This is a genomic window from Paraburkholderia sp. BR10141 (assembly GCF_056155635.1).
In genome coordinates, this window is the sequence record NZ_JBMIQH010000018.1 from 57252 (window position 1) to 113247 (window position 55996).

At 64.8% G+C, this 55996-nt stretch carries 53 protein-coding genes (2 of these 53 only partly in view); 17 read left to right on the forward strand and 36 right to left on the reverse strand.

All coding sequences use genetic code 11. The features are described 5' to 3' along the window. A protein-coding gene (locus ACOJB8_RS23750; RefSeq protein WP_475014648.1) for a DsbA family protein crosses the window boundary here: on the forward strand, positions 1-300 show its 3' portion. Its footprint begins 321 nt before the window's first position; 300 of the gene's 621 nt are visible here — the last part of the coding sequence; its start codon lies beyond the left edge, outside the window; it ends in the stop codon at positions 298-300. Between the two features lie 392 nt (positions 301-692). Here ACOJB8_RS23750 and ACOJB8_RS23755 read toward each other — a convergent pair whose 3' ends face one another. Next, the gene (locus ACOJB8_RS23755; protein WP_475014650.1) at positions 693-3221 is read right to left on the reverse strand and encodes a penicillin-binding protein 1A; all 2529 of its coding nucleotides are present in this window, start codon (positions 3219-3221) and stop codon (positions 693-695) included. 228 nt (positions 3222-3449) lie between these two features. Then, the gene (locus ACOJB8_RS23760; protein WP_141710711.1) at positions 3450-3680 is read right to left on the reverse strand and encodes a hypothetical protein; all 231 of its coding nucleotides are present in this window, start codon (positions 3678-3680) and stop codon (positions 3450-3452) included. Positions 3681-3820: 140 nt separating this feature from the next. Between ACOJB8_RS23760 and ACOJB8_RS23765 the strand changes: the two genes are divergently transcribed. From ACOJB8_RS23765 to ACOJB8_RS23780, 4 genes are all read left to right on the forward strand, one after another. After that, entirely contained in the window at positions 3821-4474 is a 654-nt protein-coding gene (locus tag ACOJB8_RS23765; RefSeq protein ID WP_368605397.1) for a hypothetical protein, read from the forward strand. Positions 4475-4871: 397 nt separating this feature from the next. Continuing rightward, positions 4872-5552: a PspA/IM30 family protein gene (locus ACOJB8_RS23770; protein WP_475014652.1), complete on the forward strand. Its 681-nt coding sequence runs from the start codon at positions 4872-4874 to the stop codon at positions 5550-5552. Between the two features lie 126 nt (positions 5553-5678). Further along, on the forward strand, positions 5679-6845 hold the full coding sequence (locus ACOJB8_RS23775; protein ID WP_342945803.1) for a tetratricopeptide repeat protein: 1167 nt from the start codon (positions 5679-5681) through the stop codon (positions 6843-6845). A gap of 113 nt (positions 6846-6958) precedes the next feature. Next, positions 6959-8449 carry a flavin-containing monooxygenase gene (locus ACOJB8_RS23780; RefSeq protein ID WP_406952165.1) on the forward strand — a complete coding sequence of 497 codons (1491 nt, stop codon included), beginning with the start codon at positions 6959-6961 and terminating at the stop codon, positions 8447-8449. On the opposite strand, the gene ACOJB8_RS23785 is transcribed toward ACOJB8_RS23780, so the two are convergent. Together ACOJB8_RS23785 and ACOJB8_RS23790 are read right to left on the reverse strand one after the other, a co-directional pair. After that, positions 8446-9216 (reverse strand): class I SAM-dependent methyltransferase, encoded by a 771-nt coding sequence (locus ACOJB8_RS23785; protein ID WP_069265668.1) that lies wholly within the window; start codon positions 9214-9216, stop codon positions 8446-8448. The genes ACOJB8_RS23780 and ACOJB8_RS23785 overlap by 4 nt on opposite strands. Positions 9217-9234: 18 nt before the next feature. Then, positions 9235-9366: a hypothetical protein gene (locus ACOJB8_RS23790; protein WP_256094777.1), complete on the reverse strand. Its 132-nt coding sequence runs from the start codon at positions 9364-9366 to the stop codon at positions 9235-9237. Positions 9367-9585: 219 nt separating this feature from the next. On the opposite strand from ACOJB8_RS23790, the gene ACOJB8_RS23795 reads away from it, so the two are divergent. After that, a complete protein-coding gene (locus tag ACOJB8_RS23795) occupies positions 9586-11004 on the forward strand; it encodes a methyl-accepting chemotaxis protein (RefSeq protein WP_069265667.1) in 1419 nt (472 codons plus the stop codon). Between the two features lie 84 nt (positions 11005-11088). On the opposite strand, the gene ACOJB8_RS23800 is transcribed toward ACOJB8_RS23795, so the two are convergent. From ACOJB8_RS23800 to ACOJB8_RS23815, 4 genes are all read right to left on the reverse strand, one after another. Further along, positions 11089-11907 (reverse strand): ABC transporter permease subunit, encoded by an 819-nt coding sequence (locus ACOJB8_RS23800; protein WP_069265666.1) that lies wholly within the window; start codon positions 11905-11907, stop codon positions 11089-11091. After that, the gene (locus ACOJB8_RS23805; protein ID WP_406952162.1) at positions 11904-12839 is read right to left on the reverse strand and encodes an ABC transporter permease subunit; all 936 of its coding nucleotides are present in this window, start codon (positions 12837-12839) and stop codon (positions 11904-11906) included. The genes ACOJB8_RS23800 and ACOJB8_RS23805 overlap by 4 nt, the downstream gene beginning before the upstream one ends. Next, entirely contained in the window at positions 12836-13996 is a 1161-nt protein-coding gene (locus tag ACOJB8_RS23810; protein WP_069265664.1) for an ABC transporter ATP-binding protein, read from the reverse strand. The genes ACOJB8_RS23805 and ACOJB8_RS23810 overlap by 4 nt, the downstream gene beginning before the upstream one ends. A gap of 123 nt (positions 13997-14119) precedes the next feature. Continuing rightward, positions 14120-15220, reverse strand: coding sequence for a polyamine ABC transporter substrate-binding protein (locus ACOJB8_RS23815; protein ID WP_475014657.1), 1101 nt, complete (start codon positions 15218-15220; stop codon positions 14120-14122). Positions 15221-15686: 466 nt separating this feature from the next. Here ACOJB8_RS23815 and ACOJB8_RS23820 point away from each other — a divergent pair, with 466 nt between their 5' ends. Further along, a complete protein-coding gene (locus ACOJB8_RS23820; RefSeq protein WP_069265662.1) occupies positions 15687-15890 on the forward strand; it encodes a DUF1289 domain-containing protein in 204 nt (67 codons plus the stop codon). Between the two features lie 60 nt (positions 15891-15950). On the opposite strand, the gene ACOJB8_RS23825 is transcribed toward ACOJB8_RS23820, so the two are convergent. The 5 genes from ACOJB8_RS23825 to ACOJB8_RS23845 form a co-directional block, all read right to left on the reverse strand. Continuing rightward, positions 15951-16550, reverse strand: coding sequence for an OmpW/AlkL family protein (locus ACOJB8_RS23825; protein WP_069265661.1), 600 nt, complete (start codon positions 16548-16550; stop codon positions 15951-15953). 126 nt (positions 16551-16676) lie between these two features. Continuing rightward, the gene (locus ACOJB8_RS23830; RefSeq protein ID WP_475014659.1) at positions 16677-17867 is read right to left on the reverse strand and encodes an NAD(P)H-dependent flavin oxidoreductase; all 1191 of its coding nucleotides are present in this window, start codon (positions 17865-17867) and stop codon (positions 16677-16679) included. Positions 17868-18032: 165 nt separating this feature from the next. Then, complete coding sequence (locus tag ACOJB8_RS23835) at positions 18033-19466, reverse strand: aldehyde dehydrogenase family protein (protein ID WP_475014661.1); 1434 nt, start codon at positions 19464-19466, stop codon at positions 18033-18035. A 241-nt stretch (positions 19467-19707) separates the two neighbouring features. Beyond that, positions 19708-21300 carry an ABC-F family ATPase gene (locus ACOJB8_RS23840; RefSeq protein WP_069265658.1) on the reverse strand — a complete coding sequence of 531 codons (1593 nt, stop codon included), beginning with the start codon at positions 21298-21300 and terminating at the stop codon, positions 19708-19710. Positions 21301-21498: 198 nt separating this feature from the next. Continuing rightward, on the reverse strand, positions 21499-22431 hold the full coding sequence (locus ACOJB8_RS23845) for an NAD(P)-dependent oxidoreductase (protein ID WP_475014663.1): 933 nt from the start codon (positions 22429-22431) through the stop codon (positions 21499-21501). Positions 22432-22599: 168 nt separating this feature from the next. On the opposite strand from ACOJB8_RS23845, the gene ACOJB8_RS23850 reads away from it, so the two are divergent. Further along, entirely contained in the window at positions 22600-22809 is a 210-nt protein-coding gene (locus ACOJB8_RS23850) for a dodecin (protein ID WP_069265657.1), read from the forward strand. A gap of 152 nt (positions 22810-22961) precedes the next feature. On the opposite strand, the gene ACOJB8_RS23855 is transcribed toward ACOJB8_RS23850, so the two are convergent. From ACOJB8_RS23855 to ACOJB8_RS23870, 4 genes are all read right to left on the reverse strand, one after another. Further along, the gene (locus tag ACOJB8_RS23855) at positions 22962-24047 is read right to left on the reverse strand and encodes a BMP family ABC transporter substrate-binding protein (RefSeq protein ID WP_475014665.1); all 1086 of its coding nucleotides are present in this window, start codon (positions 24045-24047) and stop codon (positions 22962-22964) included. Between the two features lie 91 nt (positions 24048-24138). Then, a complete protein-coding gene (locus ACOJB8_RS23860; RefSeq protein ID WP_368605406.1) occupies positions 24139-25068 on the reverse strand; it encodes an ABC transporter permease in 930 nt (309 codons plus the stop codon). 39 nt (positions 25069-25107) lie between these two features. Continuing rightward, a complete protein-coding gene (locus tag ACOJB8_RS23865) occupies positions 25108-26214 on the reverse strand; it encodes an ABC transporter permease (protein WP_342945812.1) in 1107 nt (368 codons plus the stop codon). Positions 26215-26280: 66 nt separating this feature from the next. Next, complete coding sequence (locus tag ACOJB8_RS23870; protein ID WP_475014668.1) at positions 26281-27906, reverse strand: ABC transporter ATP-binding protein; 1626 nt, start codon at positions 27904-27906, stop codon at positions 26281-26283. A 257-nt stretch (positions 27907-28163) separates the two neighbouring features. Here ACOJB8_RS23870 and ACOJB8_RS23875 point away from each other — a divergent pair, with 257 nt between their 5' ends. After that, on the forward strand, positions 28164-29096 hold the full coding sequence (locus ACOJB8_RS23875; protein WP_069265652.1) for a LysR substrate-binding domain-containing protein: 933 nt from the start codon (positions 28164-28166) through the stop codon (positions 29094-29096). Between the two features lie 66 nt (positions 29097-29162). Here ACOJB8_RS23875 and ACOJB8_RS23880 read toward each other — a convergent pair whose 3' ends face one another. Next, a complete protein-coding gene (locus ACOJB8_RS23880) occupies positions 29163-30563 on the reverse strand; it encodes an 8-oxoguanine deaminase (RefSeq protein ID WP_475014670.1) in 1401 nt (466 codons plus the stop codon). Between the two features lie 160 nt (positions 30564-30723). Beyond that, complete coding sequence (locus ACOJB8_RS23885) at positions 30724-30921, reverse strand: hypothetical protein (RefSeq protein WP_141710710.1); 198 nt, start codon at positions 30919-30921, stop codon at positions 30724-30726. A gap of 230 nt (positions 30922-31151) precedes the next feature. Between ACOJB8_RS23885 and uraH the strand changes: the two genes are divergently transcribed. Beyond that, entirely contained in the window at positions 31152-31505 is a 354-nt protein-coding gene (gene uraH / locus ACOJB8_RS23890; RefSeq protein WP_028204021.1) for a hydroxyisourate hydrolase, read from the forward strand. 216 nt (positions 31506-31721) lie between these two features. Continuing rightward, positions 31722-32915, forward strand: coding sequence for a urate hydroxylase PuuD (locus ACOJB8_RS23895; RefSeq protein WP_069265649.1), 1194 nt, complete (start codon positions 31722-31724; stop codon positions 32913-32915). Positions 32916-33278: 363 nt separating this feature from the next. Here ACOJB8_RS23895 and ACOJB8_RS23900 read toward each other — a convergent pair whose 3' ends face one another. The 12 genes from ACOJB8_RS23900 to ACOJB8_RS23955 all read right to left on the reverse strand — a co-directional run bounded on the left by ACOJB8_RS23900 (position 33279) and on the right by ACOJB8_RS23955 (position 45291). Beyond that, positions 33279-33803 (reverse strand): ureidoglycolate lyase, encoded by a 525-nt coding sequence (locus tag ACOJB8_RS23900; protein ID WP_069265648.1) that lies wholly within the window; start codon positions 33801-33803, stop codon positions 33279-33281. A gap of 18 nt (positions 33804-33821) precedes the next feature. Then, a complete protein-coding gene (alc, locus tag ACOJB8_RS23905) occupies positions 33822-34832 on the reverse strand; it encodes an allantoicase (protein WP_475014673.1) in 1011 nt (336 codons plus the stop codon). An 82-nt stretch (positions 34833-34914) separates the two neighbouring features. After that, positions 34915-35436, reverse strand: coding sequence for a 2-oxo-4-hydroxy-4-carboxy-5-ureidoimidazoline decarboxylase (uraD, locus tag ACOJB8_RS23910; RefSeq protein WP_475014675.1), 522 nt, complete (start codon positions 35434-35436; stop codon positions 34915-34917). Then, positions 35433-36392, reverse strand: a complete 960-nt coding sequence (puuE, locus tag ACOJB8_RS23915; protein WP_475014676.1) for an allantoinase PuuE — start codon at positions 36390-36392, stop codon at positions 35433-35435. Before puuE ends, uraD begins: the two co-directional genes overlap by 4 nt. Positions 36393-36650: 258 nt before the next feature. Next, positions 36651-37439 (reverse strand): aspartate/glutamate racemase family protein, encoded by a 789-nt coding sequence (locus ACOJB8_RS23920; RefSeq protein ID WP_069265743.1) that lies wholly within the window; start codon positions 37437-37439, stop codon positions 36651-36653. Positions 37440-37476: 37 nt separating this feature from the next. Beyond that, a complete protein-coding gene (locus ACOJB8_RS23925) occupies positions 37477-38991 on the reverse strand; it encodes an NCS1 family nucleobase:cation symporter-1 (RefSeq protein ID WP_475014678.1) in 1515 nt (504 codons plus the stop codon). 299 nt (positions 38992-39290) lie between these two features. Continuing rightward, positions 39291-40013 (reverse strand): GntR family transcriptional regulator, encoded by a 723-nt coding sequence (locus tag ACOJB8_RS23930; RefSeq protein ID WP_475014680.1) that lies wholly within the window; start codon positions 40011-40013, stop codon positions 39291-39293. 310 nt (positions 40014-40323) lie between these two features. Continuing rightward, a complete protein-coding gene (gene ldcA / locus ACOJB8_RS23935; RefSeq protein WP_368605415.1) occupies positions 40324-41250 on the reverse strand; it encodes a muramoyltetrapeptide carboxypeptidase in 927 nt (308 codons plus the stop codon). 25 nt (positions 41251-41275) lie between these two features. After that, positions 41276-41971 (reverse strand): tRNA adenosine(34) deaminase TadA, encoded by a 696-nt coding sequence (tadA, locus tag ACOJB8_RS23940; protein ID WP_141710709.1) that lies wholly within the window; start codon positions 41969-41971, stop codon positions 41276-41278. Beyond that, positions 41968-42378: a DnaJ family domain-containing protein gene (locus ACOJB8_RS23945; protein ID WP_475014683.1), complete on the reverse strand. Its 411-nt coding sequence runs from the start codon at positions 42376-42378 to the stop codon at positions 41968-41970. Before ACOJB8_RS23945 ends, tadA begins: the two co-directional genes overlap by 4 nt. 278 nt (positions 42379-42656) lie before the next feature. Beyond that, positions 42657-43853, reverse strand: coding sequence for an amino acid aminotransferase (locus ACOJB8_RS23950; protein WP_475014685.1), 1197 nt, complete (start codon positions 43851-43853; stop codon positions 42657-42659). 43 nt (positions 43854-43896) lie between these two features. Then, positions 43897-45291: an amino acid permease gene (locus ACOJB8_RS23955; protein ID WP_342945822.1), complete on the reverse strand. Its 1395-nt coding sequence runs from the start codon at positions 45289-45291 to the stop codon at positions 43897-43899. A gap of 254 nt (positions 45292-45545) precedes the next feature. On the opposite strand from ACOJB8_RS23955, the gene ACOJB8_RS23960 reads away from it, so the two are divergent. The 4 genes from ACOJB8_RS23960 to ACOJB8_RS23975 all read left to right on the forward strand — a co-directional run bounded on the left by ACOJB8_RS23960 (position 45546) and on the right by ACOJB8_RS23975 (position 49304). Then, entirely contained in the window at positions 45546-46019 is a 474-nt protein-coding gene (locus tag ACOJB8_RS23960; RefSeq protein WP_069265638.1) for an Lrp/AsnC family transcriptional regulator, read from the forward strand. A gap of 211 nt (positions 46020-46230) precedes the next feature. After that, the gene (locus tag ACOJB8_RS23965; protein WP_069265637.1) at positions 46231-46971 is read left to right on the forward strand and encodes an ATP-binding cassette domain-containing protein; all 741 of its coding nucleotides are present in this window, start codon (positions 46231-46233) and stop codon (positions 46969-46971) included. Positions 46972-47130: 159 nt separating this feature from the next. Further along, complete coding sequence (locus tag ACOJB8_RS23970) at positions 47131-48126, forward strand: ABC transporter permease (protein ID WP_342945823.1); 996 nt, start codon at positions 47131-47133, stop codon at positions 48124-48126. Positions 48127-48311: 185 nt separating this feature from the next. Continuing rightward, positions 48312-49304 carry a sugar-binding protein gene (locus ACOJB8_RS23975; RefSeq protein ID WP_165979471.1) on the forward strand — a complete coding sequence of 331 codons (993 nt, stop codon included), beginning with the start codon at positions 48312-48314 and terminating at the stop codon, positions 49302-49304. 81 nt (positions 49305-49385) lie between these two features. Here ACOJB8_RS23975 and guaA read toward each other — a convergent pair whose 3' ends face one another. The 3 genes from guaA to guaB form a co-directional block, all read right to left on the reverse strand. Next, complete coding sequence (gene guaA / locus ACOJB8_RS23980) at positions 49386-50969, reverse strand: glutamine-hydrolyzing GMP synthase (protein WP_069265635.1); 1584 nt, start codon at positions 50967-50969, stop codon at positions 49386-49388. A gap of 179 nt (positions 50970-51148) precedes the next feature. Then, complete coding sequence (locus tag ACOJB8_RS23985; protein WP_342945824.1) at positions 51149-51871, reverse strand: hypothetical protein; 723 nt, start codon at positions 51869-51871, stop codon at positions 51149-51151. A gap of 6 nt (positions 51872-51877) precedes the next feature. After that, on the reverse strand, positions 51878-53338 hold the full coding sequence (gene guaB / locus ACOJB8_RS23990) for an IMP dehydrogenase (protein ID WP_069265633.1): 1461 nt from the start codon (positions 53336-53338) through the stop codon (positions 51878-51880). A gap of 270 nt (positions 53339-53608) precedes the next feature. Here guaB and ACOJB8_RS23995 point away from each other — a divergent pair, with 270 nt between their 5' ends. Continuing rightward, on the forward strand, positions 53609-54661 hold the full coding sequence (locus ACOJB8_RS23995; RefSeq protein ID WP_475014692.1) for a DMT family transporter: 1053 nt from the start codon (positions 53609-53611) through the stop codon (positions 54659-54661). A gap of 97 nt (positions 54662-54758) precedes the next feature. On the opposite strand, the gene ACOJB8_RS24000 is transcribed toward ACOJB8_RS23995, so the two are convergent. Then, positions 54759-55091: an RnfH family protein gene (locus ACOJB8_RS24000; protein ID WP_475014694.1), complete on the reverse strand. Its 333-nt coding sequence runs from the start codon at positions 55089-55091 to the stop codon at positions 54759-54761. Beyond that, a complete protein-coding gene (locus ACOJB8_RS24005; protein ID WP_042265786.1) occupies positions 55088-55525 on the reverse strand; it encodes a type II toxin-antitoxin system RatA family toxin in 438 nt (145 codons plus the stop codon). The genes ACOJB8_RS24000 and ACOJB8_RS24005 overlap by 4 nt, the downstream gene beginning before the upstream one ends. Positions 55526-55627: 102 nt before the next feature. Here ACOJB8_RS24005 and smpB point away from each other — a divergent pair, with 102 nt between their 5' ends. Then, positions 55628-55996 carry the 5' portion of an SsrA-binding protein SmpB gene (gene smpB, locus ACOJB8_RS24010; RefSeq protein ID WP_368617633.1) on the forward strand. 78 nt of this gene lie beyond the right edge of the window, so only the first 369 of its 447 coding nucleotides appear in the window; the start codon lies at positions 55628-55630; its stop codon lies off the right edge, out of view.

A 55996-nucleotide genomic window follows, 5' to 3' on the forward strand; every position in this document is an offset into this window, starting at 1 on the left:
CCCGACTGGTGCCGCGCCGTCATGACGCGCAACTATGGCGACGACCGCGAAGTCGATTCGCCCGAAGCCGTCGCACAGATGCTCACCACGCTCGGATTGCCGGCACAACGGCTCATCGAGGAAGCCGGCAGCGAGGCGAACCGGCTGCGCCTGCGCGAGCGCACCCAGGCGGCTCGCGATCTCGGCATCTTCGGCGCACCGACGTTTTTCGTCGGCGAAGAGATGTTCTGGGGTAACGACCGGCTGGAAGACGCCATCGAAGCGGCGCTCGGCGCGCCGCAGAACCGGGACACTGCGTAGTCCTGTTCTTTGCGCATCACTACCGTGGAGCTGTTCGTATTCCTGCCTGTTCACGCCGTCACGTATTCGCGCGGTTCGCACAGCCAAACCTTCGGACTGCGTTCTGACGATGTGTTTTGAGGCGCGATGCCTCATACGGCCTGCCTGTGAACAAAGCCTTTGGCGTCAGCCAGTTAGCTTCGATATCCCAGGGTTATGAACAGGGGCTTCAACAAAAACTGTGGAAAAGTCGGCACGAGAGTTACCCACAGATTTCGTTGACAGCCCTGTGGAAAAGCCCTGGAAAGCTCGACCAACTCCTTGGCCCACAAGGAAATTCCGCTGACCAAACAAAACACGGCGCGCCGTTGCCGACGCGCCGTGTTTATCCGGCAGAACTCATCAAATCAGCATCAAGGCTTGTTCGATTCGAACAGATCCATGATCTGCTTCTTCTCTGTGTTCGTCACGTTCGGCGGCGTCATGCCGGCCGGCCCCATGCTGCCGGTCGCGCCGCTCGCGTCGCTCGCCGCACCGGCCGGGTTCGCCGAGTCCAGACCGATGCTCGCCACGAAGCCGTTACCCGGCGTCATGTCCGAGAAGAACAGTTCGTCGTTGATCGTCGTGAGGCCCTCGGGCATCGCCGGTTCTTCCTGCGGCACGCCGCGCAGCGCACGCTGCATGTACTCCACCCAGATCGGCAACGCGAGCTGCGCGCCGAATTCGCGGCTGCCGAGACTCTTCGGCTGGTCATAGCCCATCCACGCCACGGCGACCAGTGTGCGCTGATAACCGGCGAACCAGCCGTCCTTGGCGTCGTTGGTCGTACCGGTCTTGCCCTGCAGGTCGTTGCGATGGAGCACGTTGGTGCCGGCGCCCGTACCCGCCGTCGCCACCGAGTGCAGCAGGCTGTTCATCACGAATGCGTTGCGCGGCGAAAGCGTTTGCGGCGCATTCTGGCCCGCCACCAACGGCTGTGCGCGCAGGATCGGCTGGCCGCGCGCGTCGTCCACTTCGGCGATCAGATACGGGTTGATGCGATAGCCGCCGTTCGCGAACACGCTATACGCGCCCGCCGACTGCAGCGGCGTGACGAGGCCCGCGCCGAGCGCCATCGGCAGGTACGGCGGGGTCTTGTCCGCGTCGAAGCCGAAGCGCTGCGTCACGTAGTCCTGCGCGTACTTCGTGCCGATGTACGAGAGGATGCGGATCGACACGAGGTTCTTCGACTTCTGCAGCGCGAGGCGCATCGACATCGGCCCTTCGGGCTGGTCGTCGTCCTTCGGTTCCCACGCGTCGCCGCCCGGCGTGCTGGGGGGGAAGTACAGCGGCGCGTCGTTGATGATCGTCGCCGGCCCAAGGCCCTTTTCGAGCGAAGCCGAGTAGATGAACGGCTTGAAGCTCGAGCCCGGCTGACGCCACGCCTGCGTGATGTGATTGAACTTGTTCTTGTTGAAGTCGAAGCCGCCGATCAGCGCGCGGATCGCGCCGTCCTGCGGCGTGAGCGAGACGAGCGCGCCTTCGACCTGCGGCAGCTGCGTGATCTGCCAGTTGCCCTTCGCGTCCTCCATCAGGCGCACGATCGATCCCGGGCGAATGCGCAGCGCCTGCGAGGCGCGCGGCGAGAGCGCGGCCGCGACGAAGCGCAGGCCCTCGCCCGTCACCGTCACCGAGGTGCCGTCGAGCTGTTGCGCCGTCACCGACTTCGGGCCCGCGTCGGTCACGACTGCCGAAACGAGGTCGCCGTTGTCCGGGTGATCGGTGAGCGCGTCTTCGATGGCCTGCTCGCGGTCGTCGCCGTCCGCGGGCAACTGCACGAAGCCCTCCGGTCCGCGATAGCCGTGGCGGCGCTCGTAGTCCATCACGCCCTTGCGCACAGCCGCGTACGCGGCATCCTGGTCGGCCGAATCGATCGTCGTCGTCACCGTGAGGCCGCGCGTGTACGTCTCGTCCTTGTACTGCGCGTACATCATCTGGCGCACCATTTCGGCGACGTATTCGGCGTGCACGTTGTACTCGGTGCCGGCCGTCTTCGTCTGCAGCGGCTCCTTGATCGCTTCGTCGTACTGCGCTTGCGTGATGTAGCCGAGGTCGAGCATGCGCTTGAGGATGTACTCCTGGCGAATCTTCGCGCGGTGCGGATTGACGATCGGGTTATACGCCGAAGGCGCCTTCGGCAGGCCCGCGAGCATCGCCGCCTGGGCCACCGTAATGTCCTTCAGGTCCTTGCCGAAGTACACGCGCGCCGCCGCCGAAAAACCGTAGGCGCGCTGACCCAGATAAATCTGGTTCATGTACAACTCGAGAATCTGGTCCTTCGTGAGCGCGCGCTCGATCTTGTAGGCGAGCAGCATCTCGTAGACCTTACGCGTGTAGGTCTTCTCGCTCGACAGGAAGAAGTTGCGCGCGACCTGCATCGTGATCGTGCTCGCGCCCTGCGAGGCGCCGCCGTGCATCAGGTCGGCCACGCCCGCGCGCAGGATGCCGACGAAGTCCACGCCGCCGTGCTCGTAGAACCGGTAGTCCTCGATGGCGAGCACGGCCTTCTTCTGAATATCAGGAATATCCTGAAAACGCACGAGCTGACGTCGCTCTTCGCCGAACTCGCCGATCAGCACGTGATCGGCGGTATAGATGCGCAGCGGCACCTTGGGCTGGTAGTTGGTGAGCGCATCGAGCGACGGCAGTTGCGGCTCCATCACGACGAGCGCGTAGCCCACGAGCAGCGCACCGACCACGCAGAGCGTGCCGATCAGGCCGACGAACCAGAGCGCGAGCGTGGTGCCGATGGAGCGCCGCTTCGGGCTCCCGTCGCGCGGCCCGTTGCCGCCGGACCCGCCGCCCGATTCAGGCCGGCGAGGCGGCTGGCGCCCGTTGTTGAAGGAGGGTTCCCGATCTTCGTTCGGGTACTGCGGTGAAGGCGGTCGTTTGATGATAGGCATGACTGGAATGATGGGCGCGTCTCGCGCGCGCCGGCTGCGCGCAACTCGCGCGCATGGATCTCGACCACGGCGTCATGGCGCCAATGCGGCATACGACGTCGCCGGCTCAATCCCGGCGACGCGGCGCGACCGGCAACGCCCCCGTCCGGCCGCGCGGCGCGCACTATGGCACGCCACATACGAATACCCGCCCGTTCGGGCGCCATTCGCGAAATGTAACAGCGCATTCTAAAGAAATCGCGCACGCCGGGTCGCGCTTTTTTTGTAAGAGTTTCTTGGGAAACACTTCCTGCCCGATTTCTGGCCGTCCGGGCGCTCGCTTGCGTCGATCATGGTTTTATGCGCGAAAAGTTTCGTAACCGTCCTTGTGTAGCGCGATAAATTAGGCATCGACTGATTGTTGACGGCAGATTTTTGCAGGCAGGGTTGTTCCTGGTCGCGCACCTTCTCATTGCGCATCGGCGCACTCGTCTTATCATGAAAGATCTGCTACACGCCCCTGTTCGCGCCCAGGCAAGCACGCATCCATTCTTACAAAAAGCTGTTGCGCAGGCAGGCAAACCGACGTCATACGAAGCCGACCCAACGGCCCGTCGATCATGAACAAGCCCAGCGAACGCATCGTCGTCTTCGTTACGCCCGCGCAAAAGCGCGCGATCTCCGCCACCGCCGACGAGCTCGGCATCAGCCTCAGCGAACTCATGCGCCGCGCCGTGATCGCGTTCAGCGCGACGAGCGATCAGGTGAAGGCCGCGAGCATCGTCGACCGGCTGAACGCGCCGCGTCAGCCCGACGCGCTCGCGCAGGTGCTGCAAAAGGCGGCGAGACCGCTGCGTGTGGGTCGAGCGGGCGCGATCCGGCCAGCGGTGGGCGCGGCGGCGGCCATCGGTGCGAGCGACGCGAACGCGGACGCGCAAAAGGCTGGCGAAGCGGCCGCGGCTCTTCACGACGACGACGCTCACGAGGCAACGCTTCAAGCGCCAAACATACCCCTGCCCGCCGCGCACACCGACGAGGCGGACGTGAGCCATGCCGCGCGCGAAATCGCCCAGGCTGTTGCCCGGCTGAGCGCCGAAGCGGCCGCTGCAGCGCAAAGCGCCGCGCTCGATACGGCCGCCGCACAATCGCTGGACGTCGAACCGCTGCAGCCGCTGAGCTCCGCGCCCTTCGCCCGCTCCCGGCGCGACGCGAGCGATCCACGCGACGAAGCCCGCAGCGACGACGCCGCGCCCGAAGGCGGCAAATACGCCTGACACGCGCAGCATCCACGCCGCCATACACACGAGTCATAATCGGCTTAACGCCCGCTTACATACGCGCCGCGAGCGCTGGGCAGGCCCGATTCCTTTAAGTCCCTTTTAAGACGGGCCGTGGTGTAATATCCGCGATCGATAGCGGCGCCCGGCCTGCAGCGGTGCTTCACGCCGCGCAGCCAGGCCCGTTCTGATGAACACACGCGTGCAAGAAAACAGCTTCACGCTATTGCAATTGCCGCACTCGCCCCGATTTTCGCCGTGCATGCGCGCCAGGCGCAAAGCGGCGTAAGCTGGCAGATGGATCAGCCCTCTGCCGGCCGGCTGGCGCGTGAGGCCAAACCGCGAACACGCACCTCGGCCCACCACGGCCGATCTCATTTCACTGGAGGAATTCATGTCGCTTTTCGACTCCATCTCCCGCACCGTCAAGGGCCTGCTCAACGACGCCGCAGACTCGGTGCAGGATCCGTCGCGCGACGCGCGCCAGATCGTGCGTGAGCTCGACGACAGCATCGGCCGCGCGGAGAACTCGCTCGTCGAGATCCAGGCGCAGGTCGCGACGCAGCAAAGCAAGCGCGACGTGGCCGCCGACAAGGCGAAGAAGTACGAAGACGGCGCGAAGCGCGCGCTGCAATCGGGCGACGAAGCGCTCGCACGCGAAGCGCTCGGCGCGCAGCAAACCGCGGAAGCCGAACGCGACGCGCTCGCGGGCGAACTCGCGAAGCTCGAACCGTCGGTCGATCAACTGAAGCAGCAGATCGACGACATGCGCCAGCGCCGCAACGACCTGAACTCGCGCTCGAACATCCTGCAGGCGAAGCAGCAGATCGCCCAGGCGAAGGATGTCGCGGCTACGGCGCTGGGCGGCATCGGCGGGAAGAATCTCGACGGCGATTTCCAGAAGCTGGAAGAAAAGGTCGCGCTCTCGAACGCGCGCTCGGACGCCCGCCTGAATTCGTCCGACCAGTCGAGCGGCAAGGCGCTCGACGACAAGCTCGCGGCGCTCAACAAGGGTCCGTCGGTAGACGAGCGCCTCGAGGCGCTCAAGAAGCAGATGAACACGCCGGCACAGTAAGCGCCTGCGTGCTGGATGCGGCGCGGCATGATCCGTGCGGCCGATGGCAATCGGCAGGCGCGCGAGAGCGCCGCATCCCCGTATCGAATGCCATGGAGACGGGCGTCAATCCGCCCGGCCTGCAACATGAAAAAGTTTCTTGCCGCTGCCAGTATCGCCGTCGCGTCGCTCGCCTTTACGGGCGGCGTTGCGTTCGCCTTGCCGAGCGTGCAGCAGATCGAATCCGCGATGTCGCAGGGTGACTGGCAGCGCGCCGATTCCGGCCTGACCGAAGTCCTGCAGGCGCATCCGGACAACGCTCGCGCGCACTACCTCTACGCCCAGGTCCTCGACCGCGAAGGTCGTTACAGCGACGCGCTCACCCAGGTCGAGCAGGCGAAGTCGCTCGATCCGCAAATCCGCTTCACCCAGCCGCAACGTTTCGCGCAGGTCGAAGCGAAGATTCGTTCCGACGCTTCACGCGCCGGCAGTGTCAACACGAACAGCACGGGCAACCCGTTCACGCAGCAGCAGTTGGCCGCGCCCGCGCCACAGAAGCGAGGTCCTGGTATGGGCATGTGGATTGGTATCGCCATCTTGCTGGTCGGCATTGTGCTCGTGCTGCGCTGGACGCTGCGTCGCGCGAAGTCCACCGAAGACGCGAAGGCCGGCGACGACCGCCGCGACCAGCTCAAGCGCGCCACCGAGTTGCTCAACGGCGTGCGCTCGCTCAAGCTCGACGTGAAGCTCTCGACCGCGCCCGGCCACGAAGCGCTCGAAAAGGAAGTCGAAGGACTCGAAGCGCAGTTGCGCAGCCTCGTCGAAACGCTTTCGAACAGCGCGAATCCGCGACCGCCGTATGAGATCGAGGATCTCGAACGCCAGTTCGCGAGCCTCAAGGCGCGCGCCGAGGGCCGCGCCGATCCGAATGCGCAGCCTGCCGCGCCCGACTACGGCAGCAACTCTCCCTACGCGCGCGAAGCCGACGCCGCCTTCGGACGTCAGCCGCAGTATCCGCCTGCGCCGCCGCAGCAACCGCCGCAGGTCATCGTGCAGCAAGGCGGCGGTGGCATGGGCGGCATGGGTGGCCTGCTCACGGGCGTGCTGCTCGGCGAAGCCCTGAATCATGGCCGTGACCGCGTGATCGAGCGCGATGTGTATGTCGACGACGAGGGCCGCAGGGTTCAGCGCGACGGCAACAACGGCGGCGGCCTCGACTTCGGCCAGGGCTCGAACGACTGGGACGACGGCTCGGGCGGCGGCGGTGTCGATATGGGCAGCAACGACAGCTCGGACGACTGGAACAACTCCTGAACGCCTGAGGCTTGCCCAGCGCACGCCGCTAAAGCAACGACGGGCTCCTTCATGGAGCCCGTTTTGCATCGGCGCAAAATACGCAGCACACACACATAACGGCGGACGCACACATGGCCAATCAAGCGCTCGGCAACGGGGGCGCGCTGCGCATCGCCATCATCGGCAGCGGTTTTTCCGGCATCGGCATGGCGATCCGGCTGCGTCGCATGGGGGTGGATTCGTTCACGATCTATGAGGCCGCCGAAGGCCTCGGCGGCACCTGGCGCGACAATGCCTATCCGGGGGCCGCTTGCGATATTCCTTCGCACCTCTACTCATTTTCGTTCGAGCTGAATCCGGCGTGGACGCGCACCTTCGCGCCGCAGCATGAAATTCTCGACTACCTACGCCATTGCGCGCACAAGTACGATGTCGAGCGCTTCATCGAATACCGTTCGCGCGTGCGCGCGGCGCGCTTCCTGGAGGCGCGCGGCGTCTGGCAGGTGGAGATCGAACGCGACGGCGCGAGCACGACGATCGAAGCCGATATGGTGATAGCCGCGAACGGTCCGCTCTCGCGCCCGGCGCTGCCGCATATCGCGGGCATCGAGCGCTTCGAAGGGACGCTCTTCCACTCGGCGCGCTGGGACCACGACTACGCGCTCGAAGGCAAGCGCATCGCCGTGATCGGCACCGGTGCGAGCGCGATCCAGTTCGTGCCGCATATCCAGCCGCGCGCGGCTCAGCTCACGGTGTTTCAGCGCACGCCACCGTGGATCATGCCGCGGCGCGACCGCGCCATCAGCGAACGCTGGCGCTGGATTTATCGGCACATGCCGTTCGCGCAACGTGTGGCGCGCGCAAAGATTTACTGGCAGCACGAATCGCGCGCGCTCGGCTTCGCGGTCGAGCCGCGCCTGCTCAAGACGCCGACGAAGTTCGCGCTGAGCTACCTCGCGCACAAGGTGAAAAATCCCGAGCTGCGCGCGCGCCTCACGCCCGACTATCGGCTGGGCTGCAAGCGCGTGCTGCTGTCGAGCGACTACTACGCTGCCCTCGCGCAGCCCAACGTCGAGCTGGTGACCGACGCGATCCGCGAGGTCGTCGCCGATGGCATCGTCACCGCCGACGGTATGCATCGGCCCTACGACGCGATCGTGTGCGGCACGGGCTTCCAGGTCAACGATGTGGACGCGCCCTTCCAGGTGACGGGCGTGGGTGGCCAGGACCTCGGCGAGACGTGGCGGCGCGACGGCCCCGAGGCCTACCTCGGCGCGAGCGTCGCGGGCTTCCCGAATCTCTTCTTCGTGATCGGGCCGAACACGGCGCTCGGGCACAACTCGATGATCTACATGATCGAGTCGCATATCGCCTATATCGCGGCCTGCATCCGCGCGCTGCAGCGCTCGGGCGCCCGCACGATGGAGGTTCGCGCCGAGGCGCAGCAAAACTGGAACGCGCGCGTGCAGGCGCGCTTCGCGCGCACCGTGTGGCAGTCGGGCTGCCGCAGCTACTACCTCACGCAGGCGGGCAAGAACACCGCGCTGTGGCCTGGCTTCACGTTCATGTTCCGCCGCAAAACGCGCCGCGTGCGCACCGCCGACTACGCGTTCGAGCGCTAGATGCGCTGCGGCTGCCCCGCGTACACGCGCGTCTCGTAGGCGAAGTTGACGGTGCCGTCCTTTTGCGTGGCCTCGAACAGCTCGCGCAGCGCCGCGAGCATCGGCTCGTGGCGTTCGTCGCCCGCGCGCGGCGCGTATGACGACGACATCAGCCGTCCGCGCAGGCCATCGAAGTCGAGCAGTTGCGCGTTCGGGAACACGGTCTGATGCTCGAAGCCATCGCCGAACCAGTCGGCCATCGCGGCCGAGTCCGGATAGGTCTCGGCCACGCGCGCGTAGTCGGGGCAAAAACGCTGCAGGAGCGCCTCGTAGCCTGCCAAAAACGCCGAGCCCTCGAGCAGGCGGCTGTTCCAGAACAGCACGATCTTGCCGCGCGGCTTGAGGATGCGCGCGAATTCGCGCTGCGTGTCGGTCTTGTGGAACCAGTGAAACGCCTGTGCGGCGCTCACGAGATCCACGCTCGCGTCTTCGAGCGTCGTCGCCTCCGCCGTGCCCGCCACGCTGCGATAGCCTTGATAGCCGCCTAGCAGTTCGTCCGCCGCGGCGCGCATGGCCGCGTTCGGCTCGACTGCCGTGACAGGATGACCCGCGTCGAGAAAGAGCTTCGTGGAGAGGCCCGTACCCGCGCCGATGTCGGCCACGGGCGCGCCCGGCGCGATGCCGCACTCCACATGCACGAAAGTCGCCACTTCGCGCGGATAGGTCGGCCGGAATTTTACGTAATCTGCGACCCGGTCGGTGAAACGCCGGGTGGAATCGTCGATCATCGTCTGCCCTTTTGTCGTTCAACCGCCGCCGCCGAGGAGCTTCACCAGCTCCCAGAGGAAGCGCAACACCATCACGATCAGCTCCCAGAGCTGGATCAGCTGCTGCCAGAGCGCGAGCGGCGCGCTCCCGCCGAAAATCGCTTCTATCATCTTGCTCCCGTCGCGACGCCCCTTTGCCCCTCTTTTCCGGCTTTCGGAGCGCCCGAGTTCCCGATCATAGCGCCAGGCGCCACCCCTGCGCTCAAGTCGCCGTATTACGCGCCGTAAACCAGTTCAGAAAGCCCGGCGATCGAACCTGCCGACGACCGGGCCTGCAGCTTTGGGCAGTTGTCCGCAGCTTTCATGGCGCACCGGGAAAGGAGACACCCGATGGCACGTTTGCGTTTGTTGGGCCTGCGCGGTCGCCGCGCGGGGAAATCCGCCGGCGTCGTCGGCGACATTGCCGCACATGCCGGCAGGCTCGGTATCGAGATCTGCGACGTGGCGGGCCATGTCGACGAAGTCGCCGCGCGCGTGCAGCGTCAGACCGACGTCTGCCACGCCCTGCGCGAGTCGGCGGCCCACACCCTCGCCGGCAACCATCAGATCGCCACGGCGGCCCGCGCCATGCGAGAGCTGAGCACCGGCACCGCCGCCACCGTGCAGCAGTCGCAGCAGACCATCGAGGAGTCGCTTGCCGACATTCACGGTCTCGTGGAGAGCGTCACCGTCATCGAGACGCAGATCCGGGCGCTCAAAAGCGCGCTCGCGCATGTCTCGAAGGTCTCCGAGGAAATCTCCCTGATCGCGCGGCAAACCCAGCTTCTCGCGCTCAACGCGGCCATCGAAGCGGCGCGCGCGGGCGAGTCCGGCAAGAGCTTCGCCGTGGTCGCGGCCGAGGTGAAAAACCTCTCCGCCAAGACGGCGCAGGCCACCGGCCAGATCGAGCAGACGCTCGGACAACTCACGCAGCAGACCGAGCAACTCATCGCCGAGGGCACCGCCAACACCGAACGCGCGCATCGCGTGCGCGAGGGCACGCACACGATCGGCGAGGCCGTGCACAGCACCGGCCAGGCGATCATGCAACTCGACGAGCACGCCGGCCAGATCGCCCAGCTCACGGGCGAGATCGAAACGAAATGCGACGGGCTCGAAAGCCAGGTGGGCGAAATGGTCGCGGGCGTCGAAGATTCGGGGCGCAACTTCGTGCAGGCGAAGGATCAGCTCGGCAAGCTGCTCGAGGTCTCGGAAACGCTCATCGAGCTGTCCGCCGCAACCGGCGTGGAAACCGACGACACCCGCTTCATCGAGACAGTGCAGCGCGCCGCCGCCCAGGTGAGCAAGCTGTTCGAAGGCGCGCTCGCGCGCGGCGAGATCGGCGAAGCGGATCTGTTCGACAGCGTCTACGCGCCGGTGCCGAACACGAACCCGCAGCAGCATATGACACGCTTTACGGCCTTCACAGACCGCGTGCTGCCCCCGGTCCTCGAACCGCTGCTCACGTTCGACGAACGCGTCGCCTTCTGTGTCGCGATCGATCCGCGCGGCTACATACCGACCCACAATCGCAAGTTCTCGCATCCGCAGGGCGCCGACCCGGTGTGGAACGCCGCGAACTGCCGCAATCATCGAATATTCAACGACCGCGCGGGCCGCGCGGCCGGCTCGCATACCAAGCCCTTCCTGCTGCAAACCTATCGTCGCGACATGGGCGGCGGCACGTTCGTGATGATGAAGGACGCCTCCGCGCCGATCTTCGTGAACGGGCGGCACTGGGGCGGGTTTCGTATGGGATATCGGCTGTAAGGACTGCGCCGAATAAAGCAAACGGCGCGCGGACATGACTGCCCGCACGCCGTCTATTGCAGGCGCTTCGAAGCGCGGCGGCGCTCAGACCGCCATCGCCATCCGCTTGCGCTCCGCGCGCTGCATGAAGTAGTTGCCGGCGATCACGCCCACCGTCACGACCGCGATGAAGAGCGTCGCGAGCGCGTTCATCTCCGGGTTCAGGCCAAGGCGCACGCGCGAGAACACCACGAGCGGCAAGGTGGTCGAGCCCGGGCCCGAGAGGAACGCCGAGAGCACCAGATCGTCGATCGACAGCGTGAACGACAGCAGCCAGCCGGCGGCCAACGCTTGCGAGATGAGCGGCAGCGTGATCTGGAAGAACACCTTGAACGGCGTAGCGCCGAGGTCGAGTGCAGCCTCTTCGAGCGAGGGGTTCAACTCGCGCACACGCGACTGCACGATGATGGCGACGTACGAAATGCACAGCATGACGTGGCCGATCCAGATCGTGAACACACCGCGCCCCGCGGGCCAGCCGATCAGCTTGCCCATTTCCACGAACAGCAGCAGCAGCGAAATGCCCTGGATCACTTCGGGAATCACGAGCGGCGCATTGATCATGCCCGAGAAGAGCGTGAAGCCGCGAAAGCGCCCCATGCGCGCGAGCACGAAGCCCGCCCACGTGCCGATGAACACCGAGGCGAACGCTGTCATCAGCGCAATGCGCAGCGAGAGCCACGCGGCGGTGATCAACTCGTCGTCGGTGATGAGCGCCTGATACCAGCGCGTGGAAAAGCGCGTCCACACCGTCACGAGTTGCGACTCGTTGAACGAGTAGACGACGAGGCTCAGGATCGGAATGTAGAGGAACGCGAAGCCGAGGCCGAGCGCGATGAACTGCAGAACGCGATTCGGTTTCATTTGCCGCGGCCCTCCAGTTCCTTCGCCTGATAGTGCTGGAACAGCGCCATCGGCACGAGCAGCAGGAGCACCATCGCGCAGGTCACCGCGGAGGCCATCGGCCAGTCGGCATTGTCGAAGAACTCGTTCCACATGACGCGGCCGATCATCAGCGTGTTCGCGCCGCCGAGCAGCTCAGGAATCACGTACTCGCCCACCGCCGGAATGAACACGAGCAGGCAGCCGGCGATGATGCCGTTCTTCGAGAGCGGCAGCGTGATCTCCACGAACGCGCGCCACGGCTTCGCGCCGAGGTCGTAGGCGGCTTCGAGCAGCGCGAGGTCCATCTTCACGAGGTGCGCATAGAGCGGCATCACGAGAAACGGCAGATACGAATACACCATGCCGATGTAGACGGCCGTGTTCGTGTGATAAAGCTCGATGGGCGAATGGATGATGCCGATCGACATCAGGAAATTGTTCAGCAGTCCGTTGTTCTTCAGGATGCCGATCCATGCGTAGACGCGGATCAGGAACGACGTCCAGAACGGCAGCATCACGGCCATCATGAGGATGTTGCGCGAGGCCGGATTCGAGCGCGCAATGTAATACGCCATCGGATAACCGATGATGAGGCATAGCAGCGTCGAAATCGCCGCCACCACGACCGAATTCACGTAGGTCGCGAAGTACAGGCTGTCCTGGAACAGGAACGCGTAGTGCGAAAGGTCGAGCGAGATATGCCAGATGCCATCCGCGAACGACGTCAGCTCCGTGTACGGCGGAATGCCGAGTTGCTGGTCGGCGAAGCTGATCTTCACCACCAGGATGAACGGCACGAGGAAGAACAGCAGCAGCCAGATGAACGGGCCCGCCACGACGGCCGTACGCCCGGTCAGGTTGAAGCGTTTCGCCGGCCAGTTCAGGATGCTGCGCAAAGTCGTCGCGCTCATGACGTCAGCACCACACCGGCCGAAGCGCTCCAGCGCACGTAGACTTCGTCTTCCCAGGTGGGCGAATCGATCTCGGAGAGCGCGAGGCTCGACATGTTCGCGATCACCGTTTTGCCCGAGTCGAGCTTGACGTGATAGAGCGAGTAGCCGCCCATGTAGGCGATGTTCTTCACTACGCCCTTGCCCCAGTTGAACACGCCCTCGGGCGGTTTGCGCGTGAGCGCGATACGCTCCGGGCGCACCGAGATCGTCACAGGCATGCCGAGCGGCCCGGTGATGCCGTGGTTCACGTAGAGGCGCACCGGCAGTTCGGGGCACTCGACGAATACATGGTCGGGCTCGTCCTCGACCACGTTGCCATCGAAAAGATTGGTCGAGCCGATGAACTCCGCCGAGAAGCGGCTGTTCGGGAATTCGTAGACCTGGTTGGGCGTGCCGAGCTGGACGATCTCGCCTTCGCTCATCACCGCGAGGCGCCCCGCCATCGTCATCGCTTCTTCCTGGTCGTGCGTGACCATGATGCAGGTGACGCCGACCTTGTCCAGAATGTTGACGAGTTCGATTTGCGTGCGCTGGCGAATCTGCTTGTCTAGCGCCGACATCGGCTCGTCGAGCAGGAGCAGCTTGGGGCGCTTCACGAGCGAACGCGCGAGCGCCACGCGCTGCTGCTGGCCGCCCGAGAGCTGATGCGGCTTGCGCCTGGCAAAGCGCGTCATCTGCACGAGTTCGAGCGCGTTGGCCACCCGGTCCTTGAGCTCGCCCTTCTTCACGCCTTCCTGGCGCAGCCCGAAGCCCACGTTCGACTCCACCGTCATGTGCGGAAAGAGCGCGTACGACTGGAACATCATGTTGACCGGGCGGCGGTACGGCGGCATCGACGCGAGATCCTCGCCGTCGATCATGATCTTGCCCGAGGTCACGGTCTCGAGACCCGCGAGCATGCGCAGCAAGGTGGACTTGCCGCAGCCCGAGCTGCCGAGCAGCGCGAACAGCTCGCCCTTCTTCACCGACAGATTGACGCCCTTCACGGCGGTCGTCTCGCCGAACTTCTTGACGACATCGACGATCTGCACGAAGTTGTCCGCGGCCGAATCTGCCGCGGTGAAGCCCGAAGGCAGCGAGCCGGCGGATGCCGGCGCGCTCGACTGGTCACTCATGATTCTCTCTGCCCTGCCTGTTTCTGCGTGAATGCTGGACGGGGTTGACGAACAAAGCCCCCGGCATCGTGCCGAGGGCTCGGGGTAAAACGGGATCGAATTTCAACCGCGGCTGCGAGCGCGTCAGCGGCCCGACTTGAACTCGGTCCACAGACGCGTCTGCAGGCGCTGGATCTCAGGCGGCAGCGGCTTGAGCAGGAACAGCGTCTTCAGGACTTCGGGCGGCGGGTACACGGCCGGGTCGTTGGCGATGTCCTTGTCCACGTACTTGCGTGCTTCCGCGTTCGCGCTCGGGTAGTAGACCGCATTCGTGATCGCTGCGTGGACCTGCGGCGTCTCGATGTAGTTGATCCACTCGTGCGCGGCTTCCTTGTGCTGAGCATCCTTCGGGATGGTCATCACGTCAAACCAGATCGGCGCGCCGCCCTTCGGGATGTAGTACTCGATCTTGTAGGGCTTCTTCGCGTCGATGGCGCGGTGCTTGGCAATCACGACGTCGCCCGACCAGCCGTACGCGAAGCAGATGTCGCCGCCCACGAGGTCGTTGATGTAGCCCGACGAGTTGAACTGCGTGATGTACGGACGGATCTTTTTCATCATCGCGAGCGCGGCGCGATAATCGTCCGGGTTCGTCGAGAGCGGGTCCTTGCCGATGTAGTGCAGCGCGGCCGCGAACATCTGGTCCGGCGCGTCGAGTACGGACACGCCGCAGGCCTTCAGCTTCGAGATGTTCTCGGGCTTGAAGAGGATGTCCCAGTTGTCGAGCGGTACATTCTTGCCGAGGATCTGCTGCGCCTTCGTGACGTTATAGGCGAGACCCGTCGTGCCGTACGCCCAGGGCACCGCATACTTGTTGCCCGGATCCGCGCCGGCGACGAGCGCCATCAGCTGCGGATCGAGGTACTTGAGGTTGGGGATCTTCGACTTGTCGAGCGGCGCGAAAATGCCGGCGGCGATCTGCTTGCCTGCGTAATTGCTGGTCGGCACGACGATGTCATAGCCCGAGTTGCCAGCGAGCAGCTTGGCCTGGAGCGTGTCATCGCTGTCGTAGTTGTCGTACTTGACCTGAACGCCAGTCTGCTTGGTGAAGTTCGGAATCGTGTCCTTGGCGATGTAATCGGACCAGTTGTACACGTTCAGCTGCGTGTCCTTCGCCACCGACGTCATCCACGGCGCCGCGCACAGTGCGAGCACGGCCAGTTGCGCCACAACCCCTTTCTTCATCCCGTTCTCCGATCCTGACCGGCTCCGGCCGGCCGCCTGCCTCGCTTCGTGCCGTGCTTCGTTTCACCTGTGCACGGCTCCCCTGACTTTCCCAGAACCTACCATCAAACCCGCCCGGCAAGAAATAAAACGCGGGCGTGTCGCACAAACGGAACATGAGCCCTGGAAGGCCGGCAAGCCGTGCGCGGACGGTAAATCGCGCGCAATTTTAGCCGTTTCACGGGCCGTGTCCACAAAAAACCGCTTCGGTGGCGCATGCGCGCGACGCCCGGCTGCCAGCGGGACGCGGCGGCGCCCTTCACCTTGCTATCGCCTTGCAGCGGCCTGGCCGATTCATCACGCATCGCACATCGCCGCCGCTCGCCTGGAGGTGCGGGCGGCCGCCCCGCGCCGTATCGGTTAACATAGCGGCGTTCCGTACCGAAGCCGGCGCGCGCGATGCCCGGCCACGCCCCAAGGTTCTTCAATGGCATCCAATCTCCACGACCTCCCCGACAGCCCGTGCATCGGCGTATGCTCGACCCTCTTCGACGACGTCTGCAAAGGTTGCGGGCGCACCGCCGTGGAAGTTTCCAACTGGGTATTTCTGAGCGACGAGGAAAAGCGCGCCGTGTGGGAGCGCATCGAGCGCGACGGCACCGCCATGCGCTTCCAGAAAGACCGCGCCTGAACGCGGATAAAAAAACGCCGGGCAAGCCGGCGTTCGAAAAAGCGGTGATGAGGCGACCGATCAGAACTTCATGCCGACGCCCAGACCCACCACGAGCGGATCGATATGCAGCGTGCCGAGAGAGGTGCCGCCCAGCGACGCGTCGGTGTGCATCCAGATCTTCTTGATATCCGCGTTCACGAAGATGCGCTTCGTCACCTGGAAGTCGATACCGAACTGCAGCGCCGGGCCCCAGCTGTGGTTGTCGATCGAAACCGATTGGCCGCCTGCGTGCAGACCGTTGTTGTAGAACAGCGTGTAGTTGATACCCGCGCCCACGTACGGCCGCACCCTGCCCGCGTTGTTGAAGTGATACTGCAGGAGCAGCGTTGGCGGCAGCACGCCCACGCCGCCGAGTGCACCGATATTCGACGTCACCTGGTTGCGCGACGTGCCGAGAATCAGCTCGACGCCGATGTTGTTGGTCGCCATGTAGGTGAAGTCGACCTCGGGCACGATGGCGTTGTTCACGTCCGCGCCAAGCGCGCCGAGCGTACCGCTGCCGCGCGCGTCCGGCGCGATTTCGATCGCGCGCAGGCGCACCAGCCAGTCGCCTGCGTAGATGCCCGAGTCGGGCGAACCGGCCGCGCTGGCCGGCACTGCCAGAAAGACCGCGCCCATGGTGAGCGCGGCAGTTGCTGCTGCCTTTCTAATTGCTTTATACATCGTTGATCCCCGTGTCTGTAGGTCTAGCCTTGAAGGCCCACAAATTGTCAGAGACGGGGTCTGGCGCCGTTTTGATACGTGTCAAGCCAGTGCGAAGGCTGCGCGCCGTGCGACCGCAGGTCGCGCAGCGCCGGTCAGCAGCAACTCCAACAGGTCGCGGACGCTGCGGATCGCATTGCCGAACGGCAACGCTTCACGCCCGCGGAAGAACAAGCCGTTCGCGACGTCGCCACGCAACGCCGCGGCAAGGCGCGTGTCGATGCAGAAGTGGCCGAACTTCTCGATGCCGTCGCGCAGCCCGCAGGCCGAAAGACATTCGAGACCGGTTGGGCAAGCAAGCTTGAGCGAGCCGATCTTGGCGCGAATGCGCGACTCGTTGCGCAAGTAACGTTCGAGCCACGGCGTTTTCACCGCGCGCGCGGGCAGGCCCGTCACACTCACGAACTCGACGATGTCCTCAGGCTTCGCTTCGGCGAGCACGCGCTTGAAGTCGGGGTGCGCGTCGCCCTCCTCGGTCACGGCGAACGGCGTGCCGACCTGCACGCCGTTCGCGCCCGCCTCGAGCCATTTGCGCACGGCCTCGTGGCTGTTGACGCCGCCCGCCACGACGAGCGGCACGTCACGCCGCGAAATGCCGAGCGTGGCATAGACGCCTTCGAGTTCCTCGAATATCTTCGTGAAGGCGAAGCGCTCGTTGCCCATGTCGGCGATGTCGGTCACGCCGAGGTGGCCGCCCGCGTAGGCCGGATGCTCGATCACGATGGCGTCGGGCAGGCGACCCTTCTTCATCCACTTCTTGAGCACGAGCGCGACGCCGCGTGCGTCCGACAGGATCGGCACAAGCGCGATATCCACGCCCGCCGTGAGGTCGGGCAGATCCAGCGGCAGGCCCGCGCCCATGACGATGGCGTCGGCGCCGTGCTCGCACGCGGCGCGCACGTAGTCGGCATGGGCGTTCACCGCCTTCATGACGTTCACGGCGATCATGCCGTTGCCGCCCGCAAGCTTGCGTGCCGCCGCGATTTCGCGGACGAGCGCGACGAGGTTCGCGCGTGCGAGCGTTTCGTGCCGCGGGTCCGCGCGGCACATGTCCATGAGGTCGCTGTGATGATGGCGCAGGTCGATGCTCGCAATCGTGCCGAGCGCGCCTTCACGCGCCACACTGCCGGCCAGCCGGTGTGCCGAAATGCCGACACCCATGCCGCCCTGCACGACGGGCAGGAGTTGACGACCGCGAATCTGGAGGGGAGCGAAGGAGTGGCCAGGAAACATGTTGTGCTCTGTCGATGACAAAGCGCTTATGGTCGCGCGTACCCCACATATGACATTGACGCACATCAAAGAAAAACGCGGACTTCAGCAAAGAAGTCCGCGTTCATGACTTGCATCAACACGTCGTATTAAAAGATTTGCGATAGCGCGCGACGAGATGCCTCATCAGCCCTTCGGCACCTTGAACTGCATCGACTTGTATTCGAGGTATTCCTCGAGGCCATACGCGCCGTTTTCGCGGCCGTGTCCCGACTGTTTGAAGCCGCCGAAGGGTGCGGCCATGTTCCAGGCGCCGCCGTTGATGTCGATCTGGCCCGTACGGATACGGCGTGCCACGCGCATCGCGCGCTCGTCGCTGCCGGCCCAGACCGCGCCGCCGAGGCCATAGAGCGAGTCGTTGGCGATCGCGACGGCGTCGTCTTCGTCCTTCGCCGTGAGAATCGTCAGCACCGGGCCGAAGATCTCTTCCTGCGCGATGGCCGCATCGCGCGGCACGCGGCCGAACACGGTCGGTTTCACGAAGAAGCCCTGCGTCACGCCTTCCGGCATGCCGGGGCCGCCCGTCACGAGTTCGGCGCCGTCGGCCATGCCGCGCTCGATGTAGCGCAGCACGCGTTCCTGCTGCACCTTCGAGGCGAGCGGGCCGAGCTTCGCTTTGTCGTCGCGCGGGTCGCCCACCTTGAACGCCTCGGCGGCCTGCTTCGCGAGGTCTCGCGCTTCTTCGTAGCGCGACTCCGGCACGATCATGCGCGTGTGGGCCGAACAGGTCTGCCCCGAGTTGAGGAAGCACGCGCCCACCGTGCCTTTCACGGCAGCCGCGAAGTCGGCGTCATCGAGCACGACGGAGGCCGATTTTCCGCCCAGCTCCAGCGCGACGCGCTTGACCGTGGCCGACGCGACTTCCGACACACGTTTGCCCGCACGCGTCGAACCGGTGAACGACACCATGTCGACGTCCGGATGGCGCGCGAGCAGCTCGCCCACCACGGGACCGTAGCCCGTCACGAGATTGAACACACCCGCGGGCAGGCCGGCGTCGTGGATGGCCTCGGCGAGCACGAATGCGTTCAGCGGCGCGATCTCGGAGGGCTTGAGCACGACGGTGCAGCCGGCGGCGAGCGCGGCGGCGACCTTGAGCGTGATCTGGTTGAGCGGATAGTTCCACGGCGTGATAGCCGCGACGACGCCCACCGGTTCGCGCACGACGAGCGAGTTGCCCACGCGCTCCTCGTACTGGAACTCGCTTGCGAGCTGCGCGTAAGCGCCCCAGTTGTAGACCGGGCCGCCCACCTGAATGGCGCGCGCGAGCTTGAGCGGCATGCCGACTTCGCCTGCGATCAGCTGCGCGAGTTCGTCGGTGCGGGCCTTGAGATTGTCGGCGATTTTCTGCAGATACGCCCCGCGCTCGGCGGCGGGCGTCGCGGCCCAACCGTCGAAGGCCGCGCGTGCTGCGGCGACGGCCGCTTCGGCATCGGCTTCGACGCCCTCGGGGATGCGGCCCATCACCGCCTCGGTGCCCGAATCGATCACGTCGATCGTGCCCTTGCCGTGCGGGGCGACCCATTGGCCGTTGATGTAGAACTGCGCGTAGTCGTTCATCTACTTGTCTCCTGTCTGTCGATGGCGGCTTGCGCTTTAGCGCTTACTGCCATCCCATGCAAAGCTCTGTGTTCGTTCGCGATTTCATCGCGGCGCTCGCCGCGGCGACAGTGCATTCTAGCGTGGTTGACGCATACGTAAAGCGGGCGCGCCGTAGGCTAAGGCACGCAGGCCAAAAACAAAACGGGCGACGCTCACGCGCCGCCCGTTTTCATTTCACGCCTCGTTCAGCGATCGAAATTCATTGCAGCCCCTGGCTCACCAGGAAGTCTTCGTAGTTGCCGCTGTAGTCCTTGACCGTGCCATCGGTTTTCACCTCGATGATGCGGTTGGCCAGGCCGTTCACGAACTCGCGGTCGTGCGACACGAAAATAAGCGTGCCTTCGAACTTTTCGAGCGCGATCTGCAACGACTCGATCGATTCCATGTCCATGTGGTTGGTCGGCTCGTCCATGAGCAGCACGTTGTGGCGGCCGAGCATCAGCTTGCCCCAGATCATGCGGCCCTTCTCGCCACCCGACAGCACCTTCACCGACTTCCTGATGTCGTCCGCATTGAAGAGCAGACGGCCCAGCGTGCCGCGCACCGACTGCTCGTCGTCGCCTTCCTGGCGGTACTGGTCGATCCAGTCCATCAGCGTCACGTCGGCCGGAAACTCTTCGTACGTGTCCTGCGGCATGTAGCCGACGTTCGCGTTCTCCGCCCACTTTACCGAGCCGTTGTCGACGGCCAGATTGCCGAGCAGCGAACGCAGCAGCGTGGTCTTGCCCGCGCCGTTCTCGCCGATGATCGCGATGCGCTCGCCCGGCTGCACGCTGATGCTGAGCTTGTTGAAGATGCGGCGCTCGTACGTCTTCGTGATCTCTTCCGCGACCACGACGATGTTGTGCAGCTTCTTCTCGAATTCGAAGCGGATGAACGGGTTCTGGCGCGACGAGGGCTTGAAGTCCTCGATCTTGATCTTGTCGATCATCTTCAGGCGGCTGGTGGCCTGGCGTGCCTTCGACTTGTTCGCCGAGAAGCGGCGCACGAAGTCCTGCAGGTCGGCCACGCGCTCCTTCGCCTTCTGGTTCGCGGCCTGCTGACGCTCGCGCGCCTGCGTCGACGCCAGCATGTAGTCGTCGTAATTGCCCGGCCAGACCTTCAGCGTGCCGTAGTCCATGTCCGCCATGTGCGTGCAGACCTGGTTCAGGAAGTGTCGATCGTGGGAGATGATGATCATGGTCGAGTTGTACTCGTTCAGAACATCTTCCAGCCAGCGGATCGAATTGATGTCGAGGTTGTTGGTCGGTTCGTCGAGCAGCAGCACGTCCGGCTTCGAGAACAGCGCCTGCGCGAGCAGCACGCGCAGCTTCCAGCCCGGCGCCACGCCGCTCATCGGGCCGTTGTGGAATTCCGTGCCGATGCCGATGCCGAGCAGCAGTTCGCCCGCGCGCGCTTCGGCCGTGTAACCGTCGTACTCGGCGAACTTCGCTTCGAGTTCGGCGGCATGCATGTAGTCGTCGTCGGTGGCTTCGGGGTTCGCGTAGATCGCGTCGCGCTCGCTCATCGCGGCCCACATTTCGGTGTGGCCCATCATGACGACGTCGAGCACGCGCACGTCTTCGTACGCGAACTGGTCCTGACGCAGCTTGCCCAGACGCACGTTCGGCTCGAGGATGACGTTGCCCGAACTCTGCTCGAGATCCCCACCGAGGATCTTCATGAACGTGGATTTGCCGCAACCGTTCGCGCCGATCAGGCCATAGCGGTTGCCTTCGCCGAATTTGACCGAGATGTTCTCGAACAAGGGCTTCGGCCCGAATTGCATGGTGATGTTGGCGGTAGAGAGCACAGCGCGTCCCGGAAAGTAGATCGACGAAAAACCTGTAATTTTAGCAGGTTATGCCACTTCGCGCGCGAGTTCCAGCCGCGCGGACAGCCTTGCTCCGCGCAGCATGACACGGCAGGAAGTGAACAATGTGAAGGCCGCCATGCACGCCGGTTACAACGGGGCCGCATCGCTCGCGAGGCCGGCGGGTGCCTGATCAGGTCACGCTTCGCCGCTGCGCGGGGTCTGCAGCACGTCGATGAAGCCCGAAAAATCGGCCTGCTCGAGGCCCATGGCTGCCGCGAGACGCAGCAATTGCTGGACCGTGCCCGAGACGGGCATAGGCGTGCCAGTCTGCGCGGCCGCGACGGCGATCGTGTCCACGTCTTTCTGGAACGTTTTGAGCGCGCCGATGGATTCGAACCCGTCTTGCGTCATACGCGGCACGAACGTGCGCAGCAACGTCGAATCGGCCCAGCCGCCTGCAAGCGCCTCGGGCAGCTTCGCCGCCTCGATGCCGCTGCGCCGCGCGAGGCTCACCGCTTCGGCAATTGCGGCGACCGTAGCCGTGACGATGGCCTGGTTGCACAGCTTGGTGATCTGACCCGCGCCCACGCCACCCATATGGGTCACGCGCGCCGCGTAGGCGCCGAGGATCGGCGTAACGGCTTCGACGTCGGCCGCTGCGCCGCCCGCCATGATCGCCAGCGTGCCGTTTTGCGCGCCCGCCACGCCGCCCGACACCGGCGCGTCGATCCAACCCACGCCGAACGCCGCCGCGCGCTCCGCTAGCCTGCGCGTCGCGTCGGGAGGAATGCTCGAATGATCGACGATGCGACGCACGCGCACGCTCGCGCCGGGCGTACCGGCCAAAAGCCCGTGTTCGCCGAACACCACCTGCTCGACCGCCGCTGCGTCGGCGACGCACAGCAACACCACGTCAGCCTCGCGCGCGAGCTCGCCAAGCGTCGCGGCCACCTGCGCGCCGTCGGCGATCAGCGCCTGCGCCTTCGCCGGCGAGCGGTTCCACACGCGCACTGCATGCCCGGCGCGCAGCAAGCGACGGATCATCGGCGCGCCCATCAGCCCCGGTCCGCAAAAACCCAACACCTGCCCGTCCATTTTCTCCGTCTCCTGTCGATCGCCGTTGCGCATTCACGCCTGCGAAACGGGCACGTCGAATGCTCGTTTTCGCGCGAGGCGCCATGATAGGCGCCATGATAACTGGCGCCGGGCTTCTCTCATCTTTGCCCTTGCGCCCCGGTCCGTTACCTATACTCGATTGACGCGCCGACGCCGCGCGACCCACGAGGAGACTCTGCCATGAACGACCACGTCTACAAGCAGATCGAACTTACCGGCTCGTCGAAGGTGTCCAGCGACGACGCCATTCGTTGCGCCATCGCGCGGGCATCGAAGACGTTGCGCTACCTGCACTGGTTCGAGGTCGTGGAAACGCGCGGCCTGATCGAAAACGATCAGGTCTCGCACTGGCAGGTCACGATCAAGGTCGGCATACGCATCGACGACTGACGCGGCGCTGCGTTGCGCTGCTAGAACGTCAAACGGCTGCGCGCGCCTCTCAGCGCTACACGCAGCCGCTTCGCGTACGCACGTCGAAATCGTACGAAGAATGCAACTTGCACCCGCGCCGTGCAGGACGGGCGAGCTCGCCCGGCATATGCCTATTTCGGCAGCGAGCCGTCCACGCCTTCGACGTACCAGTTCAGGCGTTGCAGTTCCGGGTCGGTCAGCGTCTTGCCGGCCGGAACCTTGACTGCGCCCGTCTGATCCTTGATCGGGCCCGTGAAGACGTCCCACTTGCCGCTCGCGATCTGTTCGCGCTTCGCGGCGACCGCCTTTTGCGCATCTGCCGGGAGCTCGGACGTGTTGACGTCGCCGAGATCGACGGCCTTTTGCGGAATGCCCCACCACACGGGGTCGTTCTTCCACTTGCCATCGAGCACCTGCTGGATCGCCGCGACGTAGTACACGCCCCAGTTCGCCTCGACCGAGCCCAGGTGCGCGTGCGGGCCGAACTTCTTCATGTTTGAATCCCAGCCGAACGCGTGGACCTTCTTCTCTTCGGCGGTGGCGAGCGTCGCGCTCGAATCGGTGTTTTGCAGCAGCACGTCGGCGCCCTGGCCGATCAACGTTTCGGCGGCCTGCTTCTCCTTGCCCGGATCGAACCAGCTGTTGATCCAGATGACCTTGGTATGCACCTTCGGATTCACCGAGCGCGCGCCGAGCGTGTACGCGTTGATGTTGCGCACGACTTCGGGAATCGGCACCGAGGCGACGAAACCGAGCGTGTTGGTCTTCGTCGCGTAACCCGCGGCGACGCCCGCGAGATACGCGCCCTGATACATGCGCACGTCATAGGTGCCGAAGTTCGGCGCCTTCTTGTAGCCCGTCGCGTGCAGGAACACGGTGTCCGGGAAATCCTTCGCCACCTTGAGCTGGAAGTCCTGATAACCGAAGCTCGTGCCGAAGATGATCTTGTTGCCCTTGTTCGCGAGATCGCGGAACACGCGCTCCGAGTCCGCCGACTCCGGCACGTTTTCCACGCGCGTGATCTTGATCTTGTTGCCGAACTTCTGCTCGGCGACCTTCGAGCCCTGATCGTGCGCGAAGGTCCAGCCGGCATCGCCCGGATTGCCGAGATAGACGAACGCGACGCCCGGCACGTCGGCGGCGTGGGCCACGGGCGCGAGGGCCGCCGTGCCGCACGTGGCGGCGACGGCGAAAGCGGTCAGGATGGTTTTTTTCATCGTGGATCTCCTGTCGTGAATGGGGAACTGCGAGCGTTCAAGGCGTTTTGGTTAGTATTCCCGATAGATTGCCCGTCTTAAGCAACCGCACCTATGCGGCCCCAAAGAACGGCTTGCCGAGCGAAGCCGGCGCGTTCAGGCGGATCGTGTTCGGGTTGCGCGAAATGAGCACGAGCACGACGATCGTCGCGACGTACGGCAGCATGGCGAGGAACTGCGTGGGCACCGGCACGCCCACGGCCTGCGCATAGAACTGCGCGCCCGTGACCGCGCCGAAGAGCAGCGCGCCGATCAGGAGGCGGCCCGGGCGCCACGTCGCGAACACGACGAGCGCGAGCGCGATCCAGCCGCGTCCTGCGGTGATCTGCTCCTGCCACAGATGCAGCTGCACCACGGAGTAGTAGCTGCCCGCGAGGCCCGCCATCGCGCCGCCGAAGGCGGTCGCGCCATAGCGCACGCCGATCACGGGAAAGCCCACCGAATGCGCGACCTGCGGCGACTCCCCGACCGAGCGCAGCACGAGCCCGGCGCGCGTGCGATAGAGGAACCAGCCGACTACGGCGAACATGATGAACGCGAGGTAGTCGACAGGCGTGAGGCTGAAGAGCGCCTGCCCGACCACGGGCAGTTGCGAGAGCCCCGGAATCGGCCAGGCCGCGATGGTCGCCGAGGTCGCGGCCGAGGTGTACGGCTTGCCGACATACGCCGAGAGCCCGACGCCGAAGATCGTGAGCGAGAGGCCCGTGGCGACCTGGTTGGCGAGCATGGTGAGCACGAGAAAGCCGAACAGCAACGACATCGCAATGCCGGCGGCCATACCCGCAACGAGGCCGAGCCATGGGCTGCCGGTAATGGTCGCGACCGCGTAGCCTGTGACGGCGCCCATCAGCATCATGCCTTCCACGCCGAGGTTGAGCACGCCCGACTTCTCCGTGACGAGTTCGCCCACGCCCGCGAACATGAGCGGGATGGCGGCGGTGACGGCGCTCGAGGCGAGCGAGCTGGCTTGCTGGATATCCATGTCGTGTGGCCCTTTTGATTGTTCTCTGGCTTGCGCTGGTCAGTTCGCAACCGCGACCGGATGACGGCGGCGCACGCGATAGTTCACGAAGAGGTCCGCGCCGAGCAGGCAGAACAGCAGCAGCCCCTGGAACACGCCGGAAAGCGCCTGCGGCAATTGCAGCGATGTCTGCACGGCTTCGCCGCCCAGGTAGAGCAGCGCCATCAAGAGGCTCGCGAGCACGATGCCGACCGGATGCAGACGCCCCACGAACACGACGATGATCGCCGTGAAGCCGTAGCCCGGCGACCAGGTCGCCTGCAGCTGACCGATGGGACCGGCAATCTCGCCCATGCCCGCGAGGCCGGCGAGGCCGCCGGAAAGCAGCAGCGAGGTCCAGATCGTCTTCTTCTCGGAGAAGCCCGCATAGCGCGCAGCGAGCGGCGCGAGGCCGCCCACGCTCATGCGATAGCCCGCAAAGCTGCGGCGCATGAAGAGCCACACGAGCGGAATGGCCGCGAGCGTCAGGAAGATCGATGCGTTCAGGCGCGTGCCGCGCAGCCAGTGGATGCGCCAGTCGCCGCCGAAGGTCGGATAGAGCGCGTCGCCGCTGAACATTTCGGAGAGCGGAAAGTTCATGCCCTGCGGGTCGCGCCACGGACCGCTCACGAGCCAGATCAGTAGCTGCGTGGCGACGTAGGTGAGCATCAGGCTCGTGAGGATCTCGTTGGTGTTGAAGCGGCTCTTGAGCCACGCGGGAATTGCCGCCCACGCCATGCCGCCCAGCACGCCCGCGAACATCATCAGGAACAGGATCCACCAGCCCGTCGATTGGTCGAAATAGATCGCCACGCCGCTCGCCGCGATGCCGCCCAGCACCATCTGCCCTTCCGCGCCGATGTTCCACACGTTGGCGCGATACCCCGCCGCGAGACCGAGCGCGATCAGGCATAGCGGCGAGGCCTTGAGCAGGAGCTCGGACCAGCCGTTGATGCTCGACAGCGGTTCGATGAAGAACGCGTGCATCGCCTGCAAGGGATCGCGGCCCACGAGGCCGAAGATCAGGAAGCCGATGGCGAGCGTGAGCAGCGCCGCGATGAGCGGCACGGCGATGCGCACCGTGCGCGACGGCGTCGTGCGGGCTTCGAGTCGGTACGGGAAGATCATGGTCGTGAAGTCGGTGGTCGGTCTCGGGTGGTCGATGTGCTTTAGCGCGTTGTTATGTGTCGCAGGTCACGCGTTCGCCACGGTCTGCGCGGGCGGCTCGCCGTTGGGCCGGCCGCCGTCTCCGCGATCCGCGCGCTCGCCGAAGAGCCCCGCCATCCAGCGGCCGATTTCCTCGGCGTTCGTCTCGCCGGTCAAACGCGCGGGCGAAAGGCGTCCGCCCGCGAGCACGGCAATGCGGTCGCAGATGTCGAAAAGCTCTTCCAGTTCTTCCGAGATCACGAGTATCGCCACACCGCGCGCCGAAAGATCGAGCAACTGCTGGCGAATGAATGCGGCCGCGCCCACGTCCACGCCCCAGGTGGGTTGCGCGACCACGAGCACCTTCGGCGCCTGGAGAATCTCGCGCCCCACGATGTACTTCTGCAAGTTGCCGCCCGAGAGGCTTTGCGCGAGCGCATCCGGGCCGCCGCAGCGCACATCGAACGCGCCGATGCAGCGCTCGGCGAACGCGCGCATCGCGCCCGTCCTGAGCCAACCCGAGCGCACCATGCCTTCGCGGTGTGCCGTGAGCAAGGCGTTTTCGGCAAGCGACATGGCCGGGACCGCGCCGCGCCCAAGGCGTTCCTCCGGCACGAAAGCGAAGCCGAGCTTTCGGCGCGCCCCAGCCGAAAGGCGTCCCGCGGCCTTGCCGCAAATCCTGACGGCGTCGGCGCTCACACCGTGGCGGGCCGCTTGCGCCTCGCCCGAGAGCGCGGCGAGCAGTTCCGCCTGGCCGTTGCCCGAGACGCCGGCGATACCGAGTATCTCGCCCGCATGCACGCCGAACGAAACGTCGTTGAGCGAGGTGCCGAACGGATCGTCGCTCGGCATCGACAGATGCCGTGCTTCGAGCAGCACGTCGCCGGGCGCGTGTGCGCGCCGCGTGTAGTCGGGCAGTTCGCGCCCGACCATCAGCCGCGCGAGCGACGCATGCGTTTCTTCGCGCGGAATGACGCGGCCCGTGACCTTGCCGCCGCGCAGCACGGTGGCCGTGTCGCAAAGCTCCTGGATTTCGTCGAGCTTGTGGCTGATATAGAGAATGCTGCAGCCTTCGGAAGCGAGACGCCGCAGCGTGCCGAACAGCTTGCGCACCGCTTGCGGCGTGAGCACCGAAGTCGGTTCGTCCATGATCAACAGACGCGGATTCTGCAGCAGGCAGCGCACGATCTCCACGCGCTGACGCTCGCCCACCGTGAGGCTATGCACGTGGCGCTGCGGATCGACATCGAGGCCGTATTGCGCCGACACCTCGCGAATGCGTTTGCCGAGCGTTTTCAGGTCGAACGGTTCGTCGAGCGAGAGCGCGATGTTCTCGCCGACGGTAAGCGTTTCGAACAACGAAAAATGCTGGAACACCATGCCGATGCCGAGTTTGCGCGCCCCAGCCGGACTCGCGATTTCGACGGCCTGGCCTTCCCAGCGGATCTCGCCCGCGTCGGGCCGCACCGCGCCGTAGACGATCTTCATGAGCGTGCTCTTGCCCGCGCCGTTCTCGCCGAGCAAGGCGTGGATTTCGCCCGGCGCGACCGAGAGCGTGACATCGTCGTTCGCGCGCACCGCCGGGTACTGCTTCGTGATGCCGGCAAGCGCGAGGCGCGGCACATCGCTGCCGTTTTGCCCAAGCGTTGCCTGACGAGAAGAAGAATCACCCATGGAGGTTCCGCCGTTGTACGTAATTGCTGTTCGTTAACCCGATTGACGCTGGCCGCCGTGCGGGGGTGACGATACCTGTTAGCCCTGCGAAGGTCGAGCCGTCAAAATTCGCTGTTGCCTCGCTGCATGAGGCTGGCCGGCATAACCCCGGCGCGAGCCTCGGGGTAAGCCTCGCTTGACGCCACTTTTTGTCCATATTAAAAACGATATACCCCCAAGCCTCATCGATCAGCCAGAACATATAATTCGGAGAATTCATGAGTCAGCAACGCGAGGCGATCGACACGTACCTCTTGCGCGTCTTGCACACGCTTCTGATGGAGCGCAGCGTGACACGCGCAGCCGTCAAGCTCAATCAGTCCCAGCCCGCAATCAGCGCGGCGCTTCGGCGCCTGCGCGACATCACCGGCGACCCGCTGCTCGTGCGCGGCAAGTCCGGCATGGTGCCGACCGAGTACGGCCTGCGCCTGCTCGAGCCCGTACAGAACGCACTGCGCGAGATCGAGCGCATCCGCTTCCAGCAGCACAATTTCGATCCGGCCACCTCTATCCGTTGCTATCGGATTGGCTGTCCTGACTATTTGAACGTCCTGTTCGTGCCGACCGTGGTCGAGCGCTTCCGTCTGGCCGCGCCCAACGCCACGCTCGAGTTTCACTCGCTCGGGCCTGCGTTCGACTACGAGCTCGCGCTCGAGGAAGGCAAGCTCGATATCGTCATCGGCAACTGGCCCGAGCCGCCCGAACAACTGCACCTGTCGAACCTGTTCGTCGACCAGATCGTCTGCCTGATGAGCAACTCGCACCCGTTCGCCAAGCGCGGCGGGCTCACGCTCGACCAGTATCTGAACGCGCCGCATCTCGCGCCCACGCCCTACTCCGTGGGTCAGCGCGGCGCCATCGACGTGCACCTCGCGCGCGAGCGCCTCAAGCGCCACGTGGTCGTCACGCTGCCGTACTTCAATCTCGCGCCCTACGTACTCGTGAAGTCGGACCTGGTCTTCACGACCACGCGCCTGTTCGCCGACCACTATGCGCGCTTCCTGCCGCTCACGGTCGTACCCGCGCCGCTCGACTTCCCGCCGATGCAGTACTACCAGTTGTGGCACGAACGCTGTCATTACTCGGACGAAGTACGCTGGTTACGCAGCCTCATCGCCGAAGCGACGAAGACGCTGATCGACAAGCCTTGAGCAGCACGGCCGCACGCTGCTGCGGCCGCCTGAACTTTCAATACGTCCATGCGTGGCGCGCTTGCCTCAGCGCGCCATCTGCACGAGTTGCGCCGCGAGCCGGTTATGCCGCTCGATGACCGGCCCAAGCTCCACCGTCTGCAACACGCCGTCCTTCACGACCACGCGCCCGCCGATCACGCTCAGCGCGACCTGCGAGGGTGCGCAGAAGACGAGCGCAGCAACAGGATCGTGCAGCGCACCCGCGAAAAGCGGCTGGCGCAGGTCGAACGCCACGAAGTCCGCCGCCATGCCGGGTGCAAGCGCGCCGATGTCGTCGCGGCCCAGCACCTGCGCGCCGCCCAGCGTCGCGATTTCGAGCGCTTCGCGCGCCGTCATGGCATCCGGCCCGAAGCCCACGCGCGCGAGCAGCATGGCCTGCCGCGCCTCGGCCACCATCTGCGCGCCGTCGTTCGACGCCGAACCATCCACGCCGAGCCCGACCGGTACGCCGGCGAGCCGCATCTTCTTCACGGGCGCGATGCCGGAGGCGAGCCGCATATTCGAGCACGGGCAATGCGCGACGCCGGTGCCGGTCCGGCCGAACAAACCGATGCCGTGATCGTCGAGCTGTACGCAGTGCGCATGCCAGACGTCGCGGCCCACCCAGCCCAGGCCCTCCGCATATTCGGCGGGCGTCATACCGAACTTTTCGCGGCTGTAAGCAATGTCGTTGGCGTTCTCGGCGAGATGCGTGTGCATCGACACGCCGTAGTGCCGTGCGAGCACCGCCGATTCGCGCATCAGGTCGCGGCTCACCGAAAAGGGCGAGCACGGCGCCACGACGACGCGCAGCATCGCGTACCGGCCCTCGTCGTGATACGTCTCGATGAGGCGCTGCGTGTCGGCGAGAATCGCGTCCTCGCGCTCGACCACGGAATCGGGCGGCAAGCCGCCGTCCTTCTGGCCGACGCTCATGCTGCCGCGACTTGCATGAAAGCGCATGCCGATGCGCTGCGCCGCGCGGATGCTGTCGTCGAGGCTGCTGCCGTTCGGATAGATGTACAGATGATCGCTGGACGTCGTGCAACCCGAGAGCAGCAGCTCCGCCATCGCGGTGAGCGTCGAGACCTCGATCATCTCGGGCGTGAGGTTCGCCCATACCTTGTAGAGGCTGGTGAGCCAGCCGAACAGTTCGGCGTCCTGCGCGGCGGGCACGGCGCGCGTGAGGCTCTGGTACATGTGGTGGTGTGTGTTGACGAGCCCCGGCGTCACGAGGTGGCCGCTGGCGTCGATCACCTCGTCGGCCGTGGCGGGCAGGTCGGCCGTCGGGCCGACCGCGACGATGCGGTTGCCTTCGACGTAGAGCCCGCCGCCGCGAATCTCGCGACGCGCGCCGTCCATCGTCACCAGCATGTCGGCGTTTTTCACCAGCAATGTCTTGCCGGGCTTTTGCGGGTTTTGCCGCTGTGCGAGAGTGGGTTCCATCGTCCTTGTTCGCTCCGTTGTCGTGCCGCCACGAGCCCTGGCTTTTCGTTCGGACTCGCGCACGGCACGTGAACCAGACGCCCTCGCCTCACCCGCCGACCTCGCCGGTCGCCCAGGCGCCCGGTGCCGACGCGTCCCGACGAGGACGCCGCTGGCCCGGTTACCCGGCGTCCACCGCCGTCTTCGGGACGCGCAGCACGCGCTGCGCATGGCCTATACGATCCGCAACCAAAATAGTCGTGGCAATTCGCGCCGCTGCGATACCCAAATTTACGCCACGCATATAAAGGTCGATTTTTGGCGTCGCTACGATGCCAACAAGGGACGCGCGAATCCGGGGCGCAATGAGCGACAGCATCCAGGCAGTCCCAGGGCTCACCCTCATGCGTGTCGCTTTATCTTTCCTATCGCGCGCGCGCTCCGGGTGCGATCGTTCTTAAAATGCGTTCACGGCGCTCGCTTCGATCCGCCGACGGGTATGTAGCCACTGATGTGGAGCCTCGATCCGCCGCAATGCATCATGCATGGGATCGAGAGCTGCCGCTGAAACCTCGCAATCGCACCAGGCACTCACAAGGAAAACTGCGAATGGGCAAGCTGACTACCCACGTGCTCGACACCGCGAACGGCCGTCCCGGCGCGGGCATCAAGGTCGAGCTCTTTGCGCTCTCGGGCGACGCGCGCCGCGCGCTCAAGACCGTGACCACCAATGACGACGGCCGCTGCGACGCGCCGCTGCTCGAGGGCGTTGCGCTCGCCAAAGGCGAATACGAACTCGTGTTCCACGCCGGCGACTATTTCGCCGCTCTCGGCACGAAAGTGCCCGAGCCGCGCTTCGTCGACCGCGTGGTGCTGCGCTTCGGCATCGCCGACGCGGGCTCGCACTACCACGTGCCGCTACTCGTTTCGCCGTGGTCGTACAGCACCTATCGGGGCAGCTGAGCATCAATCGGGCGGCCACCGCAACACGAACTCGGAGGGCATTCCGGGCGATCTTCCAGCCCGACTCATCAAGCCCGAGGACATACAAAAAACAATGGCAGCGCGGCAGCGCGCATGGGTCACTCTGCGGCCCCAACGCTACGCGGCGCGCTCATACCCCGCAGTTAGCACGTGCGTTCAGACGCGCGCGCAATGCATCAGGACTGGAGACGTTTCATGGAAGGCTTTATTACCGATTGGCTGAACCTCGCACTGCGCTGGTTCCACGTCATCGCGGCGATCGCCTGGATTGGCGAGTCGTTCTATTTCGTCGCGCTCGACAACAGCCTCAAACCGCCCACGGACCCGAACCAGCGTCGTCGCGGCGTGTTCGGCGAGCTGTGGCACGTGCACGGCGGCGGCTTCTACAACATGCAGAAGTACACCGTGGCGCCGCCCGAAATGCCCGATGACCTTCACTGGTCGAAGTGGCCGTCGTACACCACGTGGCTCTCGGGCGCGTCGCTCTTCACGGTGCTGTATCTCATGGCGCCGAACACGTATCTGATCGACAAGAACGTGCTCGACATGGGTCCTGTCGTCGCAATCTTCTCCGCGCTCGGCTTCCTCGCCGCCGGCTGGATCGTCTATGACTCGCTGTGCCGCGTGCTTGGCACAAAGGACAAGCTGCTGGGCGTATGCGTGGGCCTCTATGTCGTGATCGCCGCCTACCTCGCCTGCCACATCTTCTCTGGCCGTGCCGCGTACCTCATCATGGGCGCGATGCTCGCGACGATCATGTCGGCCAACGTGTTCTTCGTCATCATTCCGGGCCAGCGCAAGATGGTTGCCGCGATGCTCAAGGGCGAAGTGCCGAACCCGATCTACGGCAAGCGCGGCAAGCAGCGCTCGGTGCACAACACGTATTTCACGCTGCCCGTGGTGTTCGCGATGCTGTCGAACCACTACGCCATGACCTACGCCCACGCCTATAACTGGGCCGTGCTCGTGGTGATCATGCTGGCCGGCGCACTGATTCGCCAGTTCTTCGTGATGCGTCACCGTGGCCAGCAGCTCTGGTATCTGCCGATCGGCGGCGTGGCCCTGATGTTCGTCGCGCTGGTGTGGACGCTGCCGCGCCCGGTCGTGCCTCAGGCCGAAGCCGCGAACGCACCGTCGCTGAAGGTTTCCGACATTCAGCCTATCCTGCAGCAACGTTGTGCGGCCTGTCACTCGGCGCACCCGACGTTGATGGGCGCAGCGCCGGCCGGCGTGATGCTCGATACGCCCGACGAGATTTCGCAGAACGCGCAGCGGCTCTATCAGCAGGCCGTGACGCTCAAGGCGATGCCGCTTGGCAACGTCACTCACATGACCGACGACGAGCGGCAGAAGATCGCCACCTGGTTCCAGGGCGGTGCGAAGCAATGATGTAGTTGGCAGCGCGAGTGGTTTGCCTCGCGCTACGTGAGATGTGACTGGAAGGACCCGAGGCGCGACGCGCTTCGGGTCCTTTTGCCTTTGGTACGGTCGTTGCTGAGGGGGTTGCGCGTTGGGCTGCGAACCATTCGGGCTGGCGACGGCAGGCGCATCACGCAGTCGGGCGCCGCTGAGCAAACAGAGCGCGTATGCCAACGACCCTCGCCACCTGATCCAATCGACGTATTGAAGCGTCGCACACAGCCATGCATGACTCGCCACGTTTCACCGCGCCTTCATCCGCAAAACGCAAAAAAGCCACGTCTCGGACGTGGCTTTCTCCTGCTGATACGGACTGCCTGGTAATTCCGCGAATTAGCGCATCGCCGCCTTCATCGCTTCTTCCGTCAACCAGAACGACTCAGGCAGATCCTGCTCGTTGAGATTGAGCCCGTCTCCACCGCGGTCGACGACGATGAAATCGCTCACCTCGCCCAACGCAATCAGCGGGTGATGCCAAACGCCCTTCGCATAATTCACGCCCTGCCAGCCGCGCGAAACGAACGCGCGAACCCGGGTGACATCCAGATCGCCCGCCGGTGCGACCACCACGAGATACGGCTTGTCGTTGAGCGGCACGAATGCCTGACTGCCCAGCGGATGCCGTTCGAGCATCTTCACTTCGAACGGCAGCTCGCGCGGCTGCCCGCGAAAGAGATTCACGAGCGTGCGGCCGCCCTCGTCAGTCACATCCACTTTCGCGAGATCGTGAAAGCGGATGGTCGTCCCTAGATTGATCGGAATCTGCTTCGCACCCGCGAGTTCGATCACGTCGCCGAAGGGCGCGAACGCCTCGGGCGTGAGCGGCTCGATAGTCAGCGTCGTCCTTGTTTCACTCATGATGGCCCCATCAGCGTATCAGGCGAGCGTGCCCCAGAGGCGTACACGCGAAACGCCGCCGTCCGGGATGATGTTGAAGCGCACGTGCGTAACCGGACCGAGCGCCGCCAGTTCGCTTTCGTAGTAGTGCTGCTTGTCCATCTGCAGCTTCTGCTCGCCGAGCAGCACCGGCCAGAACATGGCCTGGGTCACGAGCGAGCTGTCCGTGCCGCCCACCACGCGCGCGGCCTGGAACGAGCAGCGATCGGGATAGTTGCCCTTGAAGTGCGCCGTATCGACTTCGATCTTCTTGATGATGCCCGGCTGTGCGAGCGCAATGATCGCCCAGTCGTTGCCCGGCTCCCGGCGGCGGCGCGTTTCCCAGCCGTCGCCCATGTTCACGCCGCGGCCCGGCATGAGCAGCGTAGAGGCCATGCCAAAGTGCTGGTTGTTCGCGCTAACGAGGTACGCACCGTTTTCCATCGCGGCCAGGTCGAACAGTTCGGTACGGCTCGCGCCCGCCCAGTCCACCTGCGGCTGGCCGTACACGCGCAGACGCGCGATGCCGCCATCGGGATAGATATTCACGCGCAGGTGCGTGTACGGCTTGTCGCTCGACACTTCCACGTAATGGTGGCTATTGCCGTTCAACGAGGTCGAAGAAACGATCTCCGTCCATTGTGTCGTGGCCGTGGGTGCGCCATCGGCCACGTACGCGCCCTCCACCGATGCCGCCGGCGGGTAGTTGCCCGTGAAGTGGCTCGTGTCGATATCGAGGCCCTTGATGACGCCGGGGCGTGCGAGCTTCACGATGCACCAGTCATAGCCGCTCGTGCGCTTGCGGCGCGTTTCCCAGCCGTCCATCCACTTGCCGTGTTCGTCGTACTTGCCCGGAATAAAGACGGCCGGCTCCGGATTGAGCATGCGATCCTTCGGCGCGAAGAAGTCGTCGCTCGCCTCGAGCGCCTGCGCGCCCAGGCGCGGGTCCGCGAGATTCACAAAGCGGCGCGTGAAATCGGGGGCGTTGGGGTCGAGAGTCGGGAGTGCCATCGTTGTCTTCCTTCGTGTCTTTTCTGTAGATCAAAACGGCGCTGCACCCCTTCCGCGAGAAGCCGGGGGGCGCGTCGCCACGTTACGCGTCGATCAGTTCGTCCAGCCTGAAGCGCGCAATGCGGTAAATCTGGTCGAGGCTCGCGCGCATTTCATCGGCGCGGCTGTTGTTCACGCGCGCCTCGAAATTCGCGATGATGCCGTGGCGGTCATAGCCGCGCACCGCGAGAATGAATGGGAATCCGAACTTCTCGCGATACGCGCCGTTGAGCGCCAGCAGCTTGTCGAACTCTTCCTGCGTGCACTGGTTCAGACCCGCGCCGCTTTGCTCGCGCGTGGATTCGGCGGTCAGCTCGCCACGCACGGCGGCCTTGCCCGCAAGTTCCGGGTGGGCGTTGATGAGCGCGAGCTGCTGCGTCTCGCCGGAGGTTTCCACGGCCTGCGACATGGCGCGATGCAGCGCGTCGATGCTCGCAAACGGGCGTTGCTGCGCGGCCGCAGCGGCGACCCAGGGCGAGTGCTCGAAGATGCCCGAAAGTGCCGCCACGAAGGCGTCGATCGAGGCTCGATTCAGCTGTTCGAGGGTGTAGTGCATTGCCTTCATGCGGCGGCCCCGCGGTGGTCGTTCTGCTGCGGTTGATAGGGATGATGCTCGCGCCAGTGGCGCGCGATGTCCACGCGGCGCGTGACCCACACGCGCTCGTGTTTCTCGATGTGATCGAGAAAGCGCTGCAGCGCGCGAAAACGCCCGGGGCGCCCGAGCAGCCGGCAGTGCATGCCGATCGAGAGCATCTTCGGCGCTTCGTCGCCTTCTTCGTAGAGCACGTCGAATGCGTCGCGCAAATAGGTGAAGAAGTGGTCCGCCGTGTTGAAGCCCTGGGGCGACGCGAAGCGCATGTCGTTGGTGTCGAGCGTGTAAGGCACGATCAGTTGCGGCACCGACGTGCCGCCCGTGACATCCACGTCCATCCAGAACGGCAGGTCGTCGCCGTAGTAATCGGAGTCGTAGAGGAAGCCGCCATACTCGGCCACGAGGCGATGCGTGTTCGGGCTGTCGCGTCCCGTGTACCAGCCGAGCGGGCGCACGCCCGTCACGCGCTCGATCGCTTCCATGCCGAGCTTCATATGCTCGGCTTCCTTGGCGGGCGAGACGTCCTGGTAGTGAATCCAGCGATACCCATGGCACGCGATCTCGTGGCCCAACTCGACGAACGCACGCGCGACTTCGGGATGACGCTCGATCGCCATGCCTACACCGAACACGGTGAGCGGCAGGCCGCGCTTTTCGAATTCGCGCAGGATGCGCCACACGCCCGCGCGCGAGCCATATTCGTAGATCGACTCCATGCTCATATGGCGCGCGGGATAGGCCGCGGCGCCCACGATTTCGGTGAGGAACTGCTCGGAGCCGGGGTCGCCGTGCAGCACGCAGTTTTCGCCGCCCTCTTCGTAGTTGAGCACGAACTGCACCGCGACGCGCGCCTGGCCGGGCCAGTTGGCCTGCACCGGATACCGGCCATAACCGATCAGATCGCGGGGATATTGGGGATCGAGTGGCATGCTGGTCGAATCAATCGAATAGAGAGAATGAAACGCAATATCCGCACAACGGCGAGGCACCGCGAAACGGCCGCTGGCGCTGCATTGCAGGGCCTCGCGGACGGTCCGCGCAACCTGCTCACAGGACCGGACCAGTGTAGCGAAATCACCTGTACGCGCCCATACGCACGCTCAGATAGTACGGGTCAAGCGAGGTGTATGTGGCCGCCCGATACGACGTGATCCGGGTGGCCACCTCCGCTTGCGCGCGCTGCGCGTTTACCCGTAACGCAGCGGCCGCACGGGCGGCGGCGTTTCCGTGGCCGGGGCGGGGTTGGCCGGGCTGAAACGCGCGAAGTCGCCGTCATAGCGCTTGGCGAGCGGGCGCGCGAAGTCGCCGCGCTTGGCGGTCGTGAGGCGCAGTGCGACGAGCGCCTCGACCCACTTCACGGCGGCCGTCACGCCGTCGACCACCGGCACGCCGAGCGCGTCTTCCACCTGCGCGCACAGGCTCGTCATGCCCGCGCAACCGAGCACGATCGCGTCCGCACCGTCTTCTTCGAGCGCACGGCGGCACTCGTCGACGATCGCGCGGCGCGCGGCCGACCCCGGTTCATCGAGTTCGAGCACAGCCACGTCGATCGCGCGCACGTTGCGGCAAAAACGCGTCATTCCGTAACGCTCGGCGAGATGCCAGGCCATGGCGCGCGTGCGTGAGAGCGTCGTCACGACCGAGAAGCCCGGCGCGAGCACGCTCGCCGCATGCATCGCGGCTTCCGCGATGCCCACGACGGGCCCGCGCGCCAACTCGCGCGCCGCGTACAAGCCCGGGTCGCCAAAGCACGCGATCACGTAGCCGTCGAAGCCTTCGCGCTCGCCCGCCTCCACTTCGGCGAGCAGGCCAGGGGTGGCGAGCGCCTCGTCGTAATAGCCTTCGATCGACGGCGGGCCCATCGTCGGGCTCACCGCCACCACCTCCGTGCCCGGTGCGATCACGGCGCGCGCGCACTGCTCCATCGCGGCGGTCATACGCTGCGTAGTGTTCGGATTGATCAGTTTGATGCGCATTTCGATTCCTTCGTCGATGCCTGGTTTTACGCGCAGCTCATGCGTTCGCGCGAGCACGTTCGCCCATCGTGAGCGCACGGTAGAACAACGCGCCGAGTGCGGCACCGATGAACCACGAGAAGTTCGCCGCGCCGCCGAGCGAAGGCACCATCACGCAGAGAATCGCGATCACGGCGGCGGGCAGCAAGGCCGACACCGCGCGCCAGTTCACGCCGTTGCGATACCAGTACGCCCCGTTCGGCGACACCGTGTAGAGATCATCCACGGCAAGACGACCGCGCTTCACGAGATAAAAGTCGACGATGAGGACACCATACAAAGGCCCGATAAAGGCGCCGAGTATGTCGAGCGTGTAGTGAATCACGGCCGGGTTGTTGAAGAGATTCCACGGCGTGATGAAGATCGAGGCCACGGCGGCGAGCATGCCACCCGCACGCCAGCTGATGAGCCGCGGCGCGACGTTGGAAAAATCGAACGCGGGCGAAACGAAGTTCGCGACGATGTTGATGCCGATAGTCGCGATCGTGAACGTGAGCGCGCCGAGAATCACCGCGGTCGGATGATCGATGCGGCCGACCGTTTCGACGGGATCGGTAATCAGTTCTCCGAACACAGGCAGCGTTGCCGACGTCGTGATGACCGTGACGAGAGAGAAGGCGAGGAAGTTGACCGGCAGCCCCCAGAAGTTGCCCTTGTGCACGCTCTTGAGCGACTTGCCGTAGCGCGAGAAGTCGCCGAAATTGAGCATCGGCCCCGAGAAATACGACACCACGAGCGAGATCGCCGTGATCATCACGGGAATCACTTCAGTGCCGTGATACTTCACGCCGCCGAGATTCAGGCCGATATTGTGCCAACCCGCGCGATACACCATGTAGCCCGCGAGCGCGAACATCACGACATAAACAGCCGGCCCCGCGAAGTCGATGAACTTCTTGATGGTCTCCATGCCGTTCCAGAACACGAGGGCCTGCAGCACCCAGAGCGTCATGAAGCCGGCCCAGCCGACCGCGGAAAGCCCGAGCAAGCCGTGCTTGTGCACGTCGGCATAAGGCATGAGTTGCGGTACGAACTTGAGCACGACGATCACGAGCGCGCTCGAAGCGAGATAGGTCTGGATGCCGTACCACGCCACGGCGATGAGGCCGCGAATCACGGCGGGAATGTTGGCGCCGAGCACGCCGAAGGTGCCGCGACATGCCACCGGGTACGGCACGCCGTGACGCTGGCTCGGCCGCGCGATCAAGTTGCAGAGCACATTGACGATGGAGATGCCGACGATCAGCGCGACGAGCACTTGCCAGCTCGTGAGGCCGAGCGCGAAGAGGCTCCCCGCGAACACATAGCCGCCGACGCTATGCACGTCGGACATCCAGAACGCGAAGATGTTGTACGCGCCCCAGGTCTGCTCCTTGAGGGGAGCCAGGTCGTGGTTGTAGAGCCGCTCGCTGTAGCCGGCCGGCAAGCGCAGATTGTCTGCGGACTCGCTGCTTTCGCCAGATTCGAAGTTGGGCACTGCCGGACTGCCAGGTGACGCGCTGAACTGAGCCATGATCCGCTCCTTGGATGGATATGCCGACGGAAAAAAGACGCCTGAACGCCTCGAAACGCGTGCGTACCGCCGCTGGACGCGGCCGCCGCGATATCCCCGAATGGTCTGGCCTTCTCGGGCACTGCGCCGGTCGCCGCCTAATGGCGCCCTGTAACGCTGTGCCTGTTCTTGCCGTACGCATGCATTGCATGCGCCCCACTCCATCCTTTTCAGCCGCGGCAGCCACCTGTCGAAGCGGGCTGTCGCGCTTTACTGCAATCCCTTACTGCAATCCGTTTCAGTGCTGCCTTGGAAGCGCATCAGCGTGCCAGCGAGGTCGCCTCGCGCGCGCTGAACACTTCCTGCAAATCGACCGAAGCGCCCGCCGGCCGGTCGAGCATCCTGAGCTCGACGCCCTGCAAATGGCGCACCATGAGGTCGACGGCCTCTTTCTCGTTTCCGGCCTCGAGCGCCGCGAGAATCGCCTCGTGATCGTCGAACGAACACGGACTGCGTCCCGGCGATTCGTAGAGCGCCGAAATCAGCGTGGAGCGCGCCACGAGCCCGTTAAGACAGTCGCACAGCACCGTATTGCCGGTGAGCGTGGCCAGCGACGTATGGAACTCGCCCGAAAGCCGGATCCACGTCGGGAAGTCGCGCCCTTCGAAGGCCTTGCGCTCGCGCCGGATCGTCTCGCCGATGGTCTTCAGCCGACGGTTGCCGTGCTGCGCGCTGCAAATGCGCCCCACTACTGCCAGTTCGATGATCCGTCGCATCTCGAACACCTCGTGCACTTCCTGGAGCGACGGGCTTGCGACGAACGCGCCACGATTGGGCTCCAGATCCACGAGGTGGTCCTTCGCGAGCAGCGCGAGCGCCTGGCGGATCGGGCCGCGCTTCACGCCGAATACTTCGCACAACTGTGCTTCGGTCAACTTCGCGCCGGGCGGCAGCCGGTGCTCGAGAATCGCTGCGCGGATTCGCGCGGCGATCGCCTCGGGCTTCATGCCGGTTGCTTCGGCGTCGATATCGGTCTTTCGCATGGCTCGTGTCTCTATGCTGGGTATCCTAGGTTGGACATAAATATTGTCAACAATTATGTGGGCGAACCTGGGGAAGATCCCCACGTGCGCGCCGACTGCAACGTGCCTCGTATCGGTGAAAGGCGCTCCACTTCGGGGAATTCAGCACCTGCATGGTGATTTGCTGCCCCAATCCGGGCGAATTTTTTGTCAACAATTTAGAGAAGAAGCGTTGGCGTGAACATTGTCAGATGCCGCTTTTGACTGGCCGTTAGTTGCATAAGGCTCCCTGAAAAAAAGCGCCCGAAAGCGCTTCCATGTCGGTGCGAAATCAACTCAGGTGCGGATACCCGCTCACGGTCAGTTCGAAACCGTGCGCGGTGGTGGTCAACTGCGCAGGTGCGCCCATCGGCAACGTGACCATATCCGGAATATGGCCGAACGGCAGGCCCGTGACCACCGGAATGCCAACCACGGCGCGCACCTGCTCAACCATTTCGCGCAGATCGTAGCCATTGTCGTAATCGAACTGCTTGTGGCCCGTGAAGTCGCCCAGCACCAGGGCTTGCTGGCGAGCAAGGATGCCGGTCAGATGCAACTGATAAATCATGCGCTCGATGCGGAACGGTTGCTCGTTCACGTCTTCGACGAACAGGATGCCGCCCTCGACCGGCGGCAGATAAGGCGTGCCGATCAGCGAAGTCAGCACGGCCAGATTGCCGCCCCATAGCGTGCCCGAAACACTCGTCGACTGGGCCTGCGGCGCGTTCACCTTGAGCGTGTAGTTCGGTTTCGAGAGCGCGCCCCAGAAGTGATGCATCGTGAAGCTGCTGAGACTCTCGGCGCCGAAGTCGCTGCAGAGCATCGGCCCGCCGAACGTCGTGAGCCCGGCGCGCGCGAGCAGCGCGAGCTGGATGGCGGTGAAATCGCTATGCCCCACGAACGCGATGGGCTGATCCGTCAAACGCCGCTGCAGCCCGTCGTAATCGAGACCGTGCAGGATGCGCACCGCGCCATAGCCGCCACGTACGGCGAGTACGATGTCCGGCAGGTCGCGCGATGGGTCGGCGAGGCGATTCAGTTCGGCCGCGCGCTGGCCATCCGTGCCGGCAAAACGCTGATAGCGCCGCTCGGTCGCCTGCACGCCGTTGACGTGATGGCCCTGCGCCCGCAACCGGACAAGCGCTCGGTGCACCGCTTCCGCATCATGCGGATAACCGGACGGAGCCACCAGCTCGATGGTGCGATGAATGGTCATGTCGAATTCGCTTCAACCGTGAGATTCAACCCGCGGGTCCGTCCGGACCGGCTACGCCAGTCCCTCCCTGCGCCTGCTCAGCCTGTTCCCGAGCCTTGCGGCGCGCTTCCCGGCTCGCGCGGCGCCGATCGGCGAAGAACGCGCGCAGCGCCTCGCCGCACTCGTCCGCCAGCACGCCTGCGGACACGCTCGTGTGATGATTGAGCTGCTCGTTGGCGAAGGCGTCGACCACGCTGCCGCACGCGCCGGTTTTCGGATCATGTGCGCCGAACACCACACGTGCGATGCGCGCGTGCATGATCGCGCCGGCACACATCAGGCACGGTTCAAGGGTCACATAGAGTTCGCAGCCCGGCAAGCGGTAGTTACCCAGCGCGTGCGCGCCCGCGCGCAAGGCCGCCATTTCGGCGTGCGCGGAGGGATCGTGCGCGCCGATCGGGTGGTTGAAGCCCGAGGCGATCACTTCGTCGCCACGCACGAGCACCGCGCCCACGGGCACTTCGCCGGCGGCGCGCGCCTCTTCGGCGGCGGCCTGTGCGAGGCGCATGAAATGCCGGTCGCGCTCGGAGACGGGATTGAGCTGGACGTCGGATTGAGGCGCGGGTGTGGACGCCGTCACGAGCGGATCGGCGGGAACCGATCCAGCGGGCGAAGTGACCACCGGGTGCGCCTCTTCGCGTTCGCCGCCGGGGGCGTCTGGCTGGACGGGACTGCCCGTCACGCCGCCCCCGCCGGGAACCCCGGGAGGCCGGGCTCGCCCGCTGCGCGTTCGGACAAACGCTCCGCGATGCGGCGGCGATATTCGTGCGGCACGACCATCGGTCCGCCGCGCAACGATTCGAGCGCCATGTCGAGCGCCAGCATGCGCGCGCGCAGACGACACTGCACGGCCTTGTCGCCCACCGTGGCGAGCTCGTCCTCGAGGTCGCGCAAGGCCCGCAGCTGTTCGACTGCGGGCGGCACGAAGCCCGCGTTCTTCAGGATGCGGTGGGCTATGCGCACTTCTTCGGGCACGAGCAGGTCGTCGTCGAGCGTCTGCGGCGCACCGGCGCCGGGCAGGTCGTCGAAGTCACCGCGCGCGGCCGCGGCGGCAATCCGTTGTTCGACGAGGGCATCAAGCAATTTCATCAGCAATCCACTACGTTGCGGCTCACGCATTCTATCAGGGTGAGACCTGGAAGACCGTGCGCGGCCGGCATGTGTGCCATCTACCCCCTGCAGCTTGACAGACCGACGGTTTGATGCGAATGAAAAGACGCGGGCGTCGCAATCTGGAATCGCCTGATGGCAGCCGGCTGAGGCAGCCGTTCCAAGGGCTGGATGCAAAAACGCCGCTGGAGCGTCCGGCACATACCGGCACGCCAGCGGCGCAAAAAGATATCGGGGCATTCGGCCCCGCCCTTCCCTTAGTCCTTCATCACCTTGCCGACCGCGTCGACCACCACGCTCACGTTCTTCTCGTTCAGGCCTGCCACGCACATACGGCCCGAGCGCAGGATGTACACGCCGAATTCTTCTTTCAGGCGCTCGACCTGCTTCTCGCTCAAGCCCGTGTACGTGAACATGCCGCGCTGCTTCACGTAGCGAGCGAGCGCCGCTTCGCTCGCATGCGAGCGCAGGCCGTCGTGGATCGCCACGCGCATGCGCGCAATGCGCTCGCACATCGCCGCCAGCTCCTGCTCCCACGCCGCCTTCAGTTCCGGCGTGCCCAGCACGCGCGTGACGATCTTCGCGCCGTGCGTCGGCGGATTGCTGTAGTTCGCGCGCACCGAGCCCGTGAGCTGGCCGAGCACGCGGTCGGCGGCCGCCGCGTCTTCGCAGATCACGTGCAGCCCGCCGCAACGCTCGCCGTAAAGCGAGAAGTTCTTCGAGAACGAATTCGCCACGAGCGCCGGCACGCCACGGCGCGCAAGCTCGCGCACGGCGAACGCGTCGTCCTCGAGGCCCGCGCCGAAGCCCTGATACGCCATATCGACGAACGGCAGCAGGTCGCGCTTTTGCAGCACGTCGATCACTTGCTCCCATTGCGCGCGATCCAGGTCGACGCCCGTCGGGTTATGGCAGCACGCGTGCAGCAGCACGACAGTCTTCGCCGGCAGCGCGTCGATGGCCGAGAGCATCGCCTCGAACTTCAGGCCGCCCGTCACCTCGTCGTAGTACGGGTACGTGTTCACCGTGAAGCCCGCGCGCTCGAAGATGAAACGGTGGTTCTCCCACGTCGGATCGCTCACCCACACCTGGCTGGTCGCAAAATAGCGCTTGATGAAATCGGCGCCCACCTTGAGCGCGCCCGAGCCGCCCAGTGTCTGCACGGTCGCGATGCGGCCGGCCGCGCGCGACGGGCAGTCGGCGCCGAACACCAGTGCCTGCACAGCGTCGCGATACTGCGCGAAACCGGCCATCGGCAGATACGGCTTCGGACCCGGCTCCTCGAGAATCGCCGCCTCGGCCGCGTGAACGGCTTTCATGACGGGCAGACGGCCTTCGTCATCGAAGTAGATGCCAATGCTCAGATTGACCTTGTTCTCACGCGGGTCCTTCTGGAAATTCTCGTTGAGCGAGAGGATCGGGTCGCCGGGATAGGCATCGATGTGTTCGAACATGCTGTTTAACTCTCTGGACGAAATTCGGGACGAAAATCAGCGCTTACGGAGCCGGCACGCCGCGTTGCAGCGCCGGCACTGACTTGCGGCACCACAGGCGGTAGGCGAGCCCAAGCACGCCCAGCCAGACCGGAATCAGGTACACGGAAATGCGCAGATCCGGGATCAGATACATTACAACGAGAATGCCGCCGAGGAACGCGAGACACACGTAATTCGTCAGCGGATAACCGAGGCTGCGGAACGTGGTCGTCTGACCGGTACGCGCCTTCTCGCGGCGGAACTTCAGGTGAATCAGGCTGATCATCGCCCAGTTAATGATGAGCGCGGACACGACGAGCCCCATCAGCAGTTCGAACGCCTTGCCCGGCATGAAGTAGTTGATGATCACGCAGGCGGCCGTGACGAACGCCGACACGCCGAGCGCCGCCAGCGGAATGCCGCGCCGGCTCACCTTGAGCAGCGCCTTCGGCGCATTGCCTTGCTGCGCGAGACCGTAGAGCATGCGGCTGTTGCAGTACACGCCGCTGTTGTAGACCGAGAGCGCCGCCGTCAGCACGACGAGGTTCAGCACGTTGGCCACGAGGTCGCTGTTCATCGCGTGGAAGATCAGCACGAAGGGGCTGCCGCCGGCCACGACCTTTTGCCAGGGGTAGAGCGAGAGCAGCACGCCGAGCGCGCCGATGTAGAAAATCAGGATGCGGTAGATCACCTGATTCGTCGCGCGCGGAATGCTGTGCGAGGGATCGTCGGCCTCTGCCGCGGTGATGCCGACCAGCTCCAGCCCGCCGAACGAGAACATCACGACCGCCATGGCCATGACGAGACCCGAGACGCCGTGCGGGAAGAAACCGCCGTTGCGCCAGAGGTTCGACACGCTTGCCTCGGGACCGGCCGAGCCCGAGAACAGCAGCCAGCCGCCGAAGGCGATCATGCCGACGATCGCGAGCACCTTGACGATGGCGAACCAGAACTCGAGTTCGCCGTACGACTTCACGCTCGTGAGGTTGATGCCGTTGATCACGACGAAGAACACCAGCGCCGAGACCCACGTGGGCAGCGTCGGCCACCAGTAATGCATGTAGATGCCGACCGCCGAAAGCTCGGCCATGCTCACGAGAATGTAGAGCACCCAGTAGTTCCAGCCGGAGAGAAAGCCCGCGAACGGGCCGAAATACTTGTCTGCGAAATAGCTGAACGAACCGGCGACGGGCTCGTCCACGACCATCTCGCCCAGTTGCCGCATGATGAAGAACGCAATGATGCCGGCGACGCCGTAGCCGAGCAGCACCGAGGGGCCGGCGGTCTGAATCGTCTGCGCAATGCCGAGGAACAGGCCCGTGCCGATCGCCCCGCCCAGCGCAATGAGCTGGATGTGGCGATTCTTGAGGCCGCGTTTTAGCTGGCCGCGATTTTCACGCGTGTCGTTTGAAACCATGTCTCGTCCTGTCTCCGACTTATGTGCGCAGGGCCGAAGCATCCGGGTAGGACGCCGGCTCCGCTCCACGAAATAAAATTGCGCACACAACCTTCTGCATCGGCGCGCTGCCGGGCTTGGTGGTATTGGCCGCCAGCCCGATCGGGTGCGCCCAGTGTATAGTTGACGCGGAAAAATATGATTTCATCTCGTACGCAGGCAAACCCTGATTGATACAATTCCCTCTCGCCTCAAACCCATCTCACGCAAGATAAATGCAAAATCTCGCGCTCGATACGATCGACATGCGGCTTCTCGCCGCACTGCAGGAGCGCGGACGCGCTTCGAACCTCGAACTCGCGGCCGCGATCAAGCTCTCGCCCGCGCAGACACTCAGGCGTCACCGGCGGCTCGAGGAGCTCGGCGTGATCCGGCGCTACGAGACGCGCCTCGACGCGCAGGCGCTCGGCTTCGGCGTGGTCGCCTTCATTCAGGTAACGATGGAGCGCGGGCACATGCGCGAGCTCGTCAAGTTCAAGGAACTCGTCGCGACGTTGCCGCAGGTGCAGGAGTGCTACTCCGTGACTGGCGATATCGACTACGTTCTGAAGGTGGTGGCGCGCGATCTCAAGGCGCTTTCCGAGTTCCTGCTCGATACGCTGATGCGCGCCCCCGGCGTGAACAGCGTGCAGTCGATCGTCTGCCTCGATGAACTCAAGGGGACGAGCGCGATGCCGCTGGAAGCCTGAGACAAGCGCGCGCCAGGTCCGTCTGGCGGGGGTTTTCGGCGAAAACGCAATTTTATCTCATCAGCGGCCTGCTCGCGGCGTCGCGAGACCGGCTGATGAAATAGTCTTGCTAAAAGCCCCATCGTGCTCTAAAAAACATGCTAGTTAGCCTGTCTCCTGGCCATCCTGGACACGGCAACGGGCGGCTTCACAGGCGCGAGCGCGACAGTCCATGAGTCTTCTTGAGCTCAGAGGCGTTTCCAGGCACTTCGGCGCCATCCAGGCGCTGACCGACGTGACGTTGAGCCTGGAACCCGGCCAGGTGGTCGGACTCATGGGCGACAACGGGGCCGGAAAATCGACGCTGGTGAAGGTCATCGCCGGCAACTTCCCGCCCTCTCACGGCGAAGTCCTCATCGACGGCAAGCCCGTTCATTTCAGCCGCCCCGTGGATGCCCGCGCCAAGGGCATCGAGGTCGTGTATCAGGACCTCGCGCTCTGCGACAACCTCACGGCGGCGGCCAACGTCTTTCTCGGGCGCGAGCCGCGCCTCGGCATATGGCCCTTTCGCGTACTCGATCACGCGGCCATGTACCGGCGCGCTGCCGAGCTGTTCAAGGAACTGAAGTCCGAAACGCGCCCGCGCGATCTCGTCCGGCAGATGTCGGGCGGCCAGCGCCAGGCCGTGGCGATTGCGCGCACGCGACTGTCCGAAGCGCGGCTCGTGCTCATGGACGAACCCACCGCCGCGATCAGCGTGCGCCAGGTCGCGCAGGTGCTCGACCTCATCAAACGCCTGTCCGAACACGGCATTGCCGTCATTCTCATCAGTCACCGCATGCCTGACGTTTTCGAAGTCGCCCACCGCGTGGTCGTCATGCGGCGCGGGCGCAAGGTTGCGGACAAGCAGACCGAAGCCTCTTCGCCGGAGGAAGTCACCGGCCTGATCACCGGAGCCATCGCCGCCGCCTGAAGCGGCCCGCGCGCGATTGTGTTGCATGGGGCCGCACTAAGCGCTGAAGCGCTAAGTGCGCGCCGACCGCTTTGCATGGGGCCGCACTAAGCGCTGAAGCGCTAAGTGCGGCCGACAGGAGACCCGAAATTGAACGATGCGCCGCAAAGGCCGAATCCGATGCCGACACTGCTTGACGATCCCCAATCCGCGAAGACCCACACCCGCTGGAGCGGACTGCTCGCGAGCCAGGTGTTCTGGGTGGTGCTCGCGACGCTCGCAGCCTGCCTCCTGCTCTCGTTCGTCACCTCGACGTTCGCCACGCAGCAAAACCTCTTCAACGTCACGCGCAACTTCGCCTTTGTCGCCATCGTCGCGCTGGGGATGATGGCCATCATCATTACAGGCGGGATCGACATTTCGGTCGGCTCGACGATCGGCCTGAGCGGCATCGTGCTTTCCGTCACGATGAACGCGGGCTACCCGATCTGGGCCGGCATCGGCCTCGGCCTGCTCACCGCGGGAGTGGTCGGCCTCGTGAACGGCCTGCTCATCGCCTATCTCAACATGCAGCCGTTCGTCGTGACGCTCGGCATGCTGAGCGTGGGCCGCAGCCTCGCGCTCGTGATCTCCGGAAGCCGGACTATCTTCGAATTCGGACCCGACGGGCACAAGTTACTCCTGCTCGGCGGCGGCAAAACGCTCGGCGTGGCCAATCCCGTGTGGTTTCTGATCGTCCTCGGCCTGCTGTTCTGGTTCGCCTTCGCCTTCACGCGCTGGGGCCGCTATGTCTTCGCGGTCGGCGGCAACCGTCATGCGGCCAATCTCACAGGCGTGCCGGTACGGCGCGTCATCTGCTCGGTCTATGTGCTGGGCGGCCTGATGGCAGGCGTCGCGGCCATTCTCGAAGTGGGCTGGCTCGGCGCGGTGACCACCGGCCTCGGCACCGGCGACGAGCTACGCGTGATCGCCGCGACGGTGATCGGCGGCACCAATCTCGCGGGCGGCGTGGGCAGCGCGTTCGGCACGATCGTCGGCGCCGCGCTCATCGAAGTGATCCGCAACAGCCTGATCCTGCTCGGCGTCGATTCGTTCTGGCAGGGTACCGTCGTGGGCGGCTTCATCATCATCGCCGTGCTGTTCAACCGGCTGGGCGGCGAGCGGCAAAACGACTGAACGGAATTCAGGGAGGCGCGGCCGGACTGCACGCGGAACCGCCGGCCGTCAGCCATCACAAGAAGCGCGACTCGTTGCGCGCGGTTCCGCAGAAAGCCCAAGGCACGGGCGCGGGCTTTCCTTCCGATGACGAAAACTGTACGAGACACGCGCGCCGTACGACCGGCGCCGAACAGGAGGAAACCATGAAGAAAGCGTGGAAGTATCTCGCTGCGATCGGAGGGCTCGCGATGCTGGCCTCTTCCGCCTACGCAGCCGACAAGACCCTCGCACTGGTCGTGAAGGGCCTCGACAATCCGTACTTCGACCTCATGCACCAAGGCTGCGACCGGGCCAACAAGGAGCTCAGCAAACAGGGCTACAACTGCTACTACACCGGCCCCGCGACAGCGGCGGATGAAAGCGCCGAAGTGCAGATCGTCGACGACCTGCTGACCAAGGGCGTCGCGGCGATTGCGATTTCGCCGTCGAACGCGCCGGCCATTGCCGAGGTGATCCGCCGCCGCAACGCGAAGATCCCGATCATCACCGCGGACGCCGATCTGCTGCCGAAGGACCAGTCGTTGCGCAAGGCGTATGTGGGCACCGACAACTACGAGCTGGGCGTGAAGCTCGGCGAGCAGTTGAAGACGCTGATGCCCAAGGGCGGCAACATCTGCCTCGTGATGGGCAACCCCGCGGCCGAGAACATCAACCAGCGCGCCCAGGGCACACGCGACGTGCTCTCGGGCAAGAAAGGCATCAAGAAGCTGGCGGGCGAAAACAACTGGCACGAGATCAGCGCCTGTCCGCTCTACGTGAACGACGATGCCGCGAAAGCGAATCAGATGATGCAGGACACGCTCACCGCGAACGCCAGCACGCTCCAGGCGTTCGTGTTCGAGGGCGGCTGGCCGCTCTTCGCACCCGAGGCGTATTCGCAGGTCGTCGCGCCGATCATGGACAAGATCAACAGCGGCCAGTTCGTGATCGTTTCAGCCGATACGCTCGGGCCGGAGCTGCAGGCCCTCAAGGACCACAAGGTCAATGCGCTGGTCGGGCAGCGGCCTGAGGAAATGGGCTATCAGGCGGCGATGGTGATGCGCGACCTCGCCGAAGGAAAGACAGTGAAGCCGATCGTTCACACGGGTCTCGACGTTTGCACCTGGAAGAACGCGGATACGTGCCTGAAGCATTGAGCGCCGGAAGCAAAAAACCCGCGCCGGCACACCGTGCCGAACGCGGGTTCTTTGCTTCGCCTGCAGGCTAGCGGGAGAACGTCACTCCCATTCGATCGTCGCGGGCGGCTTGCCCGAGATGTCGTACACCACACGGTTGATGCCGCGCACTTCATTGATGATGCGGTTCGACACGTGGCCCAGCAACTCGTGCGGCAGGTGCGCCCAGTGCGCCGTCATGAAGTCGAGCGTCTGCACCGCGCGCAGCGCAACGACATACTCGTACGTGCGGCCATCGCCCATCACGCCCACGCTCTTCACCGGCAGAAACACGGCGAACGCCTGGCTCGTGAGTTCGTACCACGACTTGCCGGTTTCCTTGTCGATCGTGTTACGCAGCGTCTCGATGAAGATCGCATCCGCGCGGCGCAGCAGATCCGCAAAATCGCGCTTCACTTCGCCGAGAATACGCACGCCGAGGCCAGGGCCCGGGAACGGATGGCGATAGACCATTTCGTGCGGCAGGCCGAGCTTCACACCCAGTTCGCGCACTTCGTCCTTGAAGAGTTCACGCAGCGGTTCGAGCAGCTTGAGGTTGAGCGTTTCCGGCAGGCCGCCCACGTTGTGGTGGCTCTTGATCGTGTGCGCGGCCTTCTTGCCCTTGCCGGCCGACTCGATGACGTCCGGATAGATCGTGCCTTGCGCGAGCCATTTGGCGTCGGTGAGCTTGCCGGCTTCCGTCTGGAACACTTCGACGAACTCCGCGCCGATGATCTTGCGCTTCGCTTCCGGATCGGTCACGCCGGCGAGCTTCGACATGAACGCTTCGCTCGCGTCGACATGGATCACCTTCACGCCGAGGTTGTCGGCGAACATCGACATCACCTGCTCGGCTTCGTTCAGACGCAGCAGGCCGTGATCGACGAACACGCAGGTCAGCTGGTCGCCAATCGCACGATGCAGCAGCGCCGCCGCGACCGACGAATCCACGCCGCCCGAGAGGCCGAGAATCACGTGCTCGTTGCCCACCTGCCTGCGGATCGTCTCGACGGCTTCGTCGATGTAGTGGCCCATCTCCCAGTCGGCCTTCGCGCCGCAGATGCCGAGCACGAAGCGCTCGAGCATCGCGCGGCCCTGCACCGTGTGCGTGACTTCCGGGTGCCATTGCAGGCCGTAGAAGTGGCGCGCTTCATCGGCCATGGCCGCGATCGGGCACGATTCCGTCGACGCCATCAGCTGGAAGCCTGCCGGCATTTCCGTGACCTTGTCGCCGTGGCTCATCCACACCTTGAGCATGCCGTGGCCTTCGCTCGTGCGGAAGTCTTCGATGCCCTCGAGGAAGCTCGTGTGGTTGCGCGCGCGCACTTCGGCGTAGCCGAATTCGCGCAGGTGGCCGCCGTCGACCTTGCCACCGAGCTGTTCGGCCATTGTCTGCATGCCGTAGCAAATGCCGAGGACCGGCACGCCCAGTTCGAACACAGCTTGCGGCGCGCGCGGCGTGTCGGTGTCGGTGACCGAGTTCGGGCCGCCGGAGAGGATGATGCCCTTTGGCGCGAATTCGCGGACGAATGCGTCATCCACATCGTACGGATGGATTTCCGAATAAACGTGGGCTTCGCGCACGCGGCGCGCGATGAGCTGGGTGACTTGCGAGCCGAAGTCGAGGATCAGGATTTTGTCGTGCATGGCTGCGGACGAGACCTAAAAAAGAACGGATACGGAAAGCCGCGCGACACTTCAAATGCGCGCAGCGTGAATTCATCAGGACCCAAGCGCCGCGCTACGGCGGCACCGGGTGGCGCAAGTTCGGGTGTGCTTCGGGCGCACTGCGTCTGCTGTTTGGGAGGCCGGGTTTGCGCGCGGCCTCAGCCACGCAGCGGCGGCCTCGGTGCGTCGGCCGCCTCGTCGCGAGCCGCCTGGCGAGCCTCTCGAGCTTGCGCGGGACTGGCGGGCGGCGGCGTAACCGGCGATGGACGGGGCGCAACCGGCGGAACGGCCGCGGGCGTCACGGTCGGGACTTCCACAACGGGTTCGACCGGCGCTGCCGGCCGTTTTGCCCCTTTTGCACCGCCCCACGCCATCGTTCGCATAAAGCCCGGCTTCGCGTACGACACCGGCTCTTCGCGCCGTTCGGGCTGGGCCTTCTCCACCTTGCGCTGCTGCGCGGAACTGCCGCTCGCCTGCCCCTTCTGGCGCTTGCGCACCGCGCCCGCGAGCCGGACGCCGCCGAGGCCGAGGACGATCAGCCACACCCCAACCGCACCTGCCGCCAACTGGCCAAAACCCGTGAGCCGCGGCGCACGCAGTCCGATTAGCCAGACCAGCATCAGCACGCCGGCAATCCAGTTGACGTGCCCCACGGTGCGGCCCACGGGCAGTGTCATCTCCCCGTGGAAGGCCGCGCGCAGCGCGAGCCACGCGAAACCCAGCAGCACCACGCCAAACGCCTGCCCAACGAGCGCCGGCTGCGTTTGCACCAGTTGCAACGCGTCGTAGACGAGAGTCCAGGGCGTGAGAACGAACAGCACGCCGAACCCCAGCAACGTCAACGCATCGACAATCAGTAGCACGCGCAGCAGCGGCTTCATCGGGGTTCAGTCCACGTGATAGTTGGGCGCTTCCTTCGTGATCTGCACGTCGTGCACGTGCGACTCGTGCAGGCCGGCGCCGGTAATCTGCACGAACTCCGCCTTCGCGTGCAGGTCTTCGATCGTACGGCAGCCGCAGTAACCCATCGAGGCGCGCACGCCACCGATCAGCTGGAACAGGATGGCGTTGATGGGACCCTTGTAGGCGACACGGCCTTCGATGCCTTCCGGCACGAGCTTGTCGATGTTCGCCGAGTTGTCCTGGAAGTAGCGGTCCGCGGCGCCGTCCTTCATCGCGCCGACCGAGCCCATGCCGCGATACGACTTGTACTGGCGGCCCTGGTACAGGAACACGTCGCCCGGCGACTCTTCGGTGCCCGCGAACATGCTGCCCATCATCACGGCGTTCGCGCCGGCGGCCAGCGCCTTCGAAACGTCGCCCGAATAGCGCACGCCGCCGTCGGCGATGCACGGCACGCCCGTGCCCTTGAGTGCTTCCGAGACATTGGAGATCGCGCTGATCTGCGGCACGCCCACGCCGGCCACGATACGCGTCGTGCAGATGGAGCCCGGGCCGATGCCGACCTTCACGCCGTCCGCGCCGTACTCGACGAGCGCGCGCGCCGCGTCGGCCGTCGCGATGTTGCCGCCGATCACTTCGACGTGCGGGAAGTTCTTCTTGACCCAGCGAACGCGCTCGAGCACGCCCTTGCTGTGACCATGCGCCGTATCCACGACGATCACGTCCACGCCGGCTTGCACCAGCAACTCGACACGCTCTTCGTTGTCCGGACCGACGCCGACTGCCGCGCCCGCGCGCAGCTTGCCGTGCTCGTCCTTACAGGCGGCCGGGTGCTCGGTCTGCTTGGTGATGTCCTTGACGGTCATGAGACCGCGCAGCTCGAATGCGTCGTTGATGACCAGCACGCGCTCGAGGCGGTGGCTGTGCATGAGCGCCTTGGCTTCGACGAGCGGCGTGCCTTCCTTGACGGTGACGAGGCGCTCGCGCGGCGTCATGATCGAGCGCACCGGCTCATCCAGGCGCGTTTCGAAACGCAGGTCGCGGTTCGTGACGATGCCGACGAGTTGCGCGCCTTCCACGACCGGGAAGCCCGAAATGCCATGCTGCTGCGAGAGCGCGATGACGTCGGCGACCTTCATTTGCGGCGGAACCGTGATCGGATCGCGCACGACGCCCGACTCGAAGCGCTTCACCTTCGCGACCTCGCGCGCCTGCTCGGCCGGCGTGAGGTTCTTGTGAACGATGCCGACACCCCCCTGCTGCGCCATGGCGATTGCCAGACGGCCCTCCGTGACGGTATCCATAGCGGCCGACACGAGCGGAATGTTCAGGGAGATATTGCGGGTCAGCCGGGTCTTCAGGCTGGTGTCGCGCGGGAGAACGTCGGAAAAGGCGGGGACGAGGAGCACGTCATCGAACGTGAGTGCTTTCTGGATCAGACGCATGGCAAATCCTATAGGCGCAAAAGCAGATTATACGCGATAGCGCCCTGGAAATCATCAGCGCTAACAGTAGCTTAGCGCCGTTTTCGGGACTATTTCCATGCTCCGACCCTGCCGGTGCGAGCCGTGCGGGCATGGCCCGCCTCCGACCCGAATATCGGGCGCACGCTGCAGGATTGAACAAGACGGGTGCGCGCACCTCCAGTTATGCTTCGGGCCGTTCTGTCATAACGGCCTGCCTTGGGCCAGCCGAAGTATCCGGAGGCAATACAAATGCAGCGTGGTGTGTTGTACGGCGTGCTCGCCGGCGCATTATGGGGAACGGTGTTCGTCGTGCCCCGGCAACTGGCGGAGTTCTCGCCACTGCTCCTGAGCGCGGGCCGCTACGCGATGTATGGGCTCGTCTCGCTCGCCGCGCTTTTGCCCATGCTGCGCCGTGTCTGGCCGCGCATGACGCGCGCCGATCTCGTCGCGCTCGTGAAACTCGCGCTGGTGGGCAACGTGCTCTATTACCTCTTTCTCGCGAGTGCCATCCATCTGGTGGGCATCGCGCCGGCCTCGCTGATCGTCGGCGTGCTGCCCGTCACGGTCACGCTGCTCGGCCGCCGTGACCATGGCGCCGTGCCGCTTTCGCGTCTGGTCTGGCCGCTTGCGATGATCGCGGCCGGCATCGTCTGCATCAACGTGGACGTGTTCAGCGCAGCCGGCGACGCAGGCGGCGCGAGTATCCTCACGCGCATCGCAGGCATTGGCTGCGCCGTCGGCGCGCTCGTGTGCTGGACCTGGTTCGCGGTCGAGAACGCGCGTTATCTGCAGCGCAATGCGCACTTCAGCGGCAACGAATGGTCGGTGCTCTGGGGCGTGGTCACGGGCGCGCTCGGCGGCCTGCTCTGGCTCGGCATTCTCGTCGTGCCGTCGCACTGGGTGCAGGAAACCGTGGCCGCCGGCCGCTGGACCACGTTCTGGCAGCTGAATCTGGTGCTCGCGATCGGCGCCTCGTGGCTCGGCAACGGACTCTGGAACGCCGCCGCCAAGCGCTTGCCGCTCACGCTCTCGGGTCAGATGATCGTGTTCGAGACGCTGTTCGCCCTGCTCTATGGCTTTATTTACGATCACCGGCTGCCGCGCGGGCTGGAAATCGCGGCGATCATGCTGCTCGTGGCGGGCGTAAGCTGGTCGGTACGCCAGCATTCGGGCGGTCCGGAAGACACCGCGCACGGCGACGGCATCGTGCCGAACGGCGATCTGCCGGGCATCGGCAACGAAAGCCGCCTTGCGCAACCCAACGTCGACGCGAAGCAAAACGGCCGCACGACCATCGCCTGAGCGCGCCGGGCCGCAAAATGCCGAATGGGCGAGACAGCGCAAGCTGTCCCGCCCATTACGTTTGTGCGGCAAATCCGTGGCAACCCGGCTCGAACCTCTAGCGCGAGTCCTTGGGCAACCACTTGCGCCCTTCGATCGAGCCTTCCTTGCGGGTCTTGTCGACGCGGCGCTGGCGCGCCATCTTGGGGTCGACGATCAGCGGCCGGTAGATCTCCACGCGATCGTGGTCGGCGAGCACGGTGTCGAGCGGCTTGAGCTTGCCGTACACGCCCACCTTGAGCTTCGCCAGATCGATCTCGGGATGGCGCGCGAGAATGCCGCTCGCGTCGATGGCCTGCCGGACGGTCGCGCCCGTCGGCAACTCGATGCTGATGAGCGTCTGCGCATCCGGCAGCGCGTAGCAGACGTCGATGGAAAGATTCGCGCTCATGGCTTGCCGTAGCGCTGGTCGGCGCGCTTCACGAAGGAGTCGACGAAGGTGTTCGCGATGTGATGGAACACTGGCCCGATGAGCTTCTCTAGAATGATGTTTGAAAACTCGTAATGCAGCGCAAACTCGATCTTGCAGGCGTCGGCGCGCAGCGGCGTGAAACGCCAGTAGCCCGTGAACTTGCGGAACGGGCCATCGGCGAATTCCATGTCGATGCGCTCGGGCCGCTTTTGCGAGTTGCGCGTGGCGAAGTGTTGCTTGATGCCCTTGAAGTTGATGTCGATCTTCGCCTCCATGCCGCTCTCGTCCTGACGGCGAATCTCGACGCCGCCGCACCACGGCAGGAAGTTGGGGTAGTCGGCGACGTCGGTGACAAGGTCGAACATTTGTTCCGCCGAATGGCGAATCAACACGGTTTTCTGGACATCCGCCATAAATTGCGCAATGCGTGGCTAGGGTGAAAGCGCCACGGGCTTTCGGGAGCCCGCTTTGCTAAAATCGTAATTTTAAACGAGTTGGGCCAATCCCATTTTCCTATGAGCATCATCGACAACAGAAAAGCGTTCTTCGATTACTTCATCGAAGAGCGCCACGAGGCCGGGCTCGTGCTGGAAGGATGGGAAGTCAAGGCCATGCGCGCCGGGCGAGCCAACATCAAGGAAAGCTACGTCGTGATCAAGGACGGCGAGCTCTACCTGATCGGCACGCACATCAGCCCGCTGCCCGAGGCCTCGACGCACATCCAGCCGGACCCCACGCGCACCCGCAAGCTGCTGCTCCATCGCGAGGAAATCGACAAGCTGATCGGCAAGGTCGAGCAGCGCGGCTTCACGCTCGTGCCGCTGAACTTTCACTACAAGGGCGGCCGCGTGAAGTGCGAGATCGGCCTCGCCAAGGGCAAGAAG

Coding starts and splice junctions, on each gene's coding strand:
- ACOJB8_RS23755 (WP_475014650.1), bottom strand. CDS start 3,221: ATGCCTATCATCAAACGACCGCCTTCACCGCAGTACCCGAACGAAGAT.
- ACOJB8_RS23760 (WP_141710711.1), bottom strand. CDS start 3,680: ATGCGCAATGAGAAGGTGCGCGACCAGGAACAACCCTGCCTGCAAAAA.
- ACOJB8_RS23765 (WP_368605397.1), top strand. CDS start 3,821: ATGAACAAGCCCAGCGAACGCATCGTCGTCTTCGTTACGCCCGCGCAA.
- ACOJB8_RS23770 (WP_475014652.1), top strand. CDS start 4,872: ATGTCGCTTTTCGACTCCATCTCCCGCACCGTCAAGGGCCTGCTCAAC.
- ACOJB8_RS23775 (WP_342945803.1), top strand. CDS start 5,679: ATGAAAAAGTTTCTTGCCGCTGCCAGTATCGCCGTCGCGTCGCTCGCC.
- ACOJB8_RS23780 (WP_406952165.1), top strand. CDS start 6,959: ATGGCCAATCAAGCGCTCGGCAACGGGGGCGCGCTGCGCATCGCCATC.
- ACOJB8_RS23785 (WP_069265668.1), bottom strand. CDS start 9,216: ATGATCGACGATTCCACCCGGCGTTTCACCGACCGGGTCGCAGATTAC.
- ACOJB8_RS23790 (WP_256094777.1), bottom strand. CDS start 9,366: ATGATAGAAGCGATTTTCGGCGGGAGCGCGCCGCTCGCGCTCTGGCAG.
- ACOJB8_RS23795 (WP_069265667.1), top strand. CDS start 9,586: ATGGCACGTTTGCGTTTGTTGGGCCTGCGCGGTCGCCGCGCGGGGAAA.
- ACOJB8_RS23800 (WP_069265666.1), bottom strand. CDS start 11,907: ATGAAACCGAATCGCGTTCTGCAGTTCATCGCGCTCGGCCTCGGCTTC.
- ACOJB8_RS23805 (WP_406952162.1), bottom strand. CDS start 12,839: ATGAGCGCGACGACTTTGCGCAGCATCCTGAACTGGCCGGCGAAACGC.
- ACOJB8_RS23810 (WP_069265664.1), bottom strand. CDS start 13,996: ATGAGTGACCAGTCGAGCGCGCCGGCATCCGCCGGCTCGCTGCCTTCG.
- ACOJB8_RS23815 (WP_475014657.1), bottom strand. CDS start 15,220: ATGAAGAAAGGGGTTGTGGCGCAACTGGCCGTGCTCGCACTGTGCGCG.
- ACOJB8_RS23820 (WP_069265662.1), top strand. CDS start 15,687: ATGGCATCCAATCTCCACGACCTCCCCGACAGCCCGTGCATCGGCGTA.
- ACOJB8_RS23825 (WP_069265661.1), bottom strand. CDS start 16,550: ATGGGCGCGGTCTTTCTGGCAGTGCCGGCCAGCGCGGCCGGTTCGCCC.
- ACOJB8_RS23830 (WP_475014659.1), bottom strand. CDS start 17,867: ATGTTTCCTGGCCACTCCTTCGCTCCCCTCCAGATTCGCGGTCGTCAA.
- ACOJB8_RS23835 (WP_475014661.1), bottom strand. CDS start 19,466: ATGAACGACTACGCGCAGTTCTACATCAACGGCCAATGGGTCGCCCCG.
- ACOJB8_RS23845 (WP_475014663.1), bottom strand. CDS start 22,431: ATGCGCAACGGCGATCGACAGGAGACGGAGAAAATGGACGGGCAGGTG.
- ACOJB8_RS23850 (WP_069265657.1), top strand. CDS start 22,600: ATGAACGACCACGTCTACAAGCAGATCGAACTTACCGGCTCGTCGAAG.
- ACOJB8_RS23855 (WP_475014665.1), bottom strand. CDS start 24,047: ATGAAAAAAACCATCCTGACCGCTTTCGCCGTCGCCGCCACGTGCGGC.
- ACOJB8_RS23860 (WP_368605406.1), bottom strand. CDS start 25,068: ATGGATATCCAGCAAGCCAGCTCGCTCGCCTCGAGCGCCGTCACCGCC.
- ACOJB8_RS23865 (WP_342945812.1), bottom strand. CDS start 26,214: ATGATCTTCCCGTACCGACTCGAAGCCCGCACGACGCCGTCGCGCACG.
- ACOJB8_RS23870 (WP_475014668.1), bottom strand. CDS start 27,906: ATGGGTGATTCTTCTTCTCGTCAGGCAACGCTTGGGCAAAACGGCAGC.
- ACOJB8_RS23875 (WP_069265652.1), top strand. CDS start 28,164: ATGAGTCAGCAACGCGAGGCGATCGACACGTACCTCTTGCGCGTCTTG.
- ACOJB8_RS23880 (WP_475014670.1), bottom strand. CDS start 30,563: ATGGAACCCACTCTCGCACAGCGGCAAAACCCGCAAAAGCCCGGCAAG.
- ACOJB8_RS23885 (WP_141710710.1), bottom strand. CDS start 30,921: ATGCTGTCGCTCATTGCGCCCCGGATTCGCGCGTCCCTTGTTGGCATC.
- uraH (WP_028204021.1), top strand. CDS start 31,152: ATGGGCAAGCTGACTACCCACGTGCTCGACACCGCGAACGGCCGTCCC.
- ACOJB8_RS23895 (WP_069265649.1), top strand. CDS start 31,722: ATGGAAGGCTTTATTACCGATTGGCTGAACCTCGCACTGCGCTGGTTC.
- ACOJB8_RS23900 (WP_069265648.1), bottom strand. CDS start 33,803: ATGAGTGAAACAAGGACGACGCTGACTATCGAGCCGCTCACGCCCGAG.
- alc (WP_475014673.1), bottom strand. CDS start 34,832: ATGGCACTCCCGACTCTCGACCCCAACGCCCCCGATTTCACGCGCCGC.
- uraD (WP_475014675.1), bottom strand. CDS start 35,436: ATGAAGGCAATGCACTACACCCTCGAACAGCTGAATCGAGCCTCGATC.
- puuE (WP_475014676.1), bottom strand. CDS start 36,392: ATGCCACTCGATCCCCAATATCCCCGCGATCTGATCGGTTATGGCCGG.
- ACOJB8_RS23920 (WP_069265743.1), bottom strand. CDS start 37,439: ATGCGCATCAAACTGATCAATCCGAACACTACGCAGCGTATGACCGCC.
- ACOJB8_RS23925 (WP_475014678.1), bottom strand. CDS start 38,991: ATGGCTCAGTTCAGCGCGTCACCTGGCAGTCCGGCAGTGCCCAACTTC.
- ACOJB8_RS23930 (WP_475014680.1), bottom strand. CDS start 40,013: ATGCGAAAGACCGATATCGACGCCGAAGCAACCGGCATGAAGCCCGAG.
- ldcA (WP_368605415.1), bottom strand. CDS start 41,250: ATGACCATTCATCGCACCATCGAGCTGGTGGCTCCGTCCGGTTATCCG.
- ACOJB8_RS23945 (WP_475014683.1), bottom strand. CDS start 42,378: ATGAAATTGCTTGATGCCCTCGTCGAACAACGGATTGCCGCCGCGGCC.
- ACOJB8_RS23950 (WP_475014685.1), bottom strand. CDS start 43,853: ATGTTCGAACACATCGATGCCTATCCCGGCGACCCGATCCTCTCGCTC.
- ACOJB8_RS23955 (WP_342945822.1), bottom strand. CDS start 45,291: ATGGTTTCAAACGACACGCGTGAAAATCGCGGCCAGCTAAAACGCGGC.
- ACOJB8_RS23960 (WP_069265638.1), top strand. CDS start 45,546: ATGCAAAATCTCGCGCTCGATACGATCGACATGCGGCTTCTCGCCGCA.
- ACOJB8_RS23965 (WP_069265637.1), top strand. CDS start 46,231: ATGAGTCTTCTTGAGCTCAGAGGCGTTTCCAGGCACTTCGGCGCCATC.
- ACOJB8_RS23970 (WP_342945823.1), top strand. CDS start 47,131: ATGCCGACACTGCTTGACGATCCCCAATCCGCGAAGACCCACACCCGC.
- ACOJB8_RS23975 (WP_165979471.1), top strand. CDS start 48,312: ATGAAGAAAGCGTGGAAGTATCTCGCTGCGATCGGAGGGCTCGCGATG.
- guaA (WP_069265635.1), bottom strand. CDS start 50,969: ATGCACGACAAAATCCTGATCCTCGACTTCGGCTCGCAAGTCACCCAG.
- ACOJB8_RS23985 (WP_342945824.1), bottom strand. CDS start 51,871: ATGAAGCCGCTGCTGCGCGTGCTACTGATTGTCGATGCGTTGACGTTG.
- guaB (WP_069265633.1), bottom strand. CDS start 53,338: ATGCGTCTGATCCAGAAAGCACTCACGTTCGATGACGTGCTCCTCGTC.
- ACOJB8_RS23995 (WP_475014692.1), top strand. CDS start 53,609: ATGCAGCGTGGTGTGTTGTACGGCGTGCTCGCCGGCGCATTATGGGGA.
- ACOJB8_RS24000 (WP_475014694.1), bottom strand. CDS start 55,091: ATGAGCGCGAATCTTTCCATCGACGTCTGCTACGCGCTGCCGGATGCG.
- ACOJB8_RS24005 (WP_042265786.1), bottom strand. CDS start 55,525: ATGGCGGATGTCCAGAAAACCGTGTTGATTCGCCATTCGGCGGAACAA.